At 35.6% G+C, this 57671-nt stretch carries 35 protein-coding genes (1 of these 35 running past the window's edge); 9 read left to right on the forward strand and 26 right to left on the reverse strand.

Annotation, left to right across the window (positions count from 1 at the left end; genetic code table 11):
- Positions 1-345: 345 nt before the first annotated feature.
- The 8 genes from AC2A1D_RS13580 to AC2A1D_RS13615 all read right to left on the reverse strand — a co-directional run bounded on the left by AC2A1D_RS13580 (position 346) and on the right by AC2A1D_RS13615 (position 14228).
- A complete protein-coding gene (locus tag AC2A1D_RS13580; RefSeq protein WP_484044419.1) occupies positions 346-669 on the reverse strand; it encodes a VanZ family protein in 324 nt (107 codons plus the stop codon).
- A 25-nt stretch (positions 670-694) separates the two neighbouring features.
- Positions 695-1072, reverse strand: a complete 378-nt coding sequence (gene gcvH / locus AC2A1D_RS13585) for a glycine cleavage system protein GcvH (protein ID WP_484044130.1) — start codon at positions 1070-1072, stop codon at positions 695-697.
- 713 nt (positions 1073-1785) lie between these two features.
- Positions 1786-8832, reverse strand: coding sequence for a T9SS outer membrane translocon Sov/SprA (sov, locus tag AC2A1D_RS13590; RefSeq protein ID WP_484044131.1), 7047 nt, complete (start codon positions 8830-8832; stop codon positions 1786-1788).
- 6 nt (positions 8833-8838) lie between these two features.
- Positions 8839-9423, reverse strand: a complete 585-nt coding sequence (ruvA, locus tag AC2A1D_RS13595) for a Holliday junction branch migration protein RuvA (protein ID WP_484044420.1) — start codon at positions 9421-9423, stop codon at positions 8839-8841.
- A 176-nt stretch (positions 9424-9599) separates the two neighbouring features.
- Positions 9600-10214, reverse strand: coding sequence for a hypothetical protein (locus AC2A1D_RS13600; protein ID WP_484044132.1), 615 nt, complete (start codon positions 10212-10214; stop codon positions 9600-9602).
- A 193-nt stretch (positions 10215-10407) separates the two neighbouring features.
- The gene (locus AC2A1D_RS13605) at positions 10408-12696 is read right to left on the reverse strand and encodes an NADP-dependent malic enzyme (RefSeq protein WP_484044133.1); all 2289 of its coding nucleotides are present in this window, start codon (positions 12694-12696) and stop codon (positions 10408-10410) included.
- 334 nt (positions 12697-13030) lie between these two features.
- Positions 13031-13882 carry a BadF/BadG/BcrA/BcrD ATPase family protein gene (locus tag AC2A1D_RS13610; RefSeq protein ID WP_484044134.1) on the reverse strand — a complete coding sequence of 284 codons (852 nt, stop codon included), beginning with the start codon at positions 13880-13882 and terminating at the stop codon, positions 13031-13033.
- Positions 13883-13964: 82 nt separating this feature from the next.
- Entirely contained in the window at positions 13965-14228 is a 264-nt protein-coding gene (locus AC2A1D_RS13615; RefSeq protein WP_484044135.1) for a hypothetical protein, read from the reverse strand.
- Positions 14229-14461: 233 nt separating this feature from the next.
- Here AC2A1D_RS13615 and AC2A1D_RS13620 point away from each other — a divergent pair, with 233 nt between their 5' ends.
- The 9 genes from AC2A1D_RS13620 to AC2A1D_RS13660 all read left to right on the forward strand — a co-directional run bounded on the left by AC2A1D_RS13620 (position 14462) and on the right by AC2A1D_RS13660 (position 28088).
- The gene (locus tag AC2A1D_RS13620; RefSeq protein ID WP_484044136.1) at positions 14462-14920 is read left to right on the forward strand and encodes a GtrA family protein; all 459 of its coding nucleotides are present in this window, start codon (positions 14462-14464) and stop codon (positions 14918-14920) included.
- Positions 14913-15647 (forward strand): lysophospholipid acyltransferase family protein, encoded by a 735-nt coding sequence (locus tag AC2A1D_RS13625; protein ID WP_484044137.1) that lies wholly within the window; start codon positions 14913-14915, stop codon positions 15645-15647. The genes AC2A1D_RS13620 and AC2A1D_RS13625 overlap by 8 nt, the downstream gene beginning before the upstream one ends.
- 44 nt (positions 15648-15691) lie before the next feature.
- A complete protein-coding gene (locus AC2A1D_RS13630; protein ID WP_484044138.1) occupies positions 15692-17137 on the forward strand; it encodes an MFS transporter in 1446 nt (481 codons plus the stop codon).
- Complete coding sequence (locus AC2A1D_RS13635; protein ID WP_484044139.1) at positions 17127-18185, forward strand: DUF3810 domain-containing protein; 1059 nt, start codon at positions 17127-17129, stop codon at positions 18183-18185. Before AC2A1D_RS13630 ends, AC2A1D_RS13635 begins: the two co-directional genes overlap by 11 nt.
- Positions 18186-18875: 690 nt before the next feature.
- A complete protein-coding gene (locus tag AC2A1D_RS13640; protein ID WP_484044140.1) occupies positions 18876-20279 on the forward strand; it encodes a glycoside hydrolase family 28 protein in 1404 nt (467 codons plus the stop codon).
- Position 20280: 1 nt separating this feature from the next.
- Complete coding sequence (locus tag AC2A1D_RS13645; protein ID WP_484044141.1) at positions 20281-23844, forward strand: DUF4450 domain-containing protein; 3564 nt, start codon at positions 20281-20283, stop codon at positions 23842-23844.
- Positions 23845-24012: 168 nt separating this feature from the next.
- The gene (locus AC2A1D_RS13650) at positions 24013-26148 is read left to right on the forward strand and encodes a hypothetical protein (RefSeq protein ID WP_484044142.1); all 2136 of its coding nucleotides are present in this window, start codon (positions 24013-24015) and stop codon (positions 26146-26148) included.
- Between the two features lie 329 nt (positions 26149-26477).
- Complete coding sequence (locus tag AC2A1D_RS13655) at positions 26478-27524, forward strand: GntR family transcriptional regulator (RefSeq protein ID WP_484044143.1); 1047 nt, start codon at positions 26478-26480, stop codon at positions 27522-27524.
- A 120-nt stretch (positions 27525-27644) separates the two neighbouring features.
- The gene (locus AC2A1D_RS13660; protein WP_484044144.1) at positions 27645-28088 is read left to right on the forward strand and encodes a nuclear transport factor 2 family protein; all 444 of its coding nucleotides are present in this window, start codon (positions 27645-27647) and stop codon (positions 28086-28088) included.
- 181 nt (positions 28089-28269) lie between these two features.
- Here the strand turns inward: AC2A1D_RS13660 and AC2A1D_RS13665 are convergent, their stop codons facing one another.
- The 18 genes from AC2A1D_RS13665 to AC2A1D_RS13750 all read right to left on the reverse strand — a co-directional run.
- Positions 28270-29421 carry an alpha-hydroxy acid oxidase gene (locus AC2A1D_RS13665; protein WP_484044145.1) on the reverse strand — a complete coding sequence of 384 codons (1152 nt, stop codon included), beginning with the start codon at positions 29419-29421 and terminating at the stop codon, positions 28270-28272.
- 87 nt (positions 29422-29508) lie between these two features.
- Complete coding sequence (locus AC2A1D_RS13670; RefSeq protein ID WP_484044146.1) at positions 29509-30894, reverse strand: FGGY-family carbohydrate kinase; 1386 nt, start codon at positions 30892-30894, stop codon at positions 29509-29511.
- Between the two features lie 291 nt (positions 30895-31185).
- Entirely contained in the window at positions 31186-32466 is a 1281-nt protein-coding gene (locus AC2A1D_RS13675) for a sugar isomerase (protein ID WP_484044147.1), read from the reverse strand.
- Positions 32467-32679: 213 nt separating this feature from the next.
- Positions 32680-34782, reverse strand: coding sequence for a bifunctional aldolase/short-chain dehydrogenase (locus AC2A1D_RS13680; RefSeq protein WP_484044148.1), 2103 nt, complete (start codon positions 34780-34782; stop codon positions 32680-32682).
- Positions 34783-34979: 197 nt separating this feature from the next.
- A complete protein-coding gene (locus AC2A1D_RS13685) occupies positions 34980-37031 on the reverse strand; it encodes a RagB/SusD family nutrient uptake outer membrane protein (protein ID WP_484044149.1) in 2052 nt (683 codons plus the stop codon).
- A 19-nt stretch (positions 37032-37050) separates the two neighbouring features.
- A complete protein-coding gene (locus tag AC2A1D_RS13690; protein ID WP_484044150.1) occupies positions 37051-40092 on the reverse strand; it encodes a SusC/RagA family TonB-linked outer membrane protein in 3042 nt (1013 codons plus the stop codon).
- A 345-nt stretch (positions 40093-40437) separates the two neighbouring features.
- Positions 40438-40752, reverse strand: a complete 315-nt coding sequence (gene rhaM / locus AC2A1D_RS13695; protein WP_484044151.1) for an L-rhamnose mutarotase — start codon at positions 40750-40752, stop codon at positions 40438-40440.
- A 7-nt stretch (positions 40753-40759) separates the two neighbouring features.
- A complete protein-coding gene (gene rhaT / locus AC2A1D_RS13700; protein ID WP_484044152.1) occupies positions 40760-41848 on the reverse strand; it encodes an L-rhamnose/proton symporter RhaT in 1089 nt (362 codons plus the stop codon).
- Between the two features lie 189 nt (positions 41849-42037).
- On the reverse strand, positions 42038-43003 hold the full coding sequence (locus AC2A1D_RS13705; RefSeq protein ID WP_484044153.1) for a hypothetical protein: 966 nt from the start codon (positions 43001-43003) through the stop codon (positions 42038-42040).
- A gap of 226 nt (positions 43004-43229) precedes the next feature.
- On the reverse strand, positions 43230-45020 hold the full coding sequence (locus AC2A1D_RS13710) for a hypothetical protein (protein ID WP_484044154.1): 1791 nt from the start codon (positions 45018-45020) through the stop codon (positions 43230-43232).
- 27 nt (positions 45021-45047) lie between these two features.
- Positions 45048-46205: a glycoside hydrolase family 88/105 protein gene (locus tag AC2A1D_RS13715; protein WP_484044156.1), complete on the reverse strand. Its 1158-nt coding sequence runs from the start codon at positions 46203-46205 to the stop codon at positions 45048-45050.
- 134 nt (positions 46206-46339) lie between these two features.
- Entirely contained in the window at positions 46340-47119 is a 780-nt protein-coding gene (locus tag AC2A1D_RS13720) for an SGNH/GDSL hydrolase family protein (RefSeq protein ID WP_484044157.1), read from the reverse strand.
- A 249-nt stretch (positions 47120-47368) separates the two neighbouring features.
- Positions 47369-49243 (reverse strand): rhamnogalacturonan lyase, encoded by a 1875-nt coding sequence (locus AC2A1D_RS13725; protein WP_484044158.1) that lies wholly within the window; start codon positions 49241-49243, stop codon positions 47369-47371.
- 296 nt (positions 49244-49539) lie between these two features.
- Entirely contained in the window at positions 49540-50343 is an 804-nt protein-coding gene (locus tag AC2A1D_RS13730) for a DUF4350 domain-containing protein (RefSeq protein ID WP_484044159.1), read from the reverse strand.
- Positions 50344-50485: 142 nt separating this feature from the next.
- Positions 50486-53254: a glycosyl hydrolase gene (locus AC2A1D_RS13735; RefSeq protein WP_484044160.1), complete on the reverse strand. Its 2769-nt coding sequence runs from the start codon at positions 53252-53254 to the stop codon at positions 50486-50488.
- Positions 53255-53416: 162 nt separating this feature from the next.
- The gene (locus AC2A1D_RS13740; protein ID WP_484044161.1) at positions 53417-54739 is read right to left on the reverse strand and encodes a rhamnogalacturonan acetylesterase; all 1323 of its coding nucleotides are present in this window, start codon (positions 54737-54739) and stop codon (positions 53417-53419) included.
- Position 54740: 1 nt separating this feature from the next.
- A complete protein-coding gene (locus AC2A1D_RS13745) occupies positions 54741-57596 on the reverse strand; it encodes a glycoside hydrolase family 2 TIM barrel-domain containing protein (protein ID WP_484044162.1) in 2856 nt (951 codons plus the stop codon).
- Positions 57593-57671: the end of a rhamnogalacturonidase gene (locus tag AC2A1D_RS13750; RefSeq protein WP_484044163.1), read on the reverse strand. 1298 nt of this gene lie beyond the right edge of the window; only the last 79 of its 1377 coding nucleotides appear in the window; its start codon lies off the right edge, out of view; it ends in the stop codon at positions 57593-57595. The genes AC2A1D_RS13745 and AC2A1D_RS13750 overlap by 4 nt, the downstream gene beginning before the upstream one ends.

The following is a 57671-nucleotide window of genomic DNA, read 5'->3' on the forward strand; positions in this document are numbered from 1 at the left end:
TTAATTGTTAATTGTTAATTATTAATTGTTGGGTTGGAGGGTTGGACGGTGGGTGCGTTGGTGAGTCGGAGGGTTGGAGGGTTGGAGGGTTGGAGTGCTACGTTGGGGGTTGTTGTAATATAAATCTAATTGTAGCGGTAAGAAAATAACCTATCCTTTATTACTCATTACCTATACTCATATCCTAGCCCCCATGGGAACGGCATCCTTTTGTGAGGAGCCTCGACGAAAAAAAGATAGAGCGCTGCGACTACGCTCAGCATAAATTAACAGCGGGAAACAGCTTCTAAAAAAATATAAGGGATGAGTGGTGAGTGATGGGTTATGGTGGGAAAAGGGGATGTACTAAAATAGTTTTGTGATATACTTATATATATAATAGCCAATAAGGCAGCCGATGGTATCTGCAACTAAGTCTAGGGTTTCCATGGAACGACCTAGGTGCATTTCTTCTTGTAAAATTTCTGTAAGGAAGGCGTAGATCAGGATGATCTGAATGAAATATGAGAATTTGATTTTGGGAAAAGCAGCAATGAAAAGAAAACCCAATGCCGCAAATATACTAAGGTGTAAAACCTTATCGATCCCATTGAACATAAACCAATACTCATGGTTTTCTTGTCCGGGTTTGAGGAGCATATAAGTAAGAAATGCCCAATAAATGGGCAAAATCTTACTAAATATTGTACGAAGCTTATCCAATGATAGCTTGATATTCTTCTGCAGTAAGCAATTCTGACTGATCTGCTCCTTCAGCAACTTCCAATTTGATGATCCATCCGTTTCCGTATGGGTCTGAATTTAAAAGTTCAGGTTGATCTTCAAGCTCTGCATTGAACTCGATTACTTTCCCAGCAATTGGAAGGAAAAGGTCTGATACTGTTTTTACTGCTTCTACACTTCCGAAAACGGCTTGCCCGTCAAGATCTTCGTCTACTGTATCTACATCTACATATACGATATCTCCCAACTCGCCTTGTGCGAAGTCTGTAATACCGATAGTAGCGATGTTTCCTTCAATCTTGATCCATTCGTGATCTTTGGTGTACTTTAGTTCTGCAGGTGTATTCATTTTTAATTTTTTATAGCGACAAATTTATTTAAAATTGATAAATGGTCAAAAGAAAAGTTTCATTTTTATTTAGGTTGAGACTTTGGGTAACGAGAAAGGCTTTATAATAGGCTAAGGTTTAGGGTTTAGGGTTTAGGGTTTAGGGTTTAGGGTTTAGGGTTTAGGGTTTAGGGTTTAGGGTTTAGGGTTTAGGGTTTAGGGAAGTTAAAGCTTTGGAATGTATAACCAAAAATAAAAGAAAGACTTTTTTAAAAAAAATTTCAGCACATATCAAAAAGTTGGTATGCTATAATATAAAATGCAGACACAAGAATTGAAAATGCAGATACTAAAATTGAACTTGCAAACGCTATAATATAAAATACAGACACTAAAATTGAATTTACAACCGCTATAATACAAAATGCAGATGCAGGAATTAAAAAGGCAGACGCTATAATTATAAATACGGAAGCTAAAATTGAACTTGTAACCGCTATATTATAAAACGACTATGCAATAACTGGAAATTGGGATGCTCTAAATTTTGATAGGATTTTATCCTATCCTTTGCTAAGTCGTCCCTTTGGGACTCTCTGGCATTTTGCTATTTTTTTTTAATTCAGGCTTGAGTTCCTCAATTAATTTAAAACCAAAGCTTCGAAATAAATAATTATAAAATTTAAAAGAAACAAAAATCCCTTTCAGTTTTGAAAGGGATTTTTTTAAATATTTTAGAAACCACCGGCATCTCCGAATGTAAATGTTGCCGAGATTCCGGCTCTTACGGTAGACAGCGGGAAGGCTGTTGAAATTTTGTATTTCGAAGTCATCTGTTCGTAGAATACTCTAAGATTTAAACTTTCTGATACGTTGTAATCTGCAGACAGTTTAATATTCATTAATCTTTGACCTCCGGTTACCTGAGAATCATTTAGCAAAATATTCATGATACTGGTTTGGCTGTCTCTAAGAGAAATGTCGCCTCTTATATTGAGATCTGATCCTTTATTTTTTCCTCTTGTATTGGTATTTCCTAATCTGAAGTTTTTCACAATGTATCCTAAGCGAACAACATATTCTGAATTGGCATCTTCAGTTAAAGTATGGTTTACCAAACCAAGCAACAACATTCTGTTTCTGTTGTACTGAATACCAAACTGCATATTATTTCTCATGGTAACATCTACTCCAATAAGAGGTGAGAAAGATTCTACATAACCCACTTGTGAGAATGTGAACGGATTGATGTAATCATTATTCACATCCAACCCTCCTACATTATTAAAGTAATCAATACTTGCCTGAACTCCCGTTGCTGTATATGTTGCACTATAGCTGTGAAGAAGGTCAAACTTGGTAAACTGACCGTTTATTACAGGAATATTTCTTAAACCAGACCATGTAATTTTCCAGTTCGGGATAGGTATTCCAGCTTTTGTAGGATTTCCGACTTCTTTCGGGCTTCTTCCTTCTACCGCCGCTCTGAATGCAGGAATTAACACATAAGCATTAGCAATGCTATATCCCGGTGCAAAACCATCGGCTCCAGGAGCACCTCCCAATTGCTGCGAAATCTGCATTGCATTCTGTCTTATGGCAGCATACACAGCCATTCCATCTTTAAAGGAAGTACTTGTAATATTTACCGTATTAGAATACGTTACCATATCTGTTGCAAATGTGAGGTTTGGATTGGCATTCCCAAAACCGTCTCTGTAGTTGAAACCTGTCTGTGAGAAATTTCTATTGTAGGTTTGAAGAACATTAAAATCTATCCTCAAATCATTAATCGGCATCATTTGTAAATTCATCCTCAAATCTCGTGTCGACATTCTCACGTAAGGATCAATCATATATTCAGAGTCGCTTACCCATCCATTTTCTATAACTGTTCTTCTGATATCCGCCTGTGAACCCAAAAGGAAACCAATAGTAGGACCTCCAACCGTTTGCCCTACTCCATACCAATTTGGCGCAGAGATAAGACCAGGAAGTACCGTACCATTATTTTCTGAATACGTAACATCTAATTGCTTAAACGAGGTTAAGAAAAACGCAGCACCTTGCATTACAGTAAGTCTGTTCTTAAACTTATATTTTTTGTATGCGTATCTTTTCTTTTCCCACGCTTGCGTATAAGAGTTGTTTAGAGAATCTATCTCTCTTTTTCTTTTGCCTAAAGTTTCAGTAATTCTTTTGAAATAACTGAACTGCCCAAAGAATCTCGGTAAATCTGCCGATGCATTCCCTTGAATGGTATTGGTATTCTGCCCAATTGATCCTAAACTTCCATCCGGACTTGTAAGCAATGCTGTAGATCTTGCATTCCAGTTATAGGTGAAACCGTAGCCAACCTCAGCATCGATAAATTCTAAGTATGGTAAATACTGGAACGGCAACTTATAATTCAGCTGAACTCTGTGATTGTACAAAACAGGTCTTCCTGCTCTGAATACATTTCCAAAGATGGAAGAATTATCCATTGTATTTACATCAATCTGATCATTTAAAGTTCTAGTTGCAGAGTTGATTTCCAGTTTTAATGATTTTGTAAAATTAAATCCTAAACCATATTGCCATCCAAAATAGAAGTTTCTGTTTTTGATCGCTGCGAAATCTTCTCCTAAATTCCCACTTAAAATAGCATCTACATTTCTAAACTCAAGCTCGTTATAATTTCTATCAATCTCCGTTCTGAAAGACAATCTTGTCGGAATCGGGTTGAAATTAAACTCTTTTACCCATTTCAAATATTTCGTAGATCGCGCGGTATCGCTAATCATTTTATTGAACGGCTTAATAGCCCAAGGTTTAAACTGATAATTATAATCAATATACCCTCGTAAATACTGTCTGTAATTTTTCTTGGTATAAATATCTCTGTAATGATCGTCGTTGTAAACAGCAGTTACCGAAATGTTTTCAACATCGTAAAACTTAGGTTTTTTGTCTGGGTTTACTCTTTCTTTGTGCATATTTACCACACCAATACTTCTTTGCTGTGTGTAGGTTCTTGCCACTTTCTTCAGTTCTTCACGGTTGGCCGCTTTGCTGAATTCTACATCTGTATCCAAAGGATTATACTTAGGATCTTCAATAGTTTGTGCATAAGAATAGTTCACCGGAATCTTCATCCCAGATTTTTCAGGTAAGAATTTATCTACATTTACCGCTGTATTGATGTTGAAAGCAGATTGTGTAGACTGCGTTCTTTCAGCAGGTTTAGAATCGATGTTCCCGAAACCAACTGAAGTATAAGAAGCACTTGTATTTACCGTAGCAAAATCTCCAAGGTTGAAATTTAAGCTTGCATTTCCAGCATAACCGCCGTCGTTTTCAATTTCAGAAAGACGAATTTCGTTTACCCAAAGAACTCTACCATTTGCGCCAATACCGCCTCTTTGATTATTTCTAATACCAATCATAATGGTGGTAATATTTCCTAAACTTGGGCGCCCTTTTATATAAATTGCTTTATTGTTATCTCCGAATTGAGCATCTTTTCTTCTATCTACAATTCCTGTAGGGAAGTCTTTGTCTCTCCTAATTTTAGCATCTACAAAATCCTGAATATTAAAATTCACCTCATTTTCTAATGGCCAAATTTCTAATGCTGAAGTAGCTGTATTTGCAGTATACTTTAATGAAGATTCATATTCATAATAGTTATCTGATGCATCACTACCAAAACGAATAAAGAATTTTACATTTGGATCAAGTATAGAAGTAGTAGGTAAATCTAGGTTTTGAGCACTTACAAAAAGCTGTAACTTTTTATATCTTCTCATATCAAGACTTGTATTTTTAAATACTCCTCTTGCTTCATCACTCATATTTCTCACTTTTAAATAAAGTGAAGATTCGTTTTGTCTTTGTGCACCTGCATTTCCGCTTAACACCTGTCTGTCGATTCCCGGAGGCAAAACATACGGAGGTTGGTTCAACGCATTTTCTTCAATGTTTACACTTCCTACTTCGAAGTTGTCATTCATTGTAGCAGATCCTGTAGTTCCTTCATTTGGAGAAGTTACTGTAGTACTTGCAATTTGGTTAGGATATTTTCTCCAATCTGATCGCACCAAATCCATAGTTCCGAATCTTAAAGTAGAAACGTTATCAAAACCTGTTAAAAGCATTCTTGCAAAACGAACGTTGTTCAAAATAGAAGCATCTTTATCTCCTCCTGCTCCAGTTTCGTTATATTTTGAAACCGGAATTCTGAATAAGTACCATTTCACATCGTCAGTTTGCCCATTTTGGAAAGTGGCCTGTACTGTTTTTACATCAACAATATTATTCTGACCTAAAGTTAAACTCGCTTGGTCTAAATTTACCACATATTCGTTATAACTTTCGCTTTGGTCTAAGTTGTAGTCTTTATTGATATCTTCTGCATCCGGAGTTTGAGACGCTACCTCAAGAGAGTTACTTTTCGAGTTTCCTTCCGGGTTTCTGAAATATTTATAACGCTGAACAATAGATGATGCTAAATTACCTGTAAATTTCTCAGACATATAGAATAAGAAATCATCTACCGCTGGATCTACTAAACCAGTAACAGGGTTTGTAAAAGTATTACCAAATCTTGCGGCTTCCTGATCAGAGCTTAACCCATCGTACCCTAAATCCTGCGCCGTTCTCTCGTCTCCTTCTGATGAGAAAGCATACAAAATTGCAGGTTGCTTTGGCTGAACTCCCCAGTTTGAAGAAGTGGTTGTTGAAGGAGAAGAAGGAATTGGTAATCCGTTTTCATACTGCATCAAACCATCTTTCAAAATATCTTCAGAAACATTTCCTAGTTGCAGCAACAATTTTGGCTGTCCTCCCGGTAAGCTCAATGGTTTCTTGTCTGCATAAGGATCCATCATCCAAAATTCCACATATTCGATATTCGAGTTTACGAAGTTGGAAACCGAAATCGGTCTCATAATTCCCGCCCATCTTTGCGAAGTAGTTTCGGCAGCAGGATTTACGTTGTAAGGTCCTTTTTCAGATGGATAGTAAGAAATATCGAAAGTATTTGTAAAGGTTTGTTCTCCTGCTACGAAATCTCTGTTGTTGTAAATTTCAGAATATTGCACCCTTCTCGAAGCGTGATTGGAAACCGACTGTGCTGTAATTCCGTCTGGCGCTTTTCCACCAACACCCCAGAATCTTGGGTCGATGTTGTACCACGAAAGTAAGCCTCTTCCATATCCGTTTGTGATATTATCGTTTGCTCCCGCTCCATTAAAAAGAGGATTCGACTGGTTTTTTTCCGGTTTTGAAGCCAAACTCCACGCTGTAGGTTCTTTTAAAGAAATTTTAGAAGTGGTTTGTTCAAAATCGTCTATGTAAGATTGATCGTTGGTTCCTTTATTGATTCCCGGAATAAGGTAAGCCGCTTCCATTTTAAAGTTTAAATTAGAAGGCGCTTCTGTATTAATCCCCGGAATTTTATCTGTTAATCTGGTTAAAAATGGCAGCTGATTGTTGTAAAGCATATTTACACCCGCCATTGTATTGTTTACAGCTTCTTGACCATAATTTACTTTCTGAGTAAGAGGCGATTCGGAATAATTAACGACTGTACCTCCAAAAATGAAGTTTTCGTTTACTCTTCTTTCTAAATTTAACCCTAAAAATCTTTTACGTTGTGTATTGAAGGTAAGTTGGTTTTCCAAAGAAATATTAATTGCCTGTCCCGATTGTTTCACATTTTCGTTGATAATCGTAACCGTTCCAAGCATGTAATCTACGGTATAATCTACTCCTTCAGTAAGCTGAACTCCGTTGGCAGAAACTTTCACTGAACCTTGAGGAACATTCACCGCACCTAAAGAAATACCCTGTCCTTGCGTTCCTTTGTAACGCCCTTCTAAGGTATATCTCTGTGCTAAACTATTTGCACTTGCTACCTGTTTTTGTTGGCTATAAAGGTCCGAAAATACGTACTGCGGATTATTACTTCCGAGTATTGTCTGCATGTGACTTCCGAATGGCTGAACTTTTGTGAAAATTAATTTTCCAAGCTCTGGTTTAATGGTTAATCCATCTACAAAGTCAAAAACACCGTCTCCTAAAACATTTCCGTTAGATTGTACGTCGCCGTTTAGATTCAATCTATCCCAGTTTAATAACTTCAAGAGGTTCGTATTCTCAACATTAGTATTCGGAAGGTAGTTTACCTTACCTCCTGTTTTAGGATCACGGTATAAAACATTTAAAATGAAACCATCTTTATCAATCTGCGCAGCGTCTAGAGAATAGATATTCTTCATCATCAACTGCCACATTGGTGAAGTTGTTTTTACCGTTGTATTTGGCTTCAATAATTTCGTTACCAAAACAGGGCTTTCTTCCGAGAATTCCCCAACTTTATAAACTTGGCTGCTTCCGTTTACGGTATATGAAAACGAAACTCCCAAAAGTTGCTGATCGTTTAATTTTTGATTTAATGAAATGTATCCTAACTGCGGATGATAAGTATATTCACTAGACGCTAAACGTCTTGCTTTTCTGTTAAAAATAAATTGCTCACCATCTACAAAAGCTTCTGAACCACCACTTGCATTAGGCAAAACCTGCCCATTGATGGTGTTATAAGTTTGGTCTGCATTTCTAAGCCCTGCTCCTAAACCAATTACCGAAGCGTAAAGGTTATTTTGCGTGTTATCTGGCAAACCAGAAACGCCATCACCTAAATCTCTAACCCCAACAATACTTTTTTGATAGGAAAGATTACTGTTTCCTTGGTCTAAAACCCAAACTTCAATTCTCGAAATACTAATTTTCGAGTTAATTTGTGGATAATTTTGTAATGCCAAATCGTAATTATTCAAGAAATAATGCCCAATAAAATAGTGCTGATTTTCTTCATAATCGATAGCGTTTACTTTGAAAGTATTCATTACACCACCGCCTTGTACTACGATATTTCGAGCTTCACCTTGTTGCTGAGAAAGCACAACTGTACCATAAGTTTTCCCGAGCTGAAATTCTGTCTTCACCCCGAAAAGCGACTCAGAACCACGAATCAAACTTGTGGAAAGTGGCATATTTACATTACCAAATTCTACTCTTTTAATGATTTTATCTTCGCCTCCTGCGTTGGGTTTATTTACTTCATTTAACCCTTTTTGCTGTAAATCTTTCCAAGTTCCTTTTGCCTGCCAAACCAAGTTCATTCGGTTCTCGAAAGCAAAACCACTTTGGGTGTCATAATTGGCTTTCAACTGAAGATTTTCACCTACTTTACCAATTAATCCAAGCTGAATTCGTTGGTCGATATCAAACGTAAAACTGGTTCTGTTTTGAGGCAAAATCAAAGGGTTATCAATTTTCTGATACAACCCTGCAAAATCAAAAGAAGCATACCCAGAAGGAATAATTTCAATTTTATTGCTTCCGAAAATGCTTTCAAAAAGTCTGTTATTAATTGTAAGCGAAGGGATTAAGCCCAATTTCGCCGCCGCTTCCTTATCTTTTCGGAACATTAAACTGTAGCGATTAGACTTGTCTCTGTAGTACGCTTTTGCCTGTTGCGCATCCATAAACTCTTTATAATCTTCTGGAGACATAGGAGTTGGTGGGCCTGTAACTGTATTGCCTATCTTTGGATAGACAAAATACATCCCAGTTTTAATGTCGTAATATGCGTCGTAATAGGTAGGGTCTTCTACCTCCCAGTTTTTTTTAATATCTACCCCTCCTTGCTGTGGCTGCTGCGCAAACAAACTACCTGAGATTAACAGGAGAAATAAAATTAAAAATATATTGAGAAAATTAATCTTTTTCACCAAACGTTAAATATTTTTTAAAATTTGCTTTACGAGTTCTTCCGTTGTAATGTCTGCATTTTGCTTCAAAATACGGTCTGCGATCTTCTCGCTCATCCTCTTCGGAATTCCCAAAACTTCTAATGCTGATAACGATTCTTCCTTGGTTTTATTATTTACCACATTCGAAATCTCCTCTCCTGCTGTATTGAATTTCTGTACTTTGTCTTTCAAATCTACGATGATTCTTTCGGCAGTTTTAGCACCAATTCCTTTCGCTTTTTGGATCAATGCGCTGTTGCCTGATAAAATTGCCGAAGCTATTTCTTCAAGATTCAAAGTAGACAATAAAATAAGCGCAGAAACCGCTCCCACGCCATTTACACTGATGAGAAGATTAAACATTTCCTTCTCTAAACGGGTATGAAACCCAAAAAGTAAATGTGCATCTTCACGAATAATTTGTTGGATAAATAAGAAAGACTCTTTGTTGAAAATAAGTTTTTGAGAGGTCATTAAACTTATGCCCACATAATACCCCACACCGTTTACATTAATCACGGCATAAGTTGGGCTAAGCTCCTGTACGGTTCCCTGTAAAGAAAATATCATTATCATTTTTTATAACTCCCAAATATAGTAAATTAAACTAAGTAATACTTTCATCTCACATAGGAATGATTTTAAAACTTTTGTTTATGAATTTAGAAGTTATAAGGTGAAAAAATTATCGATTTCTAAAAATAAGAAACTCCGGAAAAATTTTCCGGAGTTTCTGTTTCATATAATTAGTTGGTTTGCTGGAAAACAAAATCAACGTCTCCCGCATAATAATCAGTTCCTATATTTGTGGGGAAAATCTGTTGTGTGGCAGTGGAAGTCGCCCATCGATATTCGTTGATTACGATATTTCCGGCTGTTACAGGATAAGTAGCTGCGCTATTGTTTGTTTTTTTCCTATTATTCCAATCTGCGCTATTCATCGTAATTGCATATTTTTTTGTTTTTTCAAGATTGATTGGGCTGATTGTTTTGCTTACATCTGCATTTGCAGTGGCAACATTCACCGTTTCTGTACGTACAACAGTATTTGCAGCGACATCCCAAATGGTAATTCTTAGGTTAGCATTTATATCAGGAATATTCACCTTCAAAGATTTTATTGCTCCATTAACTTGCGGAGTAAAAACCAAACCAAATTCATAATTTCCACTGTTTACGTAGGGTGTATTTGTTTGGTTATAGCCAGTTGTACTCAGATAGCTACTCAGTATCATTTCTTCTGGATAAACTGTTGCCTGTACTTCATCATCATCGTCATTTTTACAAGATGTAATTAATGAGAATGCGGTAAGAAAAATCATTACCAATGTTGTCAGTTTTAGTGTAGTCATTGTTTTCATTGTAGTTTTGTTTTAGTAATTAATACCACAAATGTAGAGCGCCTAAAAAACAATATCATAAGTAAAAACACGGTTATCCCATCCGTAAAAACACGGTTATCAATCAATTACATAATCGAAAATAGATCTCACAATAGCCATAAAAAAACTCCGGAAAGTTTTTCCGGAGTTTCTATTTTATATGAATGAAGCATTATGCTTTTTTCTCTCTTCTTTGAGCATCCAAAACGGCAATTGTTGCCAAGTTTACGATTTCGTCTACGCTTGAGCGCATTTGTAATACGTGAACAGGTTGTTTTAGTCCCATCAAAATTGGCCCGATTACTTGCGCTACCTTCATTCCTCTAATAATTTTATACGAAAGATTCGCAGATTCTAGGTTAGGGAAAATGAATGTATTGGCTGGAGTAGTTCCTAATTTTGAGAAAGGATAATCGCTTAAATGATCAGAATTCATCGCAAAATCTGGCTGAATTTCTCCATCCACTACCATTTTCGGAAATTTCTCATGAAGAATACTTACCGCTTTTGCTACTTTCTTCGAAGTATCAGAAATTGCTGCAAAGTTTTCAAAGCCAAGCATTGCAATTCTAGGTTCGATGGCGAAAGATTTTACTGTAAATTCTGCCATTTTAGCAATATTTACCAAATCTTCAGCAGTTGGGTTTTGGTTAATTGAAGTATCTGCAAAGAAAATTGGTTTCTTTTCAGACAAAATCATCATCATTGCCGCCACTTTATCTACCCCTTTATCTTTTTCAATTACTTCTAAAATTGGTCTTAGAACAGAGGTATAATTTTTAGAGAAACCTACGATTAATCCATCGGTATCACCATGTTTCAACATCAAAGGACCGAAGTAATCTCTTTGGCGAACGTATCTTTTCGCTTTATACTCGTTCATACCTTTTCTTTGGCGAAGTTTCCAAAGTGTTTCTCTGTATTTTTTACGATTTTCTTTTTGGTCGTCGTCTGCAGGATCGATAATTGGAAGATCTAAATGAATTCCGAATTTCTCCATCTGCTCTTTAATATATTTCTTGCTACCTAACAAACTTGGATAAGCAATACCTTCTTCATAAAGAATTTGCGCCGCTTTCAATACGTTATATTCTTCAGCATTTCCTAAAGTAATTCGTTTCGGATTTGCTTTTGCACGGCTTTGCATCATTCTCACCAATTTCTCGTCTCTTCCCATTCTATCGAGAAGTTGATTTTTGTATTCTTCGAAATCAGTGATTGTTTTTCTCGCCACACCACTTTCTATTGCCGCTTTTGCAACTGCAATTGAAACTTCGGTAATCAAACGATTATCAAATGGTTTTGGAATAAAATATTCTCTACCAAACTGAAGATTTTGAAGATTGTACGCCAAAATTACTGCTTCAGGAACAGGTTCTTTAGCCAAATCGGCAATTGCATGAACTGCTGCCAATTTCATTTCTTCATTAATTCCCTTTGCCTGAACATCTAAAGCTCCACGGAAAATATAAGGGAAACCAAGTACATTGTTTACCTGATTAGGATAATCACTTCTTCCTGTCGCCATGATAACATCTTTACGTGTTTGAACAGCTAAGTTGTAAGCTATTTCTGGATCTGGATTTGCCAAAGCGAACACAATTGGATTTTCGTTCATGCTTAAAAGCATTTCTGGAGACATCACATTTCCTTTAGAAAGACCAATAAATACGTCTGAACCTTTTACCGCATCTTCTAAAGTTTCAATATCGGTTTGAGCAATGAAATCTAGTTTTTCCGGAGTAAGATTTTCTCTTTTATGGTTAATAACTCCTTTACTGTCGCACATTAACACATTTTCTCTCTTTAATCCTAAAGAAATATAAAGATTGGTACACGCAATTGCAGCAGCTCCTGCTCCATTCACAACCATTTTTACCTCATCAATTTTCTTGTTGGCAATCTGTAGAGAGTTGATTAATGCCGCCGCAGAAATAATCGCAGTTCCGTGCTGATCATCGTGCATCAAAGGAATATCCAGCTCTTCTTTAAGTCTTTGCTCAATATAAAAAGCTTCTGGCGCTTTGATATCTTCAAGGTTAATCCCTCCAAAAGTTGGTGCAATACCTTTTACAATTTCAATAAATTTATCAGGATCTTTTTCGTTGATTTCGATATCGAAAACGTTAATATCTGCAAAGATTTTAAACAAAAGACCTTTCCCTTCCATTACCGGTTTAGAAGCTTCAGCACCAATATCTCCCAATCCTAAAACCGCAGTTCCGTTAGAGATTACCGCCACAAGATTTCCTTTTCCTGTGTAATCGTAAACGGTTTCTGGCTTATCATGAATTTCCATACATGGTACGGCAACACCCGGAGAATAAGCTAAAGACAAATCTCTCTGCGAAGAATGTGGTTTTGAGGGGATAACCTCTATCTTTCCTTTCGGTTCGGCTTTATGGTAATCTAACGCGGCCTGATTAAAGTTTTTTTCGTCGCGGTGAGTTTTACTTGACATAAAATTAATTTTTGATTAAAGTAATTTCTATTAAACAGTTTAAATATATCTACATTCTTTTGTCTTAAAACAAAAGAATCAAAAATTCAAGACTGGACTTCTTCGCTAAAATTTTAAAAAAACTCCTAAAATTTCCAAAACTCGGACGGAAACGACACTTTCGCACTTCATTACTATTTTTTGCCGCCACTCAAACAATGGAAATTTTTTAACGTAGTTTTCTTCAAATTTCTTAACGCTCAGAACTCCTAAGTCATTTTAAAAATTGCTCTCTTGAATTTTAGAAATATATTTAAATTGTCTTTATATATATAACTATTTTTGTAAGATTTAATTATAAAATGTATTGAATATGGTAATTCACAAGGCTTTCGATGGGTTTTTGTACAACGTGCCCAACATGTAATCCTAATTCCTGAGCTGCAGAACGCAAAATCTCTTCATAATAATAGGCTATAGAACCTATAAAATTGATTTCACAATTCTTCGCTTCCTCATACGGCAAAACTTGATAGTCGAAGAAATTTTTCATCTCTTCTAAAATCATGTTTTTAAAATAAGGATGCTCTTTTCTTTCGGCTACAAATTTGTTGAAATTTGCTAGATACGCATTCGGTCTAGAGTTGTGATACATATTCTTCAGCGCTACATCTATGGTTAGATGATAAGTATCTTCAAACTGTTGATGAAGATCTTGCGGAAGTTTCTGCATAAAAAACCTTCTTACAACTTGCTTACCAATGGCGCTACCACTTCCTTCATCGCCAATTAGAAATCCTAAAGACGGAAGTTTTATCGTAAGATTTTCACCATCAAAATAGCAAGAGTTTGAACCTGTTCCTAAAATACATACAATTGCGGGAACACCTCTATATGCAGCATACGCTGCTGCGGTAAGGTCTTCCTTTGCTACAACTTCAGCTTTGTTGAAATATTTTCCCAGCTCACGCTCTATCGTCGCGCAGTTTTCAGGCACGCCACAGCCAGAGCCGTAGAAAAAAATTTTTGTGATTGAATTTCTGACTGAAGCCAGATGTAAGTTTTTTTCAATTTCAGGAACGATGAGTTCAGCTGCGATATTATTCGGGTTGAAGCCAATCGTTTCGGTTTTCATAAAGACCTGTTTAAAGTCGTCTAAAATAACCCAGTCACACTTGGTAGAACCCCCATCAACTATAGCAACCATATATTACATTTTCGTTTAAAGGTGCTAAATTATGAATTTATCTTGAGAAAGAGAGGCAAAGAACAATGACTTTATTCAGAAACTATTGTTTAAGGTCCTTATCAGAAGTATTATACTGATGCAACCAATCTTCAATCTCGTCTTCAAGGTATGAAGTTTGAAGAATCATGGCATCCAAAAAATCGTCGGGTACATCTTTCCGCTCAGAATTCTCAAGATCCCATAAATCATCCGACATGTTTTCATATTCAGAGTAGACTCTCTTAAATCGGGAGCTTTGTCTTTCTAGAGCTTCAATATTTTTTTGCTGAAGCTGAAATTTTCTGTATTTGTTTTGACGTTCCATACAAATATTCTTAATTATACCGTTTATTACTGTGAGTGAAATGTGCTTTTAAAAGCCTAGCAAGATAGAAAAAACCTTCAGTTACAAAGAACTGAAAATGAATTTATTATCGAGTATCATACCCTTGGTTTAGAAAATTAAATTTAGAAATATTTTTGATTGCAAAAAATATTTTAACAACTTTTTTTACTGTTTAACATATAGTTATACCTTTGCAGCAATTGTTAAATTTCATGAAAGATATCTTGATAAGGCAGAAACAGGTACTTTTTTTCATTATTGCCGGTGGTCTTAGCGCATTAGTAGAAATAGGAAGTTTTAAGATTCTCAGCTCATATTTACCTCAATTTTTTATTGGAGAAAAAAACTTTCACGGAATTCATTTTCCTTTAAGTAACATTTTGTCTACTTCTTGCGGCATTATCACCAATTATTTTTTGAGCATATGGTTTGTCTTTGAAAGAGGCAAACATTCTAAAAGAAAAGAATTTGTATATTTTATGGCAGTTTCTGTGATTTCTACTCTTTTCAGCTTATTGTTTTTTCAGGTTTTTTATAGTTTTATATTTAAAGATAATATTGATTTAATTATATATACCTTAAGCCCGGAAATTATTAGTAAAATTTCTGCCATCTTAGTGGTTTCTATTTTAAATTATTCGGTAAAGAAAAAAGTGATTTTTAATGGATAGCCTAAAAAAACTTTTAAATTATCTCTGGAGAGGCTGGCTTATTATTCTGGCATTTGTACTCACTATTATTTTGGGGATTCCGGTCTATATACTTTCTTATAACAAAAAGCATTATAAATATGCCTACAAATTTATAAGAATCTGGAGCTATGGTATTTTTTATGGAATGGGACTTCGATATGAACTCATTAACCTAACCAATAAAAAAATCGACAAAAACCATCAATATGTCGTAATCTCTAACCATACTTCTATTATGGATATAATGCTTCCTTGCATACTTTTTCCAAATCATCCGCTTTGTTTCGTTGGAAAAAAGGAGCTTGAAAAGATTCCTATTTTTGGAACTATCTATAAAAGAATCTGTGTAATGGTAGACAGAAGCAGTGCAAGAAGCCGTGCTGATGTGTACAGACGATGTGCCGAAAAAATGGAAGAAGGAAATAGTATTGTAATTTTCCCCGAAGGCGGCGTTCCCGACGATACTTCTATTATTTTAGATGATTTTAAAGACGGTGCTTTCACTCTTTCTTCGAAACACAACTCACCAATTGCAGTTTTTACCATTATTGGTTTAAAAGAAATTTTCCCGTTCGATAACTCACAAGGACATCCAGGAAAAGTAAAGGTTTATTTTAATGATATCCTTGAACCTACAGAGAATCCTAAAGATCTTAAATTATCTTCATTTGAGACAATAAAAAAAACACTTACTGAACACAGTTAATCAAAGAAATACTATATATTTGTTTTTAGAAATTTTTAACAAATATGTCAAGTTATTCCAAACAAACCAATTGGGGGCAATTTATTCCTCTCGTTACGGTATTTTTTTTCTGGGGATTTGTTGCTGCAAGTAATGATATCCTAATCCCAGTTTTTCAAAAAGCCTTTAATTTAACCCAAACCGAAAGTATGCTCGTTCAGATTTGTTTCTACGTTGCATATACAGTTGGTTCTTTAATTTATATGGCGATTTCTAAAGGTTTAAAACAAGACCTTGTAAATAAAATAGGATATAAAAATGGTTTAATTGTAGGGCTTCTTATTTCTGCAGCTGGAACCTTACTTTTTTATCCTGCAGCAAACCTTGGGTCTTTCCCTCTAATGATTTCAGGTCTCTTTATTGTAGGACTTGGTTTTTCATTACAGCAAATTGTAGCCAACCCTTTAGCCATTGAAGTAGGACCAAGTGAAACAGGTTCACAGAGGCTTACTATGGCAGGAGGCATTAACAACCTTGGAACAACAATCGGACCTCTAATTGTTTCTTTTGCGATCTTCGGATCTGCTGCTGCAGCAAACAATAACGTAAGCGTAGAGAGCGTAAAAGTTCCTTACCTTATCTTAGGAGTTGCTTTCGTTTTGGTAGCCATCATGTTAAAGTTCTCCTCTTTACCTGTCGTTACTCCAACTATTCTTGAAGAGACAGACGACTCTACTACAGGAGAGCACAGAAAATCTGCTTTTGAATATCCTCAGTTAATTTTAGGAATGATTGCTATTTTTGTTTACGTAGGAGTAGAAGTATCTACAGCAAGTAATCTACCTGCATATATGGAAAAAAGCTTAGGTTTTGAAACCAAAGATGTAGCGCCATACATTTCTTTATACTGGGCTTCATTAATGATTGGTCGTTGGACAGGTGCTGTTGAAGCATTCGACGTAAGCGCCGGATTTAAAAAGATTTTAAGATTTTTAGCTCCCTACTTAGCTTTCGGAGTTTTCCTTCTAGTAAATGCCATCGCAAAACACGACCTTTCTCACTTCTATGTTTATGGCTTAATTATTATTGCGATGATTATCTGTGATATCATGAGTAAAGGAAACCCTGCAAGAATGCTATTAATTTTCTCTGTTGCAGGTATTGCAGCATTACTTATCGGGATGTTTACAACAGGAATGGTTTCTGTTTATGCATTTACAAGTGTTGGCTTATTCTGCTCTACACTTTGGCCATGTATTTTTGCTTTAGCAATTAATGGATTAGGAAAACACACCAACCAAGGTTCTGGATATCTTATTATGATGATCATGGGTGGTGGTATTGTAAGCTTTATCCAAGGATATGTTGCAGACCTTACCAATATCCATTTCAGTTATATTGTAGGTGTTATTTGTTTTGCTTATCTTGCTTTCTATGCAATAAGAGTAAGCGGTATCTTGAAATCTCAAGGAATTGACCTTGATAAAATAACAAAAGGAAGTGGTCATTAATACTACTAAAACATATTATAAAAAAAGATTTTGGGCAGGTATTTTACTTGCCCAATTTGTTTTGTTTTATACATTTTCGAACTTTAAATTTTTTATTGATTTTTTTGAAAATTTTTATGATTTTCAAAAGAACATTCACGTTGCAGTTTTCTCTTGGATTCCGTTTTCTTTTGGTGATCTGCTTTATGTTTTGGCTTCATTATTTCTATTAAAAACAGTTTACGTAATCTTTAGAAAAAACCTTAGAAAAAAAGCACTTCTACAACTACTTATCTTTTTAAATATCTCCTACTTTAGCTATCAGATTTTCTGGGGAATGATGTATTTCCAAACACCTATAATAAAGAAGCTTCATTCTCAAGAAAAACCTACGGTGGAAAAGGCGAAAATTTTAGCCATAAAATACCTCAACAAAACTAAGGAAACAAGAAAATATGTAACGGAAGATCGTAACGGAGTGTTTATCATTAAAGACAGAAACAGATTGATTAACGAAATTTTAGCTCAACAAAAGAGCTTTCCAAAATATATCTCCTCCCAAACTCCGCTTGAAAAAAAATCGATAAAAGAAAGTATTTTTAGCAATGTAATGAGCTTTACCGGAATTTCTGGATATTACAATCCTTTCACCGCAGAAAGTCAGTTTAATCATAATTTACCGCATTCTATTTTACCTTTTACAATAGCGCATGAAGCATCACATCAATTAGGTTTTGCCCGCGAACAAGAAGCAAACTTCATCGCTTATTTATCCGGAATACACTCTAAAAATCTTGATTTAAAATACAGTGCAGAGTACGCCACTCTAAAAAGTTTACTACGCTACATCTACAGCGAAGACCAAGCTTTTGCCGAAAAAATCATTAAACAATATTCGCCCGCAATGAAGCGCGATCGTGCCTATGAAAGAAACTTTATGATGAGCCATCAAAGTAAGTTGGAAGATTTTTTTGGATTTACCAACGACCTGTTTCTAAAAAGCAACCAACAAGACGGTGCGGTCACCTATTCATACTTTATAGATCTACTTCTTAACTATGAAAAATAAAAAGAATCGTATCAGGCGATACGATTCTAAAAACACAAATGATGAAAAAAAATTTATTACCTTGACTTGTTCCCTCATTCAAGGTGATGTAAAATTACGATTATATTTTTGTTTTGCAAATATCATAACATCTTTTTTATACACTTTAGCAGTAATTTAACAATTAAAAGAATATGGTGTTTTTTAAAATCACGTAATATAGAATTAATATTAATTTAACAAAACCTCCTACAAATAAACAAAACTGGAGTTTTTAGAAGTAATTTACAGTACAATTTAAACGAACGTTTTAAATAATAGTTAAAATTTTTAACATATATCTACAAACAATATCTTAATAAATTGTTAAAATATTAAGTTTTATTAATTAATTTTTTACACTTTAGCCCTGTATCATCCCAATTAATAGGCTCTAACGAAGATTGCAGAAAAATTATATAACTACAAAATTTATGTTAAAAAAACATAAAATGCTTCATTCTGAATCAAAAAGAAAATAAAATTATTTTTTCTGCTATGTATCAACAAAATAAAAGACATGAGTTTTTTAAGTGCAATCGATTGCTTTTTAATGCTATTTTTACCGACACCGACAGTGCAGGATAATTCTTCTGCGTAATTATTTTAGTTTGCAAATAAATTAGTCGGAAAACAAAAAAAGTTTCACACCCAATAAGTTTTAAAGACATCATGAAAAAATTAGCACTCTTATTAGTCGCATTCATTATATCGGTTCAGATTTCTGCACAATACAAACCGTGGACAGACACTAAGCAACCTTTAAAAGAAATAAAAGCGTTAAAAAAACAAATCAAAAAGCCAAAATTCAGAAAAGCAGATTACTTAATCACAGATTTCGGAGCTATTGGAGACGGAAAAACAAAAAACACAGAAGCCTTCAAAAAAGCCATTGAAAAATGCAATGCAGAAGGTGGAGGAAGAGTAATTGTTCCCGACGGAGTTTTCTTAACGGGTGCTATTTACTTAAAATCGAATGTCAATCTTCATTTGAGCGACAACGCAACCATTTTATTCAGTACAGACAGCAAAGACTACCCTATCGTTTTCACGCGCTGGGAAGGCATGGAATGTATGAATTACTCTTCGCTAATCTACGCTTATGAAGAAGAAAACATCGCCGTAACCGGAAAAGGAACTTTAGACGGAAATTCAGACAACGACCATTGGTGGTTTTGGTGTGGTGCAACAAAATATGGCTACAACGAATCTCGCCCGGGAAGACAAAATCCAGCTCGTGCGAAACTTCATGAGTATATGGCGAACAGAACTCCGGCAAGAGAAAGAATTTTTGGAGATGGTTATTATTTAAGACCAAATTTCGTTCAACCTTATAAATCGAAAAATTTTTACATGGCAGATGTTTTGGTAAAAAACTCTCCTATGTGGAATTTAAATCCAGTTTTGTGCGAAAATGTTTTTATTGAAAGAGTAAAAGTAATCAGTCACGGTCCCAACAACGACGGTTTCGATCCGGAAGCTTGTAAAAATGTTTGGATTAAAGATTCTTACTTCGACACAGGAGACGATTGTATCGCCATTAAATCCGGAAGAGACGAAGATGGAAGAGACATCGGTAGACCAGCCGAAAACCACATTATCGAAAACTGCGAAATGAAAGACGGTCATGGCGGCGTTGTTATAGGAAGCGAAATTGCAGGTGGCGCAAGAAACATTTACGCGATCGGAAATGTAATGGACAGCAAAAATCTAGACCGAGCTTTAAGAATCAAAACAAGTTCTAGCCGTGGCGGAACCATCGAAAATGTATTTTTCTACAATACAAAAGTGGGTGCTTACAAAGAAGCAGCGGTACGTTTTAATATGCACTATGAAAAGCCAGGAAATTATATTCCTACCATCAGAAATATTTGGGTAGAAAATTTAATCGTGGAGAAAGGCGGAAAATACGCTATCCTTTCTGATGCTTACGAATCTTCCCCTGTGACGGATTTTACGATGATTAATGCAAAAATGACTGGAGTAGAAATTCCATACAAAGTAGATTTCCTAAAAAATGTAACCTTAAAAAATGTAACCGTTAACGGACAACCTTTAACCGAGCTAAAAAAATAAAATGCGTAGGAAAACCATTTTCGCCGGACTGCTTGTTTTATCGGCTTTTTCACCGACTTTTTCCCAATCTAAACATTGGCAAAATAAAGAACGTGAACTGCATTACAAAGAAGACAAAGGAGATTTTCTGCTAGTAAACGGAAAATATCGCTTCAATCGTGCTTTGTACGGAGACAATCGTGCGTCGAGAGTGGAAGCCGGAGATTTGCCAGAATTCGCTTTATATCTTCCGGGAATGGGCGGAAATCTTCAATTCGTCATTCAGAAAGGGAATTCGATTAAGAAATTAATACAAGCTGATAAAATTGAAACTCGATACCGTCCTGGTTCGATGATATACGAAATTAAAGATGCTATTTTAGGAAACGGAAGTTTAAAACTGACAGTATTAGCACAAGCTAAAGAAGAGGGTTTGGTTTTAAAAATGGAAACTGAAAACATCGATTCTTCCACAAAAATCTATGCGGTTTACGGTGGCGCAAGCGGAACGACTTTCAGCAGAAACGGCGACATTGGGGCAGATCCGGAATCTGGTTTCTATTTACTTCCTGAATATTGTCTGAATAATCAGTTTCAAGCATTAAAAAACCAATTTCAGTTAAATTATTTTAATAAGAAAAAAGAAGTTCAAACTGTAAATGGAAGCTTTTCAAATGTCCCTTTTTTACAGATGACAGATGCGGAAACATTAGAAAACCTTTCTGCATTTACTCAAAATAAAATATCCAAATCTCCGATTATTTACGCAACCTATTCCGCGCAAAAGAATCCGGTTTACATTCAAATTTCAAAAGGAAAATCAGACAAAATTCTTTCTGATGAAACATTAAAAAACCTTTTTAATGACGCCGAAAAATCTCGTTTAACATTAACCAACAGAATTCAGTTAAAAACTCCCGATGCAGATTTGAATAATTTCGGAGCAAACTTAGCCGTTGCCGCAGACGGAATTTGGGAAAGCCCAACTTTTCTTCACGGTGCAGTTGCGTGGAGAATGCGTCTGAATGCATGGAGAGGAGCTTACACAGCAGATGTTTTAAATTGGCACGACAGAGCAAAAGAACATTTCGAAAGCTATTCCAACTCACAGGTTTTAGAACCTAAAACCGCTCCGGTTGTAATGGATACTTTGCTTCATTTGGCGAGAAGTGCAGAAAAAATGGGAACTTCGGTTTTCTCAAGCGGATATATTTCCCGAAACCCGAATGACAATACAAAACCGCATCATTACGATATGAATCTGGTATTTTTTGACCAGATGTTTTCGCATTTCAATTATACCGGCGACAAAGAATTTCTGAAAAAAATGTGGCCAACAATGGTTCGTCATATCGATTGGGAAAAAAGAAACTTTAAACGTGGCGATTTGTACGATGCGTATGCGGCGATTTGGGCAAGTGATGCGCTACAATATTCCGGTGGAAAAGTAACGCATACTTCGGCTTATAATTACAGAGCCAACCGTGAAATGGCGAAACTGGCAAAAATTATTGGCGAAAATCCTGAACCTTATGAAAAAGAAGCCGATGCGATTTTAAAAGCCATGAAAAATGAACTTTGGATTAAAAACAAAGGTTATTTTGCTGAATATAAAGACGCTTTAGGCAATCAAATCGTTCATGACCAACCGGGAATTTGGTCTATTTATCACGTTTCTGATGCTTTTATATTAAATGAATTTGAGGATTATCAGAACCTACAATACATCAATAATCACACTCCAAAAATCCCTGTAACAGCAATTGGTGCGGAAAATAAAAACTTTTATACACTTTCTACCACCAATTGGCAACCTTACGATTGGTCCATCAACAATGTCGCTTTGGCGGAAAATTTACAAACTGCATTAGCGTATTGGCAAGCCGGGAGAAATGAGGACGCGTATCAACTTTGGAAAGGAAATTTGGTTGAATCGATGTATTACGGAATTAGCCCCGGAAATTTTGAACAACTTTCTCATTACGATGCGTTTCGTGGGGAATTGTACCGAGATTTTGCCGACCCGATTGGAGTTGCCTCAAGAACTTTAACCGAAGGACTTTTTGGCGTTTATCCTAAATTACTAGACGAAACTATTGAAATAAAACCCGGTTTTCCAAAAGACTGGAATTCTGCCGAGCTGAAACTTCCGGATTGGGAATTTGTTTTCAGCAGAACTTCAAAGAAAACTGAATATATATTTAACTCAAAATATCAAAATCCGGTTGCTTTGAAAATGCAGATTCCGGTGAATCATTCAGACATCAAATCGGTAAAAGTAAATGGCAAAAAAGTAGATTGGAAAGTGAAACCCAATTCTATTTTACAGCCTATAATTCAGTTTGAAACACCAAAAGGAAAAAATTTCAAGGTCGAAATTAACTATTCAGGAGACGAAATTAAAACCGAAAAAACAGATTTCATCAATTATATTTCTGAAAATCTCGAATTGAATTTTGATGATAAAAAGAAAATTAAAGAAATCTACGACCCACAGGAATTGATTAAAAATAGAAAGGATAATCAGTTTAATTTAGTTCAAAAAGAAAAAAAAGGAACTTTTTTCGTGCAGGTTGAAGAAAACGGAATCACTTGGTGGCAACCGGTAAATGTCGATATTCGCTTTTCTTTGGAAACAAAATGGACGAATAAAACTTTGCACATTCAATCTCATTCAAATCAAATAATTAACGGGAAATTATCTGTTAATGGCTTAAATAAAACCTTTAACATTCAAAAAAATCAAAATACATCGATTGAAATTCCTATCCAATATTTAACTAAAGGAACCAATTCTATAGAACTTGAATACAACGGAATTAAACAAAATACCGAAATCATAGATTGGGAAATTGAAAACCAAGGTGAGTTTAAGAATATTTCTTTGGATTCAAAATACAATGAAAAAGTTACAGAAATTTTCAATCAAAAATATCTTTCGCCGAGACAGGAAGACCCTACTCTACAGCTTCCGTGGCAAGGAATCGGGAATTGGTGTTATCCTTTAATCACCGCCCAAATAGATGATTCTGGTTTAATGAATAAAAGGAAAAACAACAAAGTTGACTATCTCGGAATTCCTTTTTTAATTGACAAAACCGATAAAAACATTGCATTTGCAAGTCTGTGGGACAATTATCCAGATTCGGTTGAAATTCCTCTGAACGGAAAAGGAAAGAAAATCTATTTTTTGATGGCAGGTTCTACCAATCCGATGCAGTCGCAGATTGTGAATGGAAAATTGACAGTTCAATATATGGATGGTTCAACTTGTGAACTGGAGCTCAAAAACCCAATCAATTGGTGGCCAATTGAGCAGGATTTATTAGACGACAATTTTGCTTTTGAAATTCCCGATGATAAAATTCCGTACCGTGTTCAGTTGAAAACCGGAGAATTATACAAAGGCGGAACTTTATCGAAATATTCGAGTATAAAAGGTTTTTCAGACCGTCAAATTGATGGTGGAGCGGCAACAATTTTAGACTTGCCAATAAACCCAAATAAAGAATTAAAATCGATAAAATTAACTGCCGTAAGCAACGATGTTGTGATTGGAATGATGAGTGCGACAGTTTTGAGATAAATTAAATGATTTAACCACAAAAGATTCAAAAGAAATGTTTGAAAAATATGAAGTTCAAAAGTTTACAAAGTATATAACTTTCACTCTATTTTGTCAGCTTTTGTACAGCTAAATAACAAGAAAAATCTTTTGTCTCTTTTGCGGTTAAAAAACAAAATAAATTTAAAAATGAAAAAAATCACCCTATATCTAAGTCTTTTCTGTCTTGGAATTTCATCGTTCCAGGCGCAGAAAATCGACCGTAAAAAAGTGGTTCAGCGACACAATGTTGTCAACACAAAAGCCGATACTTTATCAACTTTAACGGTTGGAAACGGAAAGTTTGCATACACCGTTGACATTACCGGAATGCAGTCGTTCCCTGAATATTACAAAAACGGAGTTTCTCTGGGAACGCAATCAGAATGGGGTTGGAACAGTTTTCCTAATACCGAAAATTATAAATTCGAGGAGACTTTAAAGCCTTATGATTTCAATAACGACGGCAGAAAAGCGTTGTACAGCGTTCAAATAAAAGAGCCGGAACGCAACAAAAAAGCTGTTGAATATTACCGTGTGAACCAACATCGTTTGCAACTCGGCAATATCGGATTGGAATTGTACAAAAAAAATGGGCAAAAAGCTCAGGTTTCAGACATTCAAAACATCAATCAGAAAATTGATTTATGGACCGGAATTATCACAAGTGAATTTACTTTGGAAGGAACTCCTGTAAAAGTTTGGACTGCATCTTTCCAAAATTCAGATAAAATTGGGGTGAAAATTGAATCGGATTTAATTTCTCAAAAAAGATTGAAAGTTTTTGCACGTTATCCTTATCCAAGCGGACAATTTTTGGATGAAGCGGCGTTCTACGGAAACGAAAATCTTCACAATACGAAAATCGTTTCTTCGAATTCAAGCCAGGCTTTAATTGAGCACAAGTTACAAACCGCAGATTATTTCACACAACTGTATTTCACAGACGGAAAAATAAGTGCGGCGGGAAAACATAATTTCGTTTTCGAACCTTCTTCAAAAACCAAAAAACTTGAATTGACAGTTGAGTTTTCTGAAAAAAATCAGAAAACGTCAAAAAGCTTATTCGCTGATGCTGAAAAAGAAAGTACTTCTGGCTGGAAAAACTTCTGGGAAAGCGGTGCAGCCGTAGATTTTGAAGGGAGCACAGACAAAAGAGCCAATGAATTGGAACGAAGAATTGTGTTGTCTGAATATTTAACAAAAGTACAATGTGGCGGAAGCAATCCGCCGCAGGAAACAGGCTTAACCTTCAACAGTTGGTACGGAAAACCGCACACAGAAATGCATTGGTGGCACGGCGTTCATTATGCTTTGTGGGGAAGACCAGAAATTTTAGAAAAGCAATTAGATTATTATTTCAGGTCGTTTGAAAAAGCTAAAAAATTAGCAGAAAGACAAGGTTACAAAGGTGTTCGTTGGATAAAAATGTCGGATAATGATGGCAATGAAAGTCCGTCTTCTGTTGCAGCATTTTTAATTTGGGAACAACCGCATTTAATTTATATGACAGAACTTTTATATCGTCATAATCATGATAAGAAAGTTTTAGATAAATACAAAGATTTAGTGTTTGCAACTGCCGAATTTATGGCTGATTTTGCAACGTTTGATAAAGAAAAAAACCGTTACAATTTAGGAAAAGGGGTTATTCCGGCACAGGAAGTTTTCCCTGCAAAAGACACGTACAACCCAACTTATGAAGTAGCGTATTGGGATTGGACCTTGAGAATTGCGCAACAATGGAAAGAAAGATTAGGCCAATCGAGAGATAAAAAATGGGATGATGTGATTAATAAATTAGCCCCACTTCCGGTTCAGGATGGAGTGTATTTATCGACCGAATCGGCAAAAGATTCTTTCACATTTCCAAAATGGATGACAGACCACCCATCTGTTTTAGGAGCTTTAGGAATGGTTCCTGAATCTCCTAAATTGGATAAAAAAATCATGAAAAACACGCTAGACATCGTTTGGGAAAGATGGAACTGGGGACACACTTGGGGTTGGGATTTCCCAATGACAGCAATGAATGCGGCGAGATTAGGACTTCCTAACAAAGCTTTAGATGCTTTATTTATGGATGTTCAAACCAATACCTATCTGAAAAACGGACACAACTACCAAGATGGAAGATTAAGAATTTATCTTCCCGGAAATGGTGGAATTTTGACGACTGTTGCCATGATGTTGGAAGGTTGGGACAGTTCTACTGGTGAATTTCCTGGTTTCCCGAAAGATGGAACTTGGAAAATAAAAGCCGAAGGGTTTAAAAAAATGCCATAAAAAAATTCACAATAATATAGTTTCAAAGTCTGTTCTTAGAAAAGAGCAGGCTTTTTTTATTATCTTTAAAGATACCATACGAACGTTTGTTTATTTCTGAAAATTTAATAAAATAAAGACTTTACATAGTAATTTGGGGATTTTACAAACTTATAAATCTATTTTAGATAAAATTTTAAACAATTAAAAATCAACACATTAAAAACAAACTACATAGAAAAACATGACGTTTATCATTTCGATTATTTTTTTGTATCTTTTCTTCTGTCAAAATAAAAGTTTTTGTTTTCATTTTTAACTAAAAATTTTATTTACTCAAGCAAAGGATCATGTTAGAAACATTAGAAATTTTTATCAACGAAAATTCCAGGGTTCCGAAATATAAACAGATTGTAGATTCTATACTTAATGGAATTGATGCGGGAAAAATTAAAATTGGAGAAAAAATACCTTCTATTAATGAGCTCAGCGAATCTTGTTTTCTTTCAAGAGACACTGTAGAAAAGGCGTATAAGGATCTTCGAAAAAGACAAATTATAGAGTCTGTAAAAGGGAAAGGATATTATATTTCTCGCATTAACAAAAATGATAGTATCAATATTTTCTTTCTCATCAACAAGCCGAGTACTTACAAAATGATGATTTATGATTATTTTGTAAACGCGATCGGAAGCCACGGAAACGTTGAAATGTACATTTATCATTGTGATGAAACTCTTTTCATCAACTCTTTAAAGAAAAATATTGGCGGTTTTGATTATTACGTAATTATGCCCCACTTTAGAGACGAACAATCGAAGCATACAAGTTCTACGCAGGAAGTAATCGATATTATTGAGAAAATTCCGAAAAACAAACTTTTGATGCTCGATAATACCAAACCTAATATTTCAGGTGAATACGGCTCTATTTTCCAAGATTTTGAACATGATATTTACAACGCTCTGAAAGAAGGTTTAGACAAAATAAAAAAATACGAAAAGATTATTTTGGTTTATCCAGACAAAGATATTCATCCTTACCCTTTCAGAATTGCAAGAGGTTTTGAGAATTTTTGCAGAGATTATAAGCTTGATTATGAAATTCTCGACGAAATTTACCCAGATATGGAATTGCAAGACAAAGACTTGTTTATTACCATTAGAGAAAGGGATTTGGTGAATTTGGTAAAGCAAATAAGACAAAAAAAACTAAAACTTGGAGAAGACATCGGGATTATCTCTTACAATGAAACTCCTCTAAAAGAATTACTAGGAATTACGGTAATTACAACAGATTTTAAAGCGATGGGAGAATCTGCAGCTTACATGATTCTAAAAAACAAAAAAGAACAGGTAAACAACGTCTTTAAATTCATACAAAGAGACTCTTTATAAGTAACTATTTTTCAACTGTATTTATTTAAAATTAAAAGTTTAAAAAGCGCAATCGATTGCGCTAAAATTAATCTACATTTCTTTGATAAAATATTACAAACCTATATTTTACAATTCATTATGATAAAAAAAATCATTTTTGCAGTAAGCTTCTTTATGGTAATTGCTGTTTCTGCACAGAAAAAAAATGACACTACTGCTGTAACCGATGCTGCTGAAAAACTTAGACTCGCCATGATTAGCGGTAATAAAACAGAACTCGAATCCCTAATCTTACCAGAATTAACGTATGGACATTCTGGAGGTCATATTGACGACGCTAAAGAGTTTGTGGATAAATTAGTAAGCAAAAAATCTGATTTTGTAACGATTGATATTACCAACCAAAATGTGCAAATTATTGGCAACACGGCAACCGTTCGTCATCATTTGTACGCAACAACTGCAGATATGGGAAAAGCTCCTGGAGATGTAAGTCTTGACATTCTTTTGGTTTGGGTAAAGAACAAAAAAGATTGGAAATTACTCGCAAGACAAGCCGTAAAAGCTGAGAAAAAGAAATAATTTAGATAAAAATTAAGGTTAAATTTACCTTATTTACACTAAATTTCTACCATAAAAATTGATTCCTTTTTACTGAAATAGACTGTCTCATTGGGCAGTCTATTTTCATTATTAAACTTAAAATTTAGCCACAAAAAAACGGGCTAAAGCCCGTTCAAAAATGTTTACTATAATTCAAAAATTATTTCACTCTGAAATTCTGCAGTTGTTCAGGTTTTTCGCAGCAAACCTGCTCCATTACCTGTCTGAACTGCATTTTTAGCATTTCGATGATATGGTCGCCGCCTTTATCACCCAAAGCTCCAACAGCATACATAAAAGTACGCCCCATAAAGGTAAATTCAGCACCGCAACTTAATGCACGAGCCACATCTGGACCGGTTCTTACACCGCTATCCATCATAATTTTAATTTGCCCTTTATATTTATCACTAATTTCTTTTACCACCGCAATTGTAGATTCACCTGCATCCAGCTGTCTTCCGCCGTGATTAGAAATAATCATTCCATCGAAACCTAAACGCACCGCTTCAGCAGCATCTTCGTCGGAAGCAACGCCTTTAATCACCAATTTTCCTTTCCATTTATCACGAATCGCTTTTATTCTGTCTGAATTTAATCTTCCTGAAAAAGTAGAATTCATAAACTGCCCCAACTGCTTTACATTCATGTTTTTATCCATGTATTTTTCCATTGTTTTGAAACTTGGAACGCCGTGTTTTAACATTTCAAGACACCATTGAGGTTTTACTAAAGCTTGAGAAACATTTCTAAAATTCAGTTGAGGCGGCATTGCCAAACCATTTCTGATTTCTTTCGCTCTGTACCCAAACGTAGGAACATCAGATAAGACACATAAAACATCATATCCAGAAGCTTCGCAACGATCCAAAATATCGTCTCTCAACCATTCTTCTCTTGGATGATAGAGTTGATACCAAGCTTTTCCTTCCGTTAACTCTGCAATTCTCTCGATACTGCTTGTTGTTACTGTACTTAAAATGAACGGAATATTATGTTTAAAAGCTGCTTTTGCTAAAATTTCTGGTGCATTTGGCCACATTAAACCTTGTAAACCAACCGGAGAAATCCCGAAAGGCGCAGAATATTTTACACCAAACAATTCCGTTTCCATATTGGCTTCTGCATAATTGTTATTTAAGTATTGCGGTCGAAGTAAAACGTCTCGCAATTCGCTGGTATTACGGTCACGGTTAATGTTTTCGTTGCAACCACCGTCTAAATATTCAAATGCAAAACGGGGCATTCTTTTTTGAGCTCTTTCAATTAAAAGCTCTAATGAAGCATATTTGGTATCAAATGGAAAAGCCATAATGAGTTTTTGGTTGTTGGTTATTGGTTGATTGTTGTTTGTTTTTCAGATGATGCTATCAACTGAAAACTACCAACCAACAAAAAATTAATAATTAAGAATTAAAGGTTGCAACACTTTCATTTGATAATGTTGCTGCAAAAATGTTTCATCAATTTTTTTGTTTGAAATAACCATTGACGCCCCCAATGCCGAACCTAACGGCGAATGTGTAGACATCACTTGGAAATCCTGAAAATGATGAGACATCAACTTCATAAATACATCGTTGTCTGTAAAACCACCATCAATATAAATGGTTGAAATATCTGAGTTTCCGATTGCATTTTTAATGGTATGAATCTGAAGGTCCATCAATTCAATCATCAATTGATGATATGCTTCTTCAAAAGTAGCAAAAGAATTCAAATCGGTCTCCGTAATCATTTTTCTTTTCAAAACAATGCCTTCAAAACGGAAATACACTGCTTTGTGCTTCATAAGGCTCAAATACATATCCTGATTAAACTTTACATCTCTATGGAAACCATATTCTTTACCGTAATATTTGCACAGTTTTTCAACCTGAATTTTATATTCATTACCCATGAAGAAACGCGATGCTTTTACACGTTTTCCATCAATTCGCATATAATTCAGGCAATTATTTTCAATGTCTTCGTCTGTTAAACTTTCATCATTGAATGGGTTTAAAGAAATACTCCAAGTTCCTGTTGAAAGCAAAAGGAAAGGATTTTTCTTGCTTAAAATGTATGGTAAAAGTGCGGAAGATGAATCATGAATTCCGACACCAATTTTTATTTTTTTATTTCTGTAAGAAGTATTAATGCTCGCCGAAGTCGGAACAATCGGAGGCAACAAAGCGTCTATTTCTTCTACGTAAACCCAGTCGTGATAATCGTTTTTGTCATAGTCCCACAAATTGGTGTGGCAGCCGATAGAAGTAAATTCCGACACACAAATTCCGGTGAATAAATACGATAAATACTGTGGTAAATGAAGACTGTAACGAATTTTTTTGAATACTTCAGGATGTTTGTATTTCAACCAAAAGAGTTGCAAACCAGAGTTGAGCATTCCAGCTTGTGGAGATGCTGTTTCACGAGCGATTTTCAGTTTACTTCCGTGCTTTTCGTAGAACAAATCAAGGATTTCGTCTTCCATTGGCTTTGTATAGTTGTACAAAGGCGTGAGAACATTTCCTTTCTGGTCCAAATGCACAAAACTCGCTCCGTAAGTAGAAAAATTGATGGCTTTTACATCAAACTCATCGCTTTCAAGAATGTTGTGAAAATTTTCTTTAATCCAGTTTTGCAGTGCAGCCAAATCTTCTGTAGGATAGCCATCTTCGTCGGTGGTGAGTGGTAATTCTGTATATTCACGCACAACTTCCTGATAATTTTTATCAAATAAAAAGAATTTTTTATTGGTCTTTCCAATATCAAATACGATGGTTACCTTTTTTTTAGACATTCTGATGATGAGTTAGATTGAGTATTTTATATTCGGATTTAAAATTGTGTCGCTGTTTAAACGCAAAGTTCGAAAAGGCGTTCTACTCAGCAAAGGGCACAAAGTTTTAAATTTGACTATTTAATTATTTTAAACGAAATAATTTTTCAAATGTATTTTCCCTTTTTTAAATTTTAAACCATTAAGGAGGATTTTTCGAGAAACCCAAACCTTAATGGTGTAAATAAGAATACATATAATTACACTTTCGATTGCACTTGAAAGTTGAATTATTGAAATTAAAACAAGATTTTACAATCCTGTTGCTTTGGTTTCAAAACCTCTTTCAGAGATTAAATTTTCTCTTACTTTAAGGTTTCTATATGCAGAAATCGGGTCTAAAGCCGCTCCTGTTTGTAATCTTGCTGCTCTTAGCAACGGTCTTACGTCTGTTCTGTATGCGTTTTGCAAAATCTCTTGTGCACATACAACGTCGTTATTCAACTGTGCGTCTTTCAATGCTTTTTGGTCTACCAAAAGTGCTTGTGCGTACGCCATTAAAATTGCTTCCAAAGACTGAATTAAATCTTCCAGAGGGTCTTTAATGTTATGACTTGCATCAATCATCCAAGCCGGATATGGGTTGTTTGGATTGTTTTCAATTCCGTACACCAATTCGTTGAAGATCAAGAACAAAGCGTAAGGTTTGATAGAACCTACCGTTAAATCATCATCTCCATACTTACTGTCGTTGAAGTGGAAACCTCCTAATTTCCCTTTATACATCAACGTTGCGACAATTTGCTCGATGTTTGAATTCAGTAAATGGTGACCTAAATCTACCAAAGTATACGCTCTCTCTCCGCAAGCATTTGCCAACATGAAAGACGTTCCCCAATCTTGGATTGTTGTTGAGTAGAAATTCGGTTCGTAAGGTTTGTATTCGATGAATAATTTCCAATCTTCAGGCATTCCTGCATAGATTTCCTTTAAACTTTGCTCTGTTCTAGACAAAGCAGTTTGGAAATTCAATTGCCCGGGGAAACTTGCTCCGTCTGCCAACCAAACAGTTAAGCTTTTTGAACCTAATTCTTTTCCGATTTTAATTACTTCCTTATTGTGTTCTACAGCATATGCTCTAGAATCTTCGTTGGTTGTATTTAAAGAACCGAATTTATATGAATGTTTCGCTCCCGGTTGGTCCTGAAATGTGTTTGAATTCATCGCATCGAACACTAAATTGTGAGCCGCAGCTTTTTCTTTCAAAGCATTTACATCACTCGGAATATCCCATGGAATATGAAGTGAAACAGCACCTGCAGAATGTGTTAAAGCATGAATTAAACCTACATCATCCAATTTTTCTTCTAAAGATGAAGGCTCTCCTCCGTAAGAAAATCTTCCGAAACGAGTTCCTCCCGCTCCTAAAGCCCAACTTGGAATTGCTACCTGAAAATCTGCGATTTTATTAACAATTTCCGAAACGTTTGCTCCAGATTTTGATAGTTTATCTGATAAATAAGCAAAGTCTGAATTGAAGTTTTCTAACTCTGCTTTGTTGTATTGTTCAATGATATCTTTTCCTATAATCATGATTTGATTTTTTGATTTATTTTTACCACAAAAGTCACAAAAGCTTCTTGAAAATTTCTAAGTTTAATGTTTTAGCATTAAAGTTCAAATAAACAATGTCTTTCAATTCAACAAATTTCAGAAATCCTTACTTGATCTTTTCAGAAATCGAATAATATCTCTAAAACTTTTGTGCCTTTTATGGTTAAATATTTCTTCAGTTAAATTTAACTATTATCTTGGGAACGCATTTGCCATTCCGCCGTCTACATTGATGATGTTTCCTGTACTTTTGTCTAAAATTGCAACGCAGGCAAAAACTCCATTAGCGATATCTTCAGGAAGAATAATTTCGTTCAAAAGGTTTCTTTTTGCGTAGAAAGCTGGTAATTCTTCAACAGAAATTCCGTTGGCTTTTGCACGACCTTCTGCCCATTCTCCTTCCCAGATTTTACTTCCAACGATTACTCCGTCTGGATTTACAACGTTTACACGAATTTTGCTTGGCGCCAATTCTGCTGCCAATAATCTCGTCATGTGTTGTTGTGCTGCTTTTGCAGTTCCGTATGCTACGTTGTTTGGTCCTGCAACCAATCCGTTTTTACTTGCAATGTTTACGATGTCACCTCCAAGATTTTGTTGTTTCATGATTGCAGTTCCTAATTTTGACATTAAGAATTGACCTTTCACTAAAACATTTTCTAAAAGATCCCAATCTTTCAAAGTTGTGTCTTCTAAAGATTTAGAAATGGCTAAACCTGCAGAATGTACAACAATGTCTACTCCACCGAACGCTAAAATTGTTTCTTTGTATGCTTTAGCAATGGCTTCATCACTTGTAACATCACACTGAACTGCAATCGCTTGATCTGTGCTATATTTTGATGTTGCTGCTTCTACTGCATCAGAATTTAAGTCTGTGTAAACCACAACCGCACCTTCAGCAACCATTTTATCGGCAATCGCTTGTCCGATTCCACCTCCTGCTCCGGTTACGATAGCAATTTTTCTTGAAAGTGGCTTTTCTTTTGGCATTCTTTGAAGTTTAGCTTCTTCCAACAACCAATATTCGATGTTGAATGCTTCTTGCCTTGGTAAAGATGTGTATTCTGTAATGGCTTCTGCACCACGCATTACGTTGATTGCGTTTACGTAAAACTCGCTTGCAACACGCGTAGTTTGCTTATCTTTTGAGAAACTAAACATACCAACTCCTGGATAAATGATGATAACCGGGTTCGGATCACGCATTGCAGGGCTGTTTGGATGTTTACAAGTTTCGTAATATTCTTTATAATCTTGTCTGTATTGTTCGAAAAGAGGGTTTAGTTTTTCAAGAATTGCTTTAGAATCAGAAAGATCTTCGTTTTTATCTAACGTTAAAACCAATGGCTGAATCTTCGTTCTTAGGAAGTGATCCGGGCAAGAAGTTCCAAGTGGCGCCAATCTTTCCAAATCATTAGAGTTGATGTATTCTAAAACAACATCGCTGTCTGTAAAATGACCCACCATTCTGTTTTCTGAAGACGCCAAACCTCTTAGCATAGGCATAATCTGCGCTGCTTTTTCTTTACGTTCTTCAGCTGGAAGAGATTCCACTTTTTGACCACCGAAAACCTGACCTTTTTCTTCGATTTTTTTAGCGATAAATTCAGAAGCCATTTCAATAACTTCTAAACTGTTGATGTAGCATTCGTAAGAAGTATCTCCCCAAGTAAATAAACCGTGGCTTCCCAAAACAATCCCTCTAATTCCAGGGTTGTCGTTTAAGCATTTTTCTAATTGAAGACCTAGATCGAAACCTGGTTTTTGCCAAGGAACCCATCCCATTGTGTCTCCCCAAATTTCTTTAGTTACCGCCTCGCTATCTTTCGCTGCAGCAACGGCAATAAGTGCATCTGGGTGAAGGTGATCGATATGTTTGAAAGGAAGTAAACCGTGAAGCGGCGTATCAATAGAAGGTGCTTTACTATCTAAATCATAAATACAATGGTTGAAAAGACCTACCATTCTATCTTCGTCTTCCAAACCTTGGTAAACGTCTTTAAGATTTCTTAATCTTTCCGTGTAAAGACCTGCAATTCCTTTTCTTGTAAGAGTTCCGATGTCTCCTCCAGAACCTTTTACCCACATTACCTCAACCTCTTGGTTGGTAAGCGGATCTTTTTCGATGGTTTTACAGCTTGTATTTCCTCCTCCGTAATTGGTAATTCTAAGATCTGCTCCTAAAATATTTGAACGGTAAAGGAATAATGCCACCTGATCATCACCAAGAGCAGCTGCCTTCTCATCATTCCACAAATAGTCTACGTATTTAAATGTCTTTACTTTTTCCATTGCTTTCTTTTTGTTTTCTGAATTTTACCCAAATTTAGACTGTATAAATTTCAGTACTATCCCGCACTATACTGCTGAATCAATAATTTAAGCTTAAATTAATACTGATTTTTATCATCTTTATGATTCAGCCTTATAGAATGGGTAATGAGTTAAATATTAAATTATTAGTATATGTTATTGGTGTTTATTTTCTATTAATAACCAGGAAGTTGTGTAAGATTTGGATTATCAATCATTGGATGACCAACCGAAAGCGCCGCAAAAGGCAACAGTTCTGTTTTATTTGGAACAAAGCCATAGAATAAGCCATCTCCTCCACCTTCAATCCAGTTTGGATAAACGCCGCCATTTTCTGCAGAACCTGTTGGTTTAGTATAAATGATAGCACCTATCTGCAACGCATTGAAACCGCCAGTAAACCCTACTGCTTTTCTTGCATTTCCATTGAAAGTACTTGTGTAAGCTTCAAACATTCTTGCAGGATACCATTTATCACCCGCCGCAACGGTTTGTCCATTTGCTGTAACTATACCTGCTAAAGTGGTTTGATATGCTGCGTAATTTGCTGAGCTGGTTGGAACTGCAGAAGCTGCCGCAATCTGCGCGGGATTTGTAAGATCTATATATTTTACTGCCAAAAACGGATCTCCATAGACTTGTGCGTTTTTCTCGAATTTATAAAGACGTAAAGTTGGTGTTGTAGAATATGGACCGGTTTTATCCGAAAGATTTTTCATTGCTTGTCTTGTTGCCAAAATCTCACTTTGAAGTTTATTCATTCTGATTAAATCTGTACGGAGATTAAATTCACCCGCAAACTCCCATTTACGCTCCTGAACAATAGCTTGTTCAAATGCGCTCTGTCCTGTTGGGATAGGCAAAGAACCAATTCCGGCACGGTTTCTCACTTGTTGTAAAGCAGCTACAGCCGCACTTGTAGGCCCACCATTTAGATAATTTTGAGTTTCGGCATACATTAGTAAAACATCAGAATATCTTAGGACAGGGATATTGAGATTACGTCCGTCTGCAGCTTGTGGGGCTACACACCAACCCATTCTAAACTTACCAGCCATTATACAAGAAAATGTTGTTCCTACATTCACCCAAGTATCTGTCGCCGCACCTGCATTTAAAAAATAAATACTGTATGAAGTACAAGAAACATCTCTACGAGTATCGCCTGGGTTAAAAGATAAATAATAAGTAGGAAGAATAAATTGTAATGCTTTACGCGAACCATAGGTTCCGCCACGAGATCCCTCCATTGCATAAACCCCAAAGGCAGAGTTTGTGTTGGGACCATATTCTGCAATATGCCATAACATTTCGGGGTTTGTTACTGCAAATTTTCTTTGATCAAAATTAAACCATAGCGCTTCAAAACCACTTTTACCACCTTGCGCCTGTACCAAACTGTTTGTACCTCCGTTGATTACCGTTGCTGCCGCATTATCAGCAATCTGATACAATTGCTGTACTCTTGCATTATCTGAACGTCTCGACATGGTACCCGGAGTAGAAGTATTTAAAGGCCAACGTAAAGAATACCCCGCCGCGTACAAAGCAATTCTTGCAAGCAATGCATAACCGGCTGGTTTTGTTAAACGTTCTGTTGTAGTACTTGTAACAGGAAGATCATTTACAGATGCTTGCATATCTGCAATTACACGATCGTAAATTTCGTCTCTAGAAGCTCTCTTTGGGTACAAAGTATTAGGATCATTAGGATCTGCATCTTCCAATGGAATCCAAACTGCAGGTACATCTCCGTATACTCTAATAAGGTTGTAGTAGCAAAATGCTCTAATAGCTTTTACTTCTGCCAATAATGCATTACGTTTTGCACTGGCTTCCATGGTGCTTAATCTCGCAATGGCAATATTTGTTTTTTCAATACTAGAATACATTGCTGCGTAGATACCAGTAACCGTATTTGGGGTTTTAGCATCATACTGATAATTGCAAATATTATACTTTGAGTTATTGGTAGAGGCATCTTCTGCCGAATGAATTACCGTATCTCCGGCTCCTAGCTGATAATACATTTCTGTAGGAATCAAACCTCTATAGCAACCCTGTACAAACAAATCGGCTGTATCTAAACTGTTGAAAACAGTATCGGTATTTGTAATATTATACGCAGGCTGATCTAAAAAATCTTCGCTACAAGAATTTGCAATTTGTGAGGCAATCAAGAGAGAAGGAACAATAAGCAAATTTTTAATAAAAGTATATTTTTTCATGACTTCAAAAATTAGATAATTAGAAAGTTAAATTAATACCCAAAACATAACTTCTCGATCTTGGGAAAGCAGAAGTGTCATATCCTGGTGTTACGGCAACGTTTGCAGCAGCTGCAACTTCTGGATCATATCCCGAATAACCTGTAATTGTTGCAAGATTATTTACTGTAACATAAATACGTGCATTACTTAATGCCACATGTTGCAAAAACTCTCTGTTTAAACTATACCCTACTGTCAATTGAGCGATTCTTAAATAAGAACCATCTTCCACATAATATGATGATGGATAGGTAATGTTGGCTGTATTAGAATTACTTAAACTCCAGGTACGAGATCCTTCGTCTGGGTTTAGTTCTTTTAATCTTGCCAAATTTGTCGTAGCCTGCCCTGTAACAGGATCTATAAGACGATAATAATTTTCACCAAACTCGGTAGGCGCATTTTGATACAAAGCATAAGGGCTTAAACTTTGCTTTGTCGCGTTATAAACATCGCCTCCAACAGAAAATTTCATAAATACAGCCATGTCAAAGCCTTTATATGAAAAATTGTTGCTGATTCCTCCAATAAAATCTGGGGTTCCGTTTCCAATTTTAACTAATTTTCTTGTAAATTGATCTCCCGCCTCGTTGTCTGCCGCGAATTTCATATCTCCTGGTTTAGGAGTTCCACTTGCAGGTTTTACAACACCAGGTTTTAAAGTAAGTGCTCCATTAGATGCCTGTGTAAAATCATCCGTTGTATAAATACCTTGATAAACGTATCCATACATATCCCCTAGTTGCTCTCCAACGGTCGCATAATACGTTACAACCCCTGCTCTATTGCTTCCTTGGCTAAATGTTTTGAAAGGATAACCATCTAAATAAAGAACTTTCGATTTATTGAAACCAATATTCGCATCAGTTGTCCATTTAAATGATTCAGATTTAATGTTAATAGTATTCAAAGTATACTCCATACCACGGTTTCGGATACTTGCGATATTTTTATATTGTGTAGAATACCCGGAAGAAACAGGTAAAGAAGCTGGAAGAAGTAATCCATTCACATCATTATTATAAAATTCTGATGTTAATCTAATTCTGTTATTGAATAACGCTAAATCTAGACCCAAGTTCTTCGATTTCATTTCTTCCCACTGAAGATTAGGATTCCCCACCGTGCTGCTTGTAGTATAAGCTGGGTTTCCCGGTGTATTGTTGATAGGATAATCTGTTAAAATCAAATTGGTTGTATACAAACTATTGGAAATATCATTATTCCCTGTCACTCCATACTCAAACCTGAATTTTAAATCATTAATTATATTATTGATTTTACCATTCTGCCAGAAATTTTCTCGAGACAATCTCCACGCAAGGGCAAAAGAAGGAAATAAAGCATATTTGTTATTTGGCCCAAACTTAGAAGACCCATCGGTACGAAGAGTTGCCGTAAACAAGTAACGATCTGAATACGTATAATTTACTCTCCCAAAATAAGAACTCAACGCATTGCTTGAATGCCCTACATCCTTATCGGCAACAGTAGCATTTCCAATATCATCTAAACCATAATTAAATAATGGAAATTTTATGAGTCTCATACTATTGCTTTCAGATTCCTGATAGATCGCTTCTTGCCCAATTAGCGCATTCACTTTATGTTTTTCTCCAAAAGTCTGGTTGTATGTTACGGTATTGGTAATCTGGTATCGGTAGTTTTCTGAATTGCCAATACTTCCGTTAATCCCTGTATTTACAGGATCCGTGAGGTAAGCTTTAGAATTAGCATCTGCAAACGAGGTAGATTTGCTATTTGTCCACGCATATGAACCCGCAGTTCTGAATGTGAAGTTTTTTAAGAAATCTATCTCCAATCCTGCATTCGCTACAAACTGTCTGAACCTTCTGTTTGAGGTTGATGCCTGAGTTTCAATAAAAGGATTTTCTGTATCGTAACCAGAGTCTAAAGCTGAAAAATCGCCAAAAGTCTGGGTATTGTATAATTGATCGTCGGTAAACTTCGTTCCGCCGGTTATTGGCTGAAGAAGAATTTTTTTCATTCCAGAATAAGCACCGCCTCCGTTGGTTGAAGTAGAATTGAACGTAGAGTTAAAATCTATACGAAGTCCTTTTCGCAATTCAGAATTTATATTGGCGCGGAGAGAGTTTCTGGTTTCGCTTGTATTTTGTAGCAAACCATCTTGTTTATTATAGTTATAACTAATGAAAGCCTGCGTTTTATCCGTCCCCATAGAAACATTAAAGTTCTGATTTTGGGTAGTACCTGTTCCGCCAAGCATTTTCTCTTGCCAATCTAATGCGTTTGCAGAGCCGTATCTATTGCTAATTCTGCTGAATACCCCCGTATAAAAACCTGGAGAATCTGTGGCTAAGCTATTATCAAAAATATTACTCCATTGTGTCGCTTTTCCTCCTAATTGTGCCAATTCATACTGATATTTCACATATTGCTCTGCATTCGAAAGCATGTCCAGCTTTTTAGAAAGCATATCAAATGACATGAAAGAATTATAATTAATGGTAGTTCTTCCTTTTTTACCAGTTTTTGTCTTAATTACAATAATCCCGTTAGAACCACGAGCTCCATAAATTGCAATTGCAGATGCACCTTTCAAAACATCAATACTTTCTATATCATTTGGGTTAATAATATTTAAAGCATTATCTAGCTGAAAACCATCTACAATATATAAAGGTTCCGTTCCTTGTGTGATAGATGCACCCCCACGAATGGTAACATTTGCACCCGCTCCCGGAGCTCCTCCAGAAGTTACAATATTAAGACCCGCAGCTCTGCCCTGTAATGCCTGAACCGCGTTCATCGCAGGAGTTGCAGCGAGATCTTTTGCAGAAACTGAAGAAACCGAACCCGTAAGATCAGATTTTTTCACTTTACCATACCCTATTACCACGACTTCCTCAATGTCTTTGGTATTGCTTGTTTTTACAGAATCACCTGGCTTCTGCTGTCCGAACATAAAGCCAGACGCCAGCAAAAACAGCGGAGCGATAAGTGGCTTAAAATTCTTGTGTTTAACTTTAATCGACATATATTAATTTTTTTTTACTTTAGAATGTGTACGAAAAGTAGTTCCTTATTAAAAAATGAGCATCCTGCATTATCCTGCATTACACAATTCGCAATTACAAACCATAATTAAAACAATTTTACATTAATTTAACATTATTGATGCACTCTACATCAAAATAATTTACTTGAATTGAAAAAATAATATTTGATAAAAACATGACATCCGTCATATTTCAATAGTAAATTCACAAAAAAACTAGGCGTTGCATAAAAAAAGACGAATCTTTTGGAAAGAATCGTCTTCGGTTGTTAATTTTAACTCTAAAAATATGTTACTTTAATATGAAATTCTTTTAATGAAAGTTTAGTCTAAATGAAAAACCTGTTTCAGGGAAATACTTACTGGTGAAGCATCTTCATTGGTTTTCATGATGTCTTTCATGTAGTTCCACCATTTTTTCATGATGGGGTCCAGAGGAAGATTTTTATATTTTTCGTCGTCGTGGCATTCTAAAACTCCGAACAAAACCATCGTTTCTTCATCCAAAAAGATAGAATAATCTGCCACTCCCGCTTGTTTTAAAAGCGTTTGTAGTTCTGGCCAGATTTCGTTGTGGCGTTTTTCGTATTCTGCTTCGCAACCTTCGTTTAGAAACATTTTAAAAGCGAGTTTCTTCATCTTTAATTTATCTTAAAGAATTACCATAACCCACAATCAGGATAGAGACAAACATCACCAACATTCCAACGGCAATTGTGGTGGTTGTTTTTTTAGAAACGCCTTTCCATTCTTTAATGATGATTCCCCAAAGGTTGGCAATCAAAATAATAAATGCCATGTGCAAAATCCAAGAACTTGGGCCGTTCCCCATTTTACTTTCTCCCATTCCGTAGAAGAAGAATTGAAGAAACCACATTGTTCCTGCCAAAGCGCAGAAAATAATATTTGCTAAAACAGGTACATTTTTTTTACTGTAATCTGTGTAAGATTTATTTTTAAATGAAAGATAAAGACAGCCGATAAGGTTTGTAGCCATCCCTCCCCAAAGTACAACAACGTAGGTTACATTGTTTTGAAAAAGAAACTCGCCTTGTCCCGGATTGGCTGCTTTCCACAAATCATTAGCAATAATCGCCATTGGTTTTCCTGCTTCTAAACCGAAGTTGAAACAAGCACTCAAAACCCCAGAAATAATAGAAACAATTAATCCTAAACCGAATTTGTATTCTGTTTTCACTTCCATTCCGTGAGGATCCATAGAATCGGTTTTCAGTTCTTTTTCTTTCATCATTCCTGCTTTTCCGCTAATGATGATTCCAACTACGCAAACCAAAAGTCCCAAAAGAACCATTTTTCCCCAATCGCTTGAAAGCATTAAACCAATATTATCTTTCCCGTCTTGTGGAGAAAATTCATAGTAAATAGACGGAAGCAAGGCTCCAAAAATCATACAAAGCCCAAGAATAATGCTACTTCCTAAAGCAACACCCAAATAACGAACGCCCAAACCGTAAGTAAAACCACCAATTCCCCAAAAAGCTCCAAACAGAAAGGTAAGTCCTAAAATTGATGAACTTTCACTCTGAATAATTTCCCAAAAGTTAGGAATCGTAAGAAATGCTGCCAAAGGAGGAACGATAATCCAAGAGAAGATACCGCCAATCAACCAATAGGTTTCCCATTGCCATCCTTTCACTTTCTTGTACGGCAAGTAAAAACTTCCCGAAGAAAAACCTCCTAAAAAATGGAAAATAACTCCCAGTAATGCATTCATAATTTATTCTTATTGATTGATGTTGAAAATTACCAAGATGAAACTGATTGCGCATCTTGTAGTGTCATGTATTAAATATTTTTGTGAAAGATAAGGCCGTGGATTGGAAATCCGTAACATTGGATAAAAATTTAAAGAGTTTTTAAAAGGAAAAGTCACACGATACAATCGTGCGACAGCGATTTTTTTTTACCCATTGAAGTATTCTTTTACTTTAAAAATATAAGCAAGTTCTTTTCCCGATAATGAAAATTCTGATTCGTATGAAGTTAAACTGTTTCTTTTTAGTTCGATTAAGATTCCTGGAATTTTGCTCCAATTAATCTTAATTAAATTTTCAGCAATTTCTAATGGTATTTTGAGATAGATTTCGAGTTTATTTAAATTTTTTTTGATTTTTAAGTTTTTAAATTCAGTTTCAAACTCTGACATTAAATAATTATACTCATCAGAAACTTCATCTATATTTAGATTGCCTTTTGAAACTTCATTAATCCATTTTATTAACGTATAATATCTTCGCTTATTATCATTGTCATTTTTAAAATCAATAACTTCGTCTAATGAAAAGCTTTCGGAAGGTGTTGGAATTTGGTCTAATACAAATCTAATAACCGTCGATTTTTTTTCTTCTTTAAAATCAGTGAAATCATTTACTAACGGTATGATTGAATTTGGATTATTAATTTCTAAAAATGATTTTGATAATCTTAGATGTGCATCCGCAAATTTATCAAATTCATTAGGTAAATTTAAAAAATTTAGAAATCCTGATTTGTAATTTTTTTCTAATAAATCAACTGCTTCTTGATAAGTTTTTTGAAATTTGTTATAAAAATAATCATATTCTGAAACATTCTTTAGCAATACTTTTTTTTTCTCAATATTAATATTAGAAAAGTTGTTATGATTTTTTCTAAATGCATTAAAATCAAATTCTTTTAAAATTCGTTTTCTCTTTAAAACACTTTGAGCAGATGAAATTTCACTAAAAATTTTAGCATCGTGATTTACAAGTTTTGAAATATTTTCTAAAAGTTTTTGGTGCAGGAAATCAATGTATGGATCATAATATAATTCATCAAAAAATAAAATCTCTCTTTTAATATTTCTTAATGTTTGAGAGTTCCAATTCAATATTGCCGTTTTTCTCATAAAATATCGCCTAGCTTTCATCTTAACGCATCGCGTAAAGTCATTGGATTGTCACATTGCATTAATCCAATCTATATTTTGTCTAAAACTAATGAAATAAAAAATAACAGCAAATTAATTTTTATCCCCATTGGAATATTCCTCTTGTAAAAAAATTTATAAACTTGCTCAAAATAAAAAAACTCGCAATACAATTGAAAGCGAGGTTTAATTTTTTCGTGATCTATTAATAATGCGTATGATTTACGACGGTATTTTTGAGATACATCATATCTTTCTTTTTGTCTTTTCCAGATTTCGTGGCGGTTTTGCTGCCCCAGATTCTGAGAAAACCGTTGCTTAGGGTAATTACTTCTTCGGCTCCGTTGCCAGAAAAATCAAACATGTGAAAGACCGGGTCTGGGAAAAAGAGTTTTCCTTTTCCATCTTCTCCAATTTTGAATTTATACCAAAAAAGCTGCTCGTCTTTGCCGTTCCAAAGTCCTTTTACAAAGTCTGGATTTCCGTTGATAGGATTTCCCGGCCATTTAAAAAGAAAATCTCCTTCCTGATTAAACCAATACAACTGGCTCGAAAGATAAGGCTCTCCCAAAGAACGATTTCCGTACGTGCGACCTCCTGCAACGACTTGCAAACCGGGATAAGCTTTCAAAAAATGTCCCACCTGAATTTGTTGGGTGTGTTCGGCAACGTTTTGCCAAATGATTTTGCCCGTCATTCCGTCGTAGACAAAAATTCCGGCTTCGCTGTTGGCGGTTACCAAATCCGTTTTTCCGTCTTTATTGATGTCGGCAAATTTATAACTGTCGGCGTGGTCGTGGTTATCCGGAAGCAAATCGAAACGGTTCCAGATTTCTTTTCCTTCGGAATTCAACAAAAGAGAACCTACCAAAACCTCATCAATCCCGTCTTTATCAAGGTCTATCGGGTAAATATAATGTCCTAAATTATCTTTTTTGCGTTTTTCGGTGTGTTGCCAAAGTTGTTTCAGCTCACTGTTAAAAACATTTACATTAATGGTGTTTCCAAAATCTGTAAGAACGGCAATTCCGTTCGGGCTTTCTTTGGTAAATTTCCCAATCGCCAATCTGAAATTATTATACACATGCGGAAGCGGCTCTGTTGGCCATTCTGTTTTCCGTTTTATAGCTCCGGTTTTACCATCTGCCATTACAAGCCACTCTTTTCCGTCGATTATTTGCCAATGCAAAACCTCATCTTTTCCATCTTTATCGAAATCCCAAAGTACGCCGGGAGCTTCAAATTCAGACCTTTCTTTGGTGTATTCTTCGGGCGCAATCCATTCCCAAAGTTGTTTTCCAGTGTTGTCAAAAACATGAGCAGAAAAATTTCTTTCCAACACAAGGAAATCTGTTTTCCCGTCTCCATCTACATCTCCAAATTTCACCGCATTAGACTGCGGAATTTTGTATTCTTTAAGCAACTGAACATCGTGATTAAGCTGCTGAGATTTAATATCATTTTCACCAAGTCCTGGATTTTTGCTTAATGCAAGAACATCAAACATGGCTCCGGGATTAATTCTTGTGATTTTAATATTGTTAAGTCCCTTTTTTAGGCTAAAACTATCCGCTCTTTGCCATTGTAATGCCGACTTGCCAAAAACGTTTTGTGAAACTTTATCATTTACAGCCACTTTAAATGAACTCTTTGGCGTTCCGCTGCTGCGTACAAAAAGATAGTAATCTCCGGCTTCTTCAACATTAATTTTCGCCATTAAATTAGTTTCAGAATTCAATAAAATTCCGGTATTATTGAAGAGCCAATTCTGTTTCTGCTCTTCTGCGGTGGTTACGTAATTTCCTTTAGGAATATCATCTAAAAAATCGGATGCAGGAACAACAATCGTTTCGCCAGAAACTTTTTGAGCATCTACAAAATGTGTAGAAAAAATAAGTGCTATGAAAAAACACTTTCTTAATTTATGATTAAACCAATTCTTAGCTTCAATGTGTTGAACTAAGAATGTGCATCTTGTAAGACTTGTATTCTTCATAGCAGTTATTTTATTTTTTGAAATAAATTATTTCAATTTATAGACTTCGCTTGCCGCTAAAAGCACACAACCTAATCCGTAATCTTCAAAATCCGGAACTTTATCAATTGCTAAAGGCTGTCCGTCTTTTGGTTCTTTCCCTGTTCCTTGAACCCATGCTAAAAATCCGTTCGGCTGAACTGAATCTTTTGCAATCGCATTCCAAGCTTTTATTACGATGGGTAAATACGTTTTTTTGTCAATCAAACCTTTGTTGATTCCATACGCCATTCCGTATACGAAAAGTGCAGTACCTGTTGTTTCTTTACCTCCATAATTATTAGGGTCGTGAAGACTTGCATTCCAAAAACCGTCTGGTCTTTGTACTTTTGCGATAGCCGCCAACATATTTTTATAGTCTTGCAGATATTCTTTGTAATGAGGATCAGATTTTGGCGTATCATCTAAAGTTCTTACCAAGGCTGCAACTACCCAACCGTTTCCGCGGCTCCAATAGCAATCTTCACCATTTGGCTCTTTGTAAGGCGGAACAAAATCTTTATCTCTCCACCAAAGTTGGTCTTTAGGATTGTACAAACCGTTTCCACCATGTTTGTATTTTGTGTAGGCATACATTTCGTAATTTCTGTCGAAATATTTTTGTTCACCAGTAACTCTCCCTAATTTTGAGAAAATAGGCATACTCATTTGAAGCGCATCAATCCACCACCAATCGTCTAATTTATTGGTTGCCATCATGCTATCAATAGAAGCTTTTACGAATTTTATTCTCTCAGGATTTTTCTTTCCATCGATTTCATAAAGGTCGATGTAGGTTTGTCCACAAGCTTGGTTGTCTGCATTTCGGGTGTATGTACCTCTCATCATATCCCAGTTGTGTTTCTGTGACCAATCTAATGCATAATTATAAAACTCTTTTTTCGGATCTACTTTGTACAAAGCCATTAAACCTTCGTAGTACACCGCTCGAGTCCAAAGATTACTTGGTCTTTCTTTATTTACAAAAGTTGGTTTTCCCGGGTCTGGCCATTTGTTCATAAAATAGGTATTGGCTCTTTCCGCAACTGCCAAAACTTCTTTTTTATTTGGAAGTTCAGATTTCCCGCTTGCCGATTTTTGTGCTGAACAGGAAGTAATTCCTCCCAAAATCAGAGCAAAAAGGCTTGCTGTTAATAGGTTTTTCATAAGTAGATATTTATTTTTCTATTGAATTAGTGAACACAAAGTGCACAAAGCTTTTTTTTAAAAGCACATTGGTTTGTTTCATAGAGCCGCTTCGCTTAGAGAAGACCATTGCGAAGAAGCAATTTGTTATGATATTATTTTATATACTTCTTCAGCTTGCAACCTTTTAAACCTTTAATGCCTTTGGTAACAAGTTCTGCGTTTAAGATGGCTCCTTCTTTATTCGTGTGTGTGTGGTCTTTCGGGAAGAAAGCTTTTACATTTTCAGCACCCATTTCCTGATATTTTTCAATAACCATAGTGTTTAGGTCTAAAAAATAAGCACCAGTTTGCTTCGCAACTTCTTGCGCCCAAACTCCATATTTATCTTTTCCGATTTTCCCTTCTTTGTTAAAATCATTTCTTGGAATTGGCGAAACGATAATGGGAATTGCACCTTTTGCTTTCGCATCATTAGCATATTTACGCATGTAATATCCGTAAGTATAAACAGTTTCGTTTACTTTTCTGATAGGGTTATAAATGTCCTGAGATTCATTCCCGATTCCTTTAATCGTTCCTCTTGCGCGTAATGTATCCGCCAATTCGCCACCGTCGTTGTGCCCAAATTGCATCAATACATAATCTCCTTTTTTAATGGTTTTCATAATAGAATCCCAACGACCTTCGGTAAGAAAAGTCCTACTGCTTCGTCCTCCTTTTGCGTGATTTTGAATTTCAATTTTGTCTGTATCCAAAAACATATTCATAAAACTACCCCATCCCCAAAGAGAATCGGCTCCTGTCCCTGAACCATTTTGAACCGTAGAATCACCAATAATATATAAAACTGGGTTGCTGTTTTGAATTTTCTGAAATGATGCTGCAATCATTATAACTAAAGCAACAATTGGAAGTAAGAATTTTATTTTCATAAATATTTATTTTTTTTGAACACTAAGTTCCCAGAGTTTTCTACTTAATTTTATTTGTTTCACAAAGCCGCTATCGCTTATATAAGTTCAGTACGAAAATCTCTGATTTTCAAAACTTATGTCTTCTTTTAAAAAGCCGAATCACAAACTTAAAATAACTAATGCGTTTAAAATCTTTTGTGACTTTTGACTTCGTCGAAATAACATTCATCGACTGAAAGTAGATAATTTCAGATTTGTGGTTAAATTCTATTTCTTTTCCACAAAAATATTCGGTTGCGGAATTTCTTTTACCGATTCATCCAAATAATAATCGGTATGCGGCGGTTGATTGTACCCTACATTTTGCCAAACAATACTCAATCGATATTGCGGATTGTGCATCAAAGTGTACAATCTATGATTGGTAGGAATTGTTGTGCTAAAAATTCTCAATTCTTTATTATCAGAAGTTCTATACATCAATTCTTCTCGCCAATCTCCAAACAAATCGGCAACAAGAGCTGGGTTTTTCTTGGTTCCGTTATTCCATTCACATTGGTAAGTTTTTGCATCAAAAATCAGATTAGATTTTGATTTTTTCCAATCCCATTTTGAAACATTTGTTCCATCTAAAATTTCACTTAAAAAATCTCCATCCCAATAGATTCCCATATTTGCAACAGGATTTTTTTCAGAGATTTTTTTTCCTTTCGCATCGTACATTCCTTTCAAACCAGCACCTGAAGCCCAAGATTCAGAACCTTCAAAACGAGGGTCTACATTCAGAGACAAACCTCTTCCCGGTCCTTGAAATTTACTTTCCTTACTGTAAACTGTTGATGGCAACTTCCATAAGACTTTTCCTGTTTTCCCGTCTCGGAAATGCGCTCCTGCATCATCAAATCTTTCCTGAATATCAAAAATTTCCAACCCCGGATTTGATGGGTCTAAATCTCCCACATGCAAAGCATCACCATGACCAAAACCTGTACTGTTCAAAACTTTTCCGTTGTCATCTACCGTCATTGCGCCAAAAACGATTTCGTCTTTTCCGTCATTATCTACATCTGCAATGGTAAGATTATGATTTCCCTGTCCGCGATATTGTTTGTTTTCTTCAGAACTTTCGGTATCGAAAAGCCAACGCAAACTCAACTTTTTATCTTTAAAATCCCAAGCTGCGATTGCTGTTCTTGTGTAATATCCTCTCGACATAATCACACTCGGAGTTTTCCCGTCGAGGTAAGCAACTGCGCCTAGAAATCGGTCGATACGATTTCCTTTGGCGTCTCCCCAAGTTTCTATCATATCTTCATCGGTAGGATTTAAACTTTTTGAAGACCTTGGAACTTGATAGTTGACAGTGTTAATTTCTTCACCCGTTAATCCATCAAAAACAGTTAAATATTCTGGCCCAGAAAGAATAAAACCATTTTCGTTTACATAATTTTTTGTGGAATCTCCTATGATTTTACCTTTGGAATCTTTGCTTCCATCGGCAGTTTTCATCACGATTTCAGCTTTTCCATCTTGATCAAGATCATACACCAAAAACTGTGTGTAATGCGCTCCTTCCCTTATATTTTTGCCTAAATTAATTTCCCACAAAAACTGCCCATTCATTTTATAAGCCTGAATAATCGGCGGGTCTGTTTCTCCTTTCTGACTGTTGTCGTGCGACCGTCCGGTTTGATGTAGAATAATTTCGTATTCACCATCGCCATCCAAGTCAGCAACAGAAGCATCATTCGGGGTGTAACCTTCCGGAGTTTTTAAGGGAATTGAAAAATATGGTTTTTGATTCGCTGTATATTTCGCAAAATCTTGGTCTACATCCTGATTTTTGGTATTCGATTTTACAAAATAGGTGTAGTTTTTTCCTTTGTCGGCTGTTTTATCTAAAAAATTAGTTTCATGTTGCAAAGGTTTGCTATTCAGTTTTTTTTTCTGATTATTTTCGACACGATACACATCGAAATGCGTATATTGAGCCTCTGTTCCCAACAAACGCCAACTTACAAAGACGCCATTTTCTGCAGGAATTGCAACAATTCCTCTTTTCAGATATTCCATTTGTCTTTGGGCAGAAAATAACTGCGACAAAAAAATGGCAGAAGTAATGAATATGTATTTGATTTTCATATTTAAAATCTTTTGCTTTATAAGTTTTGGCTAAAGCCTAATTTGATTTTCATCTTTTTAAACGGGCTAAAGCCCGTTCCTATTGATTCTAATCCTTGTCAAGGTTTTGAACCTTGACAAGGATTTTTGCGTTGAATCTTTCGCAGCCCGACCTGAGTGGAGCTCTTTTTGCCGGAGCAAAGCGGAGACAAAAAAGCGGGAACGGAGGGCGGATTAAGCTGCCCAAACCTAACGAAGTGGTTCGACGAAGTCAAATAATTCTAATCCCCAAAATTCAATCGATTACATTGCTTGTTTTATTTTTTTGAAGCTTGCTTGAGTAACCATTTTACCCAATCTTCTGTTCCTTCGTAATTCGAAAAATCTTCTGTAAGCTTCTTTCCATCGATGTATTCGTTATAACACCATGGATCTCCCAACGCGAAAACAGTACCTTTCCCGACTTTTGCAATCGCTCCAATTGTTTGGTTTTGAGCGTACAAAAATGGCTTCGCAGGCGCTTTTGCCGTGATGGTACTTACTTCCTTCATATATAATTTGCGCTCAGCAAAAACTTCGTTGCCGGCTTGAACGTTTACCGCTCCTTTTTGAAACTCTCTTCCTTGAAGTCTATTGATGCTATCATCGTTGAAAGTCACTCCGAATTCTTGCGCCAATTTGTTGAAGTTTACAAACTCCGAATTGCCGTTATCGTTACTCATTAAGACTAAAACGCCTCCGTTTTTCACCCATTTTACAACCGTTTTGATGGTTTTTGCATCCATTAGATTGGCTTTTCCGCCGTACGCTTCTTTGTCGATATCTGGGTCTACAATAATGTAAATGTTGGCATTTTTCAAATCTTTTTTAGACGGAGCTGTTGTTAAAGTTGAAATTTCGGCGCCTTGTTTTTGGAAAATTTGTCCTAATAAAGAAAAACCGCCATTGGAAGTATCATTCCAGGTGTAATGCCAAGATTCTAATGCTTTTGTTTCTTTATTTTCTTTTTTCTCGTTGTTGAAAAAATTATCTAAAACAACCTTTGTTTTGTCTTGTGCATTAGAAAATCCGAATGTAAAAAGTGTTCCTAATGCTAATGTTTTTACGATATTCTGCTTCATATCTATTTATTTTTAAATTATTTGTTGGTTTATCGCGAAGCCGCAAGTTAATGACAAAAAAACTTTTTTACAGCTCAAAGATTTTAACTTTAATAAAATTATTCTAGCATTTCCTCAACAAATAATGTTATAATTTCTTTTCTTATTTTGAATAAAACACAGGAATTAATTCAACTCCGTCTCCTAAACCAGAAGTTTGTACTTTCCAATTGGAAGCGTCGAAAGGTTTATAATCGATGTTCACAAAATTGATTTCGTGATAATTTCTCCACTGAATTTTATTTTGGTCCATATAACGAATTCGGTTTGCCATTAGGTTTGAAACCTCAATTTCGATGGTATTTTTTCCTTTTTTCAAATATTTGCCAACGTTAATTTCAAACGGAAGACTCCACACAATTCCTGCATCTTGTCCGTTGATGATTACTTTTGCACTTTCGTACAATTTTGGAAGTTTCAAAATAAAATCATCGGCTTTTTGCTTTAATTTAAACGATGTAGAATATACTCCAGTTCCTGAAAAACTTTGTGTAGAAGCATCTTCTGTAAAATTTGTCCAAGGTTGAAGATATTCTAAAGTTCTCGTTTTTGGAAGTTCTGGACCGCCTTCCTTGAACGTCAGTTTCCAAGCTTGATCTAAAACAATCGGTGCTTCAGTTTTTTCGGTATAATACCAATTGGGAATTGATGTATAAATGTTTTCTGTATTTTTTATAATCATAGATTCACCCGATTTCAACTGAACCCTTACCGAATTATTTTGCGTTTCGGCAAGTCCGTATTTTCCGTTTTCAGGATTCATCAATATAACCTGTTTTCCAATAAAATTCAATGGAATGTTCTGATTGATTTCTTTCGATGTGTGATTAACTACATAATAAAATGTACCTTCATCAAACCTTCTTCTTACGAATTTCAAACCTGTATCAGTCAGTTTTTCTCTTTCGATTTTTAAATATTCTAAAGCTTTTTCCACTTCAGAACTCAGGATAATTTTACCCTTTTCGATGTTGGCAACTTTTAGGTTTCCAGTATTTTGAAAAGGAATTTGAGCCCATAAAGATTGCAGCTCGTTTCTTCTTTTTTCAACTTCATAATTCCCGGGAATATCTTTTGGAGCCGACTGAAAAATCACAGAAGCTCCATTTTGAGCCAGATTTACAATCTTTTTTAAGGTAGATTCAGAGAAATACGTCAATTCAGGAATGATTAAAACCTTGTAAGAACTTCCATTTTTTGCCACCTGAATATTTTGGTTTTCAAATTGTGCTTCGCCAATCATTTTATCCGAAACCATATCCAAAGAATAGCCTGCTTTACCCAATTTTTCAAGGTTTTTGTAGAACGCAGTTGGATGCAGCCATTCTTCAATATTGTGAATTCTGAAAGGAATATCTTTTCCTTTTGGATTCGCCCATTGGTCATAAATTGGCCAATACATCAAGATTTCATTGTCGGATTTTCCGCTTTGCAAAACAGATTGCGTTCTTTCGATATAAGAGTTTAACCCTTTAATATTCGGCCATAAAGAATTTTCCGGAACGAAATTTACCGACGCGTAAAAAAGCCAACCCGGAAACTGCACATCTGCCGGAGAATAGGTTGTCCCGTGATAAAAAACGTGATTAATTCCCGATAAAAATACTTGCTCAACCTCTGGTTTTGCCTGCGACCACGATGTTTTGAAATGCTCTGTAAGCCAAGTAAAAGTTTCATTAGAAATCAAAGGTTTGCCTGTAACATTCGCTGCCGAAGAAGCAAATTTTAGCATATTGATATCTGGGTCAACATTTCGAACATCAGAACTCTCGCGTCTTAATCCTTGAATGTCGAATTTTGTACTTCCGAAAGTTTCAGATTCTGGAATATCGACAGCAGCATATAAATCCAGCAAATTTCCTGGCGAACCATGCGCCTGATTGGTATTTTTTGAGTTTTTAGAATGTGACCAATTGGTAAAATTGATGGTAAAATGATTCAAAATCAAATCATTCATCGTCTCACGATAATCAGATTTTATTCTACTGGTTGTTTCGTTTACTTCATCACTCACCAAATATTTGATGAACGGACTTAAATCGTACCCTCTTCTTTTTCTGAATTCTTCTTTGAAATCTGGCGTCCAATCTGCATTGTACACCTCATAACTATCATTAAAAAACGAACGCAATCCATAGTTTGAGTTTCCAAATGCATTATCGAAAGTTTTAAGATAATCTTTGGTTGCATCGGGCGAAAAATGGTCTAGCGTAAATCCTTCTCCACCAGGAGCGGCACGTTTTACTTTTTGTAAAGTTTTACCTGAAAAAACTGCATAAATCTTCCAGTTTCCAGAAGCAGGTTTCCAGTTTAAAGTACCGTTTTCAGCTACTTTATCTGTGATTACAATAGCTTCATTTTTCTCGTTGTATACTGTAACAATATCGAGTTTTGAAGATTTTAAATCTTTTTGTTTTTCGTCTTTTAAAACTATTTTTTCTAAAAATTTTTGATTGGATTGAAGCTCGTACGTTTGCACAATCATTTTTGTTGCAGCATCGTTTTCACTTACTTGCGGACCTCCAATTGGCCATCCTGTTCCGACTGCCATATCAACACCCATGTTCAAACTTTTAGCTTTATCTGTGGTAAAACGAAGCATCTTCAACCATTCTGGAGAAAGATATTTCAGGTATTTGTCTTCAAAACCTTTTGCACCATAAATCGGAACGATTTCTACCCCTCCAAAACCTGCTTGAGAAAGTGTTATAAGTTGTTTATCGAGTCCTTTTTCATCAACTGCGCTTCCCATCCACCACCAACGCGTCCAAGGTTGAGCAGTGTTGGTCGCTTTTGGCCACGGATTTTGTGCGGAAAGATTTCCGAATGCAAAACAGATAACACTAAGTTTGATTATGTTTTTAATTTTCATTTTTAACTTTTTATTTTTAACCACAGTTTAAATTAACCACAACAGTCACAAAAGTTTTTGGACGTAATTGTTATTTTAGTTTGTGATTCGGCATTTGAGAAGAACGTATTTTCTTTTGAAAATCATTTTTTTCAACTCTTACTGCGCCCTTTCAGGGCTTTTTTAATTTCCATCAGGTTTTAAAGATTCCATAAAAACAGATTCTGGCCAATGGAATTTTTCAATATCGTCGGGTTTATTGGGGTTGAAATTTTTATAGTTTTTAGAAATGTATTTTTTTAACGGTAAATTTTGGTCAGCAATAGATTTCACGACACATTTAGCCAATTCATACGCTCCATAAGGGTTAAAGTGCGTATCATCTGCCAAATCATTAGGTTGATAAGGATAAGAATTCGCAGGATAATGCACAAAAGCTTTCTTTGCAGCTTCCGGGCCCATCGCTTCAAATAAAGTTTTGCTTAACGCATTCAAATCAATTAAATCTACCTTTTCTTCTTTGGCAATTTCTCTCATTGCAGTTGGGAAATCATCCAAAGTATTGACTATTTTGTTGTTTTCATCAAAAACTCGGCGATTCATAGAAGTCACCAAAACCGGCGTTACTCCTAGTTGTTTTGCTTTATCAATCCACTCTTTTAACCGCTTTCTGTAACCCGATTTGATGCTGTTTCCCGCCTTTTGGTCGTTGTGCCCAAATTGAATAAACAAATAATCTCCCGGTTTCATTTTGTTCCAGATTTTATCGATTCTATGGCGGTCTTCGAAGGCTTTCAAAGTTTCACCACTTTCGGCATAATTGGCAATCACCACATCATTCGGATTGAAAAAATACGGTAACATTTGTCCCCACGACGCCCAAGGTTCGTATTGTGCATCTACAACGGTAGAATCTCCAGTTAAATAAATTGTTTTTGCTTTTGTATTGGGCTGAATGGTAACTGCGCAAACTTTCGGTGCTTTATCGTTGAATTCAATCGTCAACATACTGTCCCAATGAAGATATCTTCTTTCTCTCGGTTTTAATTTTACAACACCGATTCTTTCGCCTTGTTGATTGCGTATAATACTGTCTTTTACGTGAACGGTGATTTGTTTTTCTACAATTTGCCCTTCTTTTGTTTTTACATCATTTAACATCAAACGGCGGTTTTCTACGCGAACTGTTGTTTCAGAACTTCCTTTTTTATCACCTAAAGTTAAATGAATATCATAATTTCCTTCCGGAATCGCCACCGAAAAATAAAACGGTTTATTGCTTGTAATGTAATCTCCGGTTAAAGCATTTCCTCCATTATCCACAGTTTTCAGTCCAGAAATATCCATAAAACCGTACCCTAATTTTTTATCAAATTGCGAAGTTGATGTAATTGGAATAAATCCTTTTTCGGTTCTTTCTCCTCCAAAATCAAACTGAAAACTCTTTTGCTGCGCAAAAAATAGCGAAGCAAGGAAAATCATCAAAAACTGTATTGAATTTTTCATTTTAATCTGTTAAAATATTAGTTTCAGGCATTGTAAACTGCTTTTTTTCATCCCCTAAATCAGGCAAACCAAAGTAGAAATACAAGGTTCTTTTATATTTTCCGTTCAAATGATTGGACTCGCTTTCTACTCCTAAAGATTCGGTATTATTATTAATGTTAAACGCCAAGACCGTTCCCAATGGCGGAATTGCATCTAAAAAAGAGATATTTCCAGGAGGCAATTTTGGAAAACCTTCAGCTCCGTAAATTCCATAAAAATCAAAAAGTCTGACGAACATTTTTTCGTCTTTTGTTCCGACCGTCAGTTTTCCTTCTGCTGTGTCTAATTGCAACCAAGAAACATCATCAAAATAGCCTTTAAACTCTGGATAAATCCAAGGTGATTGACCCGTTCTTGTTGAATTTTTCAGGCTTTGCCAAACATTGTAGGTTTGTCCTTGTGTACGGTTTTTCCAAACGTGATAAGGTCCTTTTCCAAGCCATTTTGCATTGATGACATAATATTCTGGATAGTCGAAACTCACCCCAGAAAAAGCATAATCTCCAGAAAGCGAATATTCGTAAGTCAATTCTAAAATTCCGTTAGAATTCAGTTTCCAAATCAATTGATTTCCGTGTTTGTAATGAACTTCAACCCCTTGATTTCTCCCTTCGGTAAAAGTTTTTATCGAAGTCAATTCCATTTTTCCGTTCACGAAAACAGGTCCGTTGTTAAAACTCATTTTTTTGCCTTTTTTATCGACAATAACTGATTTTAGCAAACCATCTTTCTTACCAATTGTAAATTCTTTTTCGTCTGCTTTTAAAATAAATTCAGCATCATTTTCCACAACATTTACAGAAAAATCTTTGGCTGCATTTGTAGAAAATTGTTCAAAAACCTTTTGATTAGAAGAAATTCGCCACGTCCAAGTATAAATTTCTTTTCCGAAAACATCTGTTGCTGTTAAAAATAAAGCATCGTTTTCTCTCCAGTTTAAAGGAAGATTTAGATTGATATTTCCTTTTTGAACCGGAGAAATATTTGGTGAATCAACGTTTCCTTTTTTAACTAAATCAAAGCCAGATTCTGCATCAAAAGCATTTTTAAACTTCACCAATTTCCATTCGAAACGGCAATCTTTCAAATTTGTAAAATGATAACGATTTTCGACAGGAATAATTCCGTTAAAATCATTTGGCAAAGATTTCAAATCAATTTTTACCGGACTGTAAATTTCCCGAATTGCATAAAAACTGCCTTCTTTTTCGCGATGTGGTCCTAAAATTCCATCCGGCGCATTAATCGCGTTTACATCAATCTGATTGTTGAAATCGGTTCTCACCAAACCTTCATCTACAAACGCCCAAATAAAACCTCCCGCTCCTTTTTTGGAGTTCCAGTGAAGCTCCCAGTAATCAGCTAAAGAAGTTCCGCCACCACCGTCGTCTTGCGCATGAAGAAACTCGGTTGGCATGTAAATATTTTCGTCTTCAAGAATTTTTTTTGTGCTGTAATAATCTTCGTAATGATTGCAATCGATACCATTGAAAGCATTTCCGGGTTTATGATGCGCGTGAATTACAGGACGGTTGGACAAGTCGTATTTTCCAAACTCGGCATCCAAATCGAAATTGTGACCGCCTTCATTTCCGTTGCTCCAAAAAATAATCGATGGATGATTGGCGTCTCGCACAACCATTTCTTTCACGAGCTTTTTGCCAACTTCTGTACTGTATTTTTTTTGCCAACCTCCCAATTCGTCTAAAACATACAAACCAAGCGAGTCGCAAATCTTTAAAAATGATTTATTTGGCGGATAATGCGAACAACGAACAGCATTCATGTTCATTTCTTTGATAAGCTGAACGTCCATCAAATCGATATCTTCCGTTACCGCTCTTCCGGTTTCCGGCCACCAAACGTGTCGGTTGATGCCTTTCATTTTTACTTTAGTTCCGTTGATGAAAATTCCGTCGCCTTTTCGGATTTCAATGGTTCTAAAACCAAATTTTTCTTCCGTTTGAAAAATCTCTTTTTTGTTTTTGTATAAAGTGAATTTTGCTTTGTACAAATTAGGCGTTTCCGCAGTCCAAAGTTTTGGATTTTTAACCGAAAACTGAATCTGTTTTAAAGAATCTCCTTTTTGAATCTGAACCTGAGATTCGCCCACCAAATTATTTTTAGCATCAAACAATTCTACTTTTATATTGTTCGCAGAACTAATTTCATTTAACTCAATATTTGAACGGAAAGTTCCGTCTGCTTTGGCATCAATTGCTACCCAAGAAATATTTTCTTTCGGACTTGCCTCGAGATAAACAGGTCTGAAAATTCCGCCTAAAACCCAATAATCCGCCAAACGTTCTGCATTATTTACCGAAGCATCTGCAGACATTTTTGAAACTTTTACTTCGAGAATATTTTGTTTTCCAAATTGAATTTTATCGGAAATATCATATTTAAATTCATAAAAAGCACCTTGATGAGTTTTTCCGGCAGATTTTCCGTTGATTTTCACTTCAGTATCGGTCATTGAACCTTCAAAAACGATGTTGATGGTTTTTCCTTTCCAGGAATTCGGCACAGAAAATTGATGTTTATACAGACCCATTTCATCATTAAACTTGAAATTTCTTCCGTACGTTACATAATCCCGACCATAATTATACGCTCCAAAACCTTGTTGCTCCCAATGAGAAGGCACTTGAATTGTGCTCCAATTTCCAGCTTTTCGCCCTCCGTTAATCCAAAAATCCCAGGTTTTTGTACGCAACGCATCTTTCCCGCTCAGAAACTGAATTTCCCGAAATTGCGCCTGTAACAATTGTGAACATAGGCAAAGTAGAACGAATATTTTGGAAGCTAATTTCATTTTGCAGAAATATCTGAATCGTCTTTTTTGTCGTAAGATTGAGAAAGAGAAGCCACTTTTGTAACGCTAACTTTC

The sequence above is a fragment of the Chryseobacterium sp. HNCC26DJ239 genome (assembly GCF_057180445.1).

What these genes read in the sequence shown, in the direction of transcription:
- ruvA (WP_484044420.1), bottom strand. Translation starts at nt 9,423, where the DNA reads ATGATATTTTCTTTACAGGGAACCGTACAGGAGCTTAGCCCAACTTAT.
- AC2A1D_RS13645 (WP_484044141.1), top strand. Translation starts at nt 20,281, where the DNA reads ATGCGTAGGAAAACCATTTTCGCCGGACTGCTTGTTTTATCGGCTTTT.
- AC2A1D_RS13660 (WP_484044144.1), top strand. Translation starts at nt 27,645, where the DNA reads ATGATAAAAAAAATCATTTTTGCAGTAAGCTTCTTTATGGTAATTGCT.
- AC2A1D_RS13705 (WP_484044153.1), bottom strand. Translation starts at nt 43,003, where the DNA reads ATGAGAAAAACGGCAATATTGAATTGGAACTCTCAAACATTAAGAAAT.
- AC2A1D_RS13605 (WP_484044133.1), bottom strand. Translation starts at nt 12,696, where the DNA reads ATGTCAAGTAAAACTCACCGCGACGAAAAAAACTTTAATCAGGCCGCG.
- AC2A1D_RS13710 (WP_484044154.1), bottom strand. Translation starts at nt 45,020, where the DNA reads ATGAAGAATACAAGTCTTACAAGATGCACATTCTTAGTTCAACACATT.
- AC2A1D_RS13620 (WP_484044136.1), top strand. Translation starts at nt 14,462, where the DNA reads ATGAAAGATATCTTGATAAGGCAGAAACAGGTACTTTTTTTCATTATT.
- AC2A1D_RS13690 (WP_484044150.1), bottom strand. Translation starts at nt 40,092, where the DNA reads ATGTCGATTAAAGTTAAACACAAGAATTTTAAGCCACTTATCGCTCCG.
- AC2A1D_RS13725 (WP_484044158.1), bottom strand. Translation starts at nt 49,243, where the DNA reads ATGAAAATCAAATACATATTCATTACTTCTGCCATTTTTTTGTCGCAG.
- AC2A1D_RS13735 (WP_484044160.1), bottom strand. Translation starts at nt 53,254, where the DNA reads ATGAAAATTAAAAACATAATCAAACTTAGTGTTATCTGTTTTGCATTC.
- AC2A1D_RS13650 (WP_484044142.1), top strand. Translation starts at nt 24,013, where the DNA reads ATGAAAAAAATCACCCTATATCTAAGTCTTTTCTGTCTTGGAATTTCA.
- AC2A1D_RS13745 (WP_484044162.1), bottom strand. Translation starts at nt 57,596, where the DNA reads ATGAAATTAGCTTCCAAAATATTCGTTCTACTTTGCCTATGTTCACAA.
- gcvH (WP_484044130.1), bottom strand. Translation starts at nt 1,072, where the DNA reads ATGAATACACCTGCAGAACTAAAGTACACCAAAGATCACGAATGGATC.
- AC2A1D_RS13715 (WP_484044156.1), bottom strand. Translation starts at nt 46,205, where the DNA reads ATGAAAAACCTATTAACAGCAAGCCTTTTTGCTCTGATTTTGGGAGGA.
- AC2A1D_RS13625 (WP_484044137.1), top strand. Translation starts at nt 14,913, where the DNA reads ATGGATAGCCTAAAAAAACTTTTAAATTATCTCTGGAGAGGCTGGCTT.
- AC2A1D_RS13655 (WP_484044143.1), top strand. Translation starts at nt 26,478, where the DNA reads ATGTTAGAAACATTAGAAATTTTTATCAACGAAAATTCCAGGGTTCCG.
- rhaM (WP_484044151.1), bottom strand. Translation starts at nt 40,752, where the DNA reads ATGAAGAAACTCGCTTTTAAAATGTTTCTAAACGAAGGTTGCGAAGCA.
- AC2A1D_RS13680 (WP_484044148.1), bottom strand. Translation starts at nt 34,782, where the DNA reads ATGGAAAAAGTAAAGACATTTAAATACGTAGACTATTTGTGGAATGAT.
- AC2A1D_RS13685 (WP_484044149.1), bottom strand. Translation starts at nt 37,031, where the DNA reads ATGAAAAAATATACTTTTATTAAAAATTTGCTTATTGTTCCTTCTCTC.
- AC2A1D_RS13730 (WP_484044159.1), bottom strand. Translation starts at nt 50,343, where the DNA reads ATGAAGCAGAATATCGTAAAAACATTAGCATTAGGAACACTTTTTACA.
- AC2A1D_RS13610 (WP_484044134.1), bottom strand. Translation starts at nt 13,882, where the DNA reads ATGGTTGCTATAGTTGATGGGGGTTCTACCAAGTGTGACTGGGTTATT.
- AC2A1D_RS13630 (WP_484044138.1), top strand. Translation starts at nt 15,692, where the DNA reads ATGTCAAGTTATTCCAAACAAACCAATTGGGGGCAATTTATTCCTCTC.
- rhaT (WP_484044152.1), bottom strand. Translation starts at nt 41,848, where the DNA reads ATGAATGCATTACTGGGAGTTATTTTCCATTTTTTAGGAGGTTTTTCT.
- AC2A1D_RS13615 (WP_484044135.1), bottom strand. Translation starts at nt 14,228, where the DNA reads ATGGAACGTCAAAACAAATACAGAAAATTTCAGCTTCAGCAAAAAAAT.
- AC2A1D_RS13720 (WP_484044157.1), bottom strand. Translation starts at nt 47,119, where the DNA reads ATGAAAATAAAATTCTTACTTCCAATTGTTGCTTTAGTTATAATGATT.
- AC2A1D_RS13740 (WP_484044161.1), bottom strand. Translation starts at nt 54,739, where the DNA reads ATGAAAAATTCAATACAGTTTTTGATGATTTTCCTTGCTTCGCTATTT.
- AC2A1D_RS13640 (WP_484044140.1), top strand. Translation starts at nt 18,876, where the DNA reads ATGAAAAAATTAGCACTCTTATTAGTCGCATTCATTATATCGGTTCAG.
- AC2A1D_RS13665 (WP_484044145.1), bottom strand. Translation starts at nt 29,421, where the DNA reads ATGGCTTTTCCATTTGATACCAAATATGCTTCATTAGAGCTTTTAATT.
- AC2A1D_RS13670 (WP_484044146.1), bottom strand. Translation starts at nt 30,894, where the DNA reads ATGTCTAAAAAAAAGGTAACCATCGTATTTGATATTGGAAAGACCAAT.
- AC2A1D_RS13675 (WP_484044147.1), bottom strand. Translation starts at nt 32,466, where the DNA reads ATGATTATAGGAAAAGATATCATTGAACAATACAACAAAGCAGAGTTA.
- AC2A1D_RS13600 (WP_484044132.1), bottom strand. Translation starts at nt 10,214, where the DNA reads ATGAAAACAATGACTACACTAAAACTGACAACATTGGTAATGATTTTT.